This window comes from Microbacterium sp. LWH10-1.2, from assembly GCF_038397765.1.
Taxonomy (GTDB): Bacteria; Actinomycetota; Actinomycetes; order Actinomycetales; family Microbacteriaceae; genus Microbacterium; species Microbacterium natoriense.
Genome location: NZ_CP151638.1, coordinates 2,076,471 through 2,131,663 on the forward strand (window position 1 = coordinate 2,076,471; position 55,193 = coordinate 2,131,663).

At 69.4% G+C, this 55,193-nt stretch carries 55 protein-coding genes and 1 riboswitch (2 of these 56 cut by a window edge); of the genes, 22 read left to right on the forward strand and 33 right to left on the reverse strand.

Annotated features, from left to right (window positions below; translation table 11 throughout):
* Positions 1-2,649, reverse strand: the 5' portion of a protein-coding gene (locus tag MRBLWH10_RS09935; protein ID WP_341939728.1) for an ATP-dependent DNA helicase. 561 nt of this gene lie to the left of the window's left edge; only the first 2,649 of its 3,210 coding nucleotides appear in the window; the start codon lies at positions 2,647-2,649; the stop codon falls past the left edge of the window.
* 156 nt (positions 2,650-2,805) lie between these two features.
* On the opposite strand from MRBLWH10_RS09935, the gene MRBLWH10_RS09940 reads away from it, so the two are divergent.
* The 3 genes from MRBLWH10_RS09940 to MRBLWH10_RS09950 are packed head-to-tail and all read left to right on the forward strand — an operon-like array spanning position 2,806 to position 3,880.
* Positions 2,806-3,030, forward strand: a complete 225-nt coding sequence (locus MRBLWH10_RS09940) for a DUF3107 domain-containing protein (protein ID WP_045259005.1) — start codon at positions 2,806-2,808, stop codon at positions 3,028-3,030.
* Positions 3,031-3,036: 6 nt separating this feature from the next.
* Positions 3,037-3,324 (forward strand): hypothetical protein, encoded by a 288-nt coding sequence (locus MRBLWH10_RS09945; RefSeq protein WP_105672517.1) that lies wholly within the window; start codon positions 3,037-3,039, stop codon positions 3,322-3,324.
* A gap of 4 nt (positions 3,325-3,328) precedes the next feature.
* Positions 3,329-3,880, forward strand: a complete 552-nt coding sequence (locus tag MRBLWH10_RS09950) for a hypothetical protein (RefSeq protein ID WP_341939729.1) — start codon at positions 3,329-3,331, stop codon at positions 3,878-3,880.
* Here MRBLWH10_RS09950 and MRBLWH10_RS09955 read toward each other — a convergent pair.
* The gene (locus MRBLWH10_RS09955; protein ID WP_105672518.1) at positions 3,831-4,547 is read right to left on the reverse strand and encodes a ferritin-like fold-containing protein; all 717 of its coding nucleotides are present in this window, start codon (positions 4,545-4,547) and stop codon (positions 3,831-3,833) included. The genes MRBLWH10_RS09950 and MRBLWH10_RS09955 overlap by 50 nt on opposite strands.
* A 191-nt stretch (positions 4,548-4,738) precedes the next feature.
* Between MRBLWH10_RS09955 and MRBLWH10_RS09960 the strand changes: the two genes are divergently transcribed.
* Complete coding sequence (locus tag MRBLWH10_RS09960) at positions 4,739-6,256, forward strand: DEAD/DEAH box helicase (protein ID WP_341939730.1); 1,518 nt, start codon at positions 4,739-4,741, stop codon at positions 6,254-6,256.
* Positions 6,257-6,326: 70 nt separating this feature from the next.
* Here MRBLWH10_RS09960 and MRBLWH10_RS09965 read toward each other — a convergent pair whose 3' ends face one another.
* The gene (locus MRBLWH10_RS09965; RefSeq protein ID WP_341939731.1) at positions 6,327-7,190 is read right to left on the reverse strand and encodes a PHP domain-containing protein; all 864 of its coding nucleotides are present in this window, start codon (positions 7,188-7,190) and stop codon (positions 6,327-6,329) included.
* Positions 7,191-7,272: 82 nt separating this feature from the next.
* On the opposite strand from MRBLWH10_RS09965, the gene MRBLWH10_RS09970 reads away from it, so the two are divergent.
* Both MRBLWH10_RS09970 and MRBLWH10_RS09975 read left to right on the forward strand, forming a co-directional pair.
* A complete protein-coding gene (locus MRBLWH10_RS09970; protein WP_341939732.1) occupies positions 7,273-8,295 on the forward strand; it encodes an endonuclease/exonuclease/phosphatase family protein in 1,023 nt (340 codons plus the stop codon).
* A 122-nt stretch (positions 8,296-8,417) separates the two neighbouring features.
* Positions 8,418-9,839 carry an aminopeptidase P family protein gene (locus MRBLWH10_RS09975; RefSeq protein ID WP_341939733.1) on the forward strand — a complete coding sequence of 474 codons (1,422 nt, stop codon included), beginning with the start codon at positions 8,418-8,420 and terminating at the stop codon, positions 9,837-9,839.
* Positions 9,840-10,016: 177 nt separating this feature from the next.
* On the opposite strand, the gene MRBLWH10_RS09980 is transcribed toward MRBLWH10_RS09975, so the two are convergent.
* From MRBLWH10_RS09980 to MRBLWH10_RS09995, 4 genes are all read right to left on the reverse strand, one after another.
* A complete protein-coding gene (locus MRBLWH10_RS09980) occupies positions 10,017-10,409 on the reverse strand; it encodes a VOC family protein (RefSeq protein WP_341939734.1) in 393 nt (130 codons plus the stop codon).
* Between the two features lie 220 nt (positions 10,410-10,629).
* Complete coding sequence (locus MRBLWH10_RS09985; RefSeq protein WP_341939735.1) at positions 10,630-11,814, reverse strand: aminotransferase class I/II-fold pyridoxal phosphate-dependent enzyme; 1,185 nt, start codon at positions 11,812-11,814, stop codon at positions 10,630-10,632.
* A gap of 14 nt (positions 11,815-11,828) precedes the next feature.
* Complete coding sequence (locus MRBLWH10_RS09990) at positions 11,829-12,482, reverse strand: alpha/beta family hydrolase (RefSeq protein WP_341939736.1); 654 nt, start codon at positions 12,480-12,482, stop codon at positions 11,829-11,831.
* 10 nt (positions 12,483-12,492) lie between these two features.
* Positions 12,493-13,242: a general stress protein gene (locus tag MRBLWH10_RS09995; protein WP_341939737.1), complete on the reverse strand. Its 750-nt coding sequence runs from the start codon at positions 13,240-13,242 to the stop codon at positions 12,493-12,495.
* 87 nt (positions 13,243-13,329) lie between these two features.
* Between MRBLWH10_RS09995 and MRBLWH10_RS10000 the strand changes: the two genes are divergently transcribed.
* The 4 genes from MRBLWH10_RS10000 to MRBLWH10_RS10015 are packed head-to-tail and all read left to right on the forward strand — an operon-like array spanning position 13,330 to position 16,696.
* Positions 13,330-14,592: a CBS domain-containing protein gene (locus MRBLWH10_RS10000; RefSeq protein ID WP_105672524.1), complete on the forward strand. Its 1,263-nt coding sequence runs from the start codon at positions 13,330-13,332 to the stop codon at positions 14,590-14,592.
* Positions 14,592-15,095, forward strand: a complete 504-nt coding sequence (locus tag MRBLWH10_RS10005; RefSeq protein ID WP_341939738.1) for a DUF1003 domain-containing protein — start codon at positions 14,592-14,594, stop codon at positions 15,093-15,095. Before MRBLWH10_RS10000 ends, MRBLWH10_RS10005 begins: the two co-directional genes overlap by 1 nt.
* Positions 15,092-16,210 carry an Mrp/NBP35 family ATP-binding protein gene (locus tag MRBLWH10_RS10010; protein WP_341939739.1) on the forward strand — a complete coding sequence of 373 codons (1,119 nt, stop codon included), beginning with the start codon at positions 15,092-15,094 and terminating at the stop codon, positions 16,208-16,210. The genes MRBLWH10_RS10005 and MRBLWH10_RS10010 overlap by 4 nt, the downstream gene beginning before the upstream one ends.
* Before the next feature lie 3 nt (positions 16,211-16,213).
* Positions 16,214-16,696: a YcxB family protein gene (locus MRBLWH10_RS10015; RefSeq protein ID WP_341939740.1), complete on the forward strand. Its 483-nt coding sequence runs from the start codon at positions 16,214-16,216 to the stop codon at positions 16,694-16,696.
* 1 nt (position 16,697) lies between these two features.
* Here MRBLWH10_RS10015 and MRBLWH10_RS10020 read toward each other — a convergent pair whose 3' ends face one another.
* Together MRBLWH10_RS10020 and MRBLWH10_RS10025 are read right to left on the reverse strand one after the other, a co-directional pair.
* On the reverse strand, positions 16,698-17,300 hold the full coding sequence (locus MRBLWH10_RS10020; RefSeq protein ID WP_105672528.1) for a hypothetical protein: 603 nt from the start codon (positions 17,298-17,300) through the stop codon (positions 16,698-16,700).
* Positions 17,297-17,680 (reverse strand): twin-arginine translocase TatA/TatE family subunit, encoded by a 384-nt coding sequence (locus tag MRBLWH10_RS10025; RefSeq protein WP_105672529.1) that lies wholly within the window; start codon positions 17,678-17,680, stop codon positions 17,297-17,299. Before MRBLWH10_RS10025 ends, MRBLWH10_RS10020 begins: the two co-directional genes overlap by 4 nt.
* Positions 17,681-17,770: 90 nt before the next feature.
* Here MRBLWH10_RS10025 and MRBLWH10_RS10030 point away from each other — a divergent pair, with 90 nt between their 5' ends.
* Positions 17,771-18,406, forward strand: a complete 636-nt coding sequence (locus tag MRBLWH10_RS10030) for a class I SAM-dependent methyltransferase (RefSeq protein WP_341939741.1) — start codon at positions 17,771-17,773, stop codon at positions 18,404-18,406.
* A gap of 181 nt (positions 18,407-18,587) precedes the next feature.
* Here the strand turns inward: MRBLWH10_RS10030 and MRBLWH10_RS10035 are convergent, their stop codons facing one another.
* The 3 genes from MRBLWH10_RS10035 to dapE form a co-directional block, all read right to left on the reverse strand.
* The gene (locus tag MRBLWH10_RS10035; protein WP_067122349.1) at positions 18,588-18,761 is read right to left on the reverse strand and encodes a DUF3117 domain-containing protein; all 174 of its coding nucleotides are present in this window, start codon (positions 18,759-18,761) and stop codon (positions 18,588-18,590) included.
* Positions 18,762-18,855: 94 nt separating this feature from the next.
* Positions 18,856-20,073, reverse strand: a complete 1,218-nt coding sequence (locus MRBLWH10_RS10040) for a hypothetical protein (protein ID WP_341939742.1) — start codon at positions 20,071-20,073, stop codon at positions 18,856-18,858.
* The gene (gene dapE / locus MRBLWH10_RS10045; protein ID WP_341939743.1) at positions 20,055-21,128 is read right to left on the reverse strand and encodes a succinyl-diaminopimelate desuccinylase; all 1,074 of its coding nucleotides are present in this window, start codon (positions 21,126-21,128) and stop codon (positions 20,055-20,057) included. Before dapE ends, MRBLWH10_RS10040 begins: the two co-directional genes overlap by 19 nt.
* An 88-nt stretch (positions 21,129-21,216) precedes the next feature.
* On the opposite strand from dapE, the gene dapD reads away from it, so the two are divergent.
* On the forward strand, positions 21,217-22,170 hold the full coding sequence (gene dapD / locus MRBLWH10_RS10050; protein ID WP_341939744.1) for a 2,3,4,5-tetrahydropyridine-2,6-dicarboxylate N-succinyltransferase: 954 nt from the start codon (positions 21,217-21,219) through the stop codon (positions 22,168-22,170).
* A gap of 283 nt (positions 22,171-22,453) precedes the next feature.
* Positions 22,454-23,848 (forward strand): DEAD/DEAH box helicase, encoded by a 1,395-nt coding sequence (locus tag MRBLWH10_RS10055; RefSeq protein ID WP_341939745.1) that lies wholly within the window; start codon positions 22,454-22,456, stop codon positions 23,846-23,848.
* A 130-nt stretch (positions 23,849-23,978) separates the two neighbouring features.
* On the opposite strand, the gene MRBLWH10_RS10060 is transcribed toward MRBLWH10_RS10055, so the two are convergent.
* From MRBLWH10_RS10060 to MRBLWH10_RS10090, 7 genes are all read right to left on the reverse strand, one after another.
* Entirely contained in the window at positions 23,979-24,449 is a 471-nt protein-coding gene (locus MRBLWH10_RS10060; protein ID WP_341939746.1) for an SRPBCC family protein, read from the reverse strand.
* A 13-nt stretch (positions 24,450-24,462) separates the two neighbouring features.
* A complete protein-coding gene (locus tag MRBLWH10_RS10065; RefSeq protein ID WP_105672536.1) occupies positions 24,463-25,758 on the reverse strand; it encodes a citrate synthase in 1,296 nt (431 codons plus the stop codon).
* A gap of 154 nt (positions 25,759-25,912) precedes the next feature.
* Positions 25,913-27,025 (reverse strand): succinyldiaminopimelate transaminase, encoded by a 1,113-nt coding sequence (gene dapC, locus MRBLWH10_RS10070; protein WP_341939747.1) that lies wholly within the window; start codon positions 27,023-27,025, stop codon positions 25,913-25,915.
* 3 nt (positions 27,026-27,028) lie between these two features.
* The gene (gene fdxA / locus MRBLWH10_RS10075) at positions 27,029-27,349 is read right to left on the reverse strand and encodes a ferredoxin (protein ID WP_091231642.1); all 321 of its coding nucleotides are present in this window, start codon (positions 27,347-27,349) and stop codon (positions 27,029-27,031) included.
* Between the two features lie 9 nt (positions 27,350-27,358).
* Entirely contained in the window at positions 27,359-27,763 is a 405-nt protein-coding gene (locus MRBLWH10_RS10080; RefSeq protein WP_223586732.1) for a histidinol dehydrogenase, read from the reverse strand.
* 43 nt (positions 27,764-27,806) lie between these two features.
* Positions 27,807-28,121 carry an AzlD domain-containing protein gene (locus MRBLWH10_RS10085; protein ID WP_341939748.1) on the reverse strand — a complete coding sequence of 105 codons (315 nt, stop codon included), beginning with the start codon at positions 28,119-28,121 and terminating at the stop codon, positions 27,807-27,809.
* Positions 28,118-28,816: an AzlC family ABC transporter permease gene (locus MRBLWH10_RS10090; RefSeq protein ID WP_341939749.1), complete on the reverse strand. Its 699-nt coding sequence runs from the start codon at positions 28,814-28,816 to the stop codon at positions 28,118-28,120. The genes MRBLWH10_RS10085 and MRBLWH10_RS10090 overlap by 4 nt, the downstream gene beginning before the upstream one ends.
* A 93-nt stretch (positions 28,817-28,909) precedes the next feature.
* Between MRBLWH10_RS10090 and MRBLWH10_RS10095 the strand changes: the two genes are divergently transcribed.
* Entirely contained in the window at positions 28,910-29,458 is a 549-nt protein-coding gene (locus MRBLWH10_RS10095) for an XRE family transcriptional regulator (RefSeq protein WP_341939750.1), read from the forward strand.
* A gap of 90 nt (positions 29,459-29,548) precedes the next feature.
* Here MRBLWH10_RS10095 and MRBLWH10_RS10100 read toward each other — a convergent pair whose 3' ends face one another.
* Both MRBLWH10_RS10100 and typA read right to left on the reverse strand, forming a co-directional pair.
* Complete coding sequence (locus MRBLWH10_RS10100; protein WP_341939751.1) at positions 29,549-30,436, reverse strand: phospholipase; 888 nt, start codon at positions 30,434-30,436, stop codon at positions 29,549-29,551.
* Positions 30,437-30,645: 209 nt separating this feature from the next.
* Positions 30,646-32,559 carry a translational GTPase TypA gene (gene typA / locus MRBLWH10_RS10105; RefSeq protein WP_223586736.1) on the reverse strand — a complete coding sequence of 638 codons (1,914 nt, stop codon included), beginning with the start codon at positions 32,557-32,559 and terminating at the stop codon, positions 30,646-30,648.
* A 102-nt stretch (positions 32,560-32,661) separates the two neighbouring features.
* On the opposite strand from typA, the gene MRBLWH10_RS10110 reads away from it, so the two are divergent.
* The gene (locus MRBLWH10_RS10110; protein ID WP_341939752.1) at positions 32,662-33,447 is read left to right on the forward strand and encodes a type II CAAX endopeptidase family protein; all 786 of its coding nucleotides are present in this window, start codon (positions 32,662-32,664) and stop codon (positions 33,445-33,447) included.
* A gap of 9 nt (positions 33,448-33,456) precedes the next feature.
* Here MRBLWH10_RS10110 and MRBLWH10_RS10115 read toward each other — a convergent pair whose 3' ends face one another.
* The 12 genes from MRBLWH10_RS10115 to MRBLWH10_RS10170 all read right to left on the reverse strand — a co-directional run bounded on the left by MRBLWH10_RS10115 (position 33,457) and on the right by MRBLWH10_RS10170 (position 47,707).
* Entirely contained in the window at positions 33,457-34,017 is a 561-nt protein-coding gene (locus tag MRBLWH10_RS10115; RefSeq protein WP_341939753.1) for a PH domain-containing protein, read from the reverse strand.
* A gap of 2 nt (positions 34,018-34,019) precedes the next feature.
* Complete coding sequence (locus MRBLWH10_RS10120; protein WP_341939754.1) at positions 34,020-35,693, reverse strand: ABC transporter ATP-binding protein; 1,674 nt, start codon at positions 35,691-35,693, stop codon at positions 34,020-34,022.
* Positions 35,690-36,631 carry an ABC transporter permease gene (locus MRBLWH10_RS10125; protein WP_341939755.1) on the reverse strand — a complete coding sequence of 314 codons (942 nt, stop codon included), beginning with the start codon at positions 36,629-36,631 and terminating at the stop codon, positions 35,690-35,692. Before MRBLWH10_RS10125 ends, MRBLWH10_RS10120 begins: the two co-directional genes overlap by 4 nt.
* Positions 36,624-37,550, reverse strand: a complete 927-nt coding sequence (locus MRBLWH10_RS10130; RefSeq protein WP_341939756.1) for an ABC transporter permease — start codon at positions 37,548-37,550, stop codon at positions 36,624-36,626. The genes MRBLWH10_RS10125 and MRBLWH10_RS10130 overlap by 8 nt, the downstream gene beginning before the upstream one ends.
* A 102-nt stretch (positions 37,551-37,652) precedes the next feature.
* On the reverse strand, positions 37,653-39,290 hold the full coding sequence (locus MRBLWH10_RS10135; RefSeq protein WP_341939757.1) for an ABC transporter substrate-binding protein: 1,638 nt from the start codon (positions 39,288-39,290) through the stop codon (positions 37,653-37,655).
* Between the two features lie 235 nt (positions 39,291-39,525).
* Positions 39,526-42,408 carry an aminomethyl-transferring glycine dehydrogenase gene (gene gcvP, locus MRBLWH10_RS10140; RefSeq protein WP_341939758.1) on the reverse strand — a complete coding sequence of 961 codons (2,883 nt, stop codon included), beginning with the start codon at positions 42,406-42,408 and terminating at the stop codon, positions 39,526-39,528.
* 7 nt (positions 42,409-42,415) lie between these two features.
* Entirely contained in the window at positions 42,416-42,793 is a 378-nt protein-coding gene (gene gcvH, locus MRBLWH10_RS10145) for a glycine cleavage system protein GcvH (protein WP_105672547.1), read from the reverse strand.
* Positions 42,790-43,896, reverse strand: a complete 1,107-nt coding sequence (gcvT, locus tag MRBLWH10_RS10150) for a glycine cleavage system aminomethyltransferase GcvT (RefSeq protein WP_341939759.1) — start codon at positions 43,894-43,896, stop codon at positions 42,790-42,792. The genes gcvH and gcvT overlap by 4 nt, the downstream gene beginning before the upstream one ends.
* 136 nt (positions 43,897-44,032) lie before the next feature.
* A riboswitch (glycine riboswitch) is annotated at positions 44,033-44,127 on the reverse strand.
* Positions 44,128-44,243: 116 nt separating this feature from the next.
* Positions 44,244-44,435, reverse strand: a complete 192-nt coding sequence (locus MRBLWH10_RS10155) for an LPXTG cell wall anchor domain-containing protein (RefSeq protein WP_341939760.1) — start codon at positions 44,433-44,435, stop codon at positions 44,244-44,246.
* A 16-nt stretch (positions 44,436-44,451) separates the two neighbouring features.
* Positions 44,452-45,222: a carbohydrate ABC transporter permease gene (locus MRBLWH10_RS10160; RefSeq protein ID WP_341942585.1), complete on the reverse strand. Its 771-nt coding sequence runs from the start codon at positions 45,220-45,222 to the stop codon at positions 44,452-44,454.
* 131 nt (positions 45,223-45,353) lie between these two features.
* A complete protein-coding gene (locus MRBLWH10_RS10165) occupies positions 45,354-46,301 on the reverse strand; it encodes a sugar ABC transporter permease (RefSeq protein ID WP_341939761.1) in 948 nt (315 codons plus the stop codon).
* 65 nt (positions 46,302-46,366) lie between these two features.
* A complete protein-coding gene (locus MRBLWH10_RS10170) occupies positions 46,367-47,707 on the reverse strand; it encodes an extracellular solute-binding protein (RefSeq protein ID WP_341939762.1) in 1,341 nt (446 codons plus the stop codon).
* Between the two features lie 243 nt (positions 47,708-47,950).
* Here MRBLWH10_RS10170 and MRBLWH10_RS10175 point away from each other — a divergent pair, with 243 nt between their 5' ends.
* The 7 genes from MRBLWH10_RS10175 to MRBLWH10_RS10205 form a co-directional block, all read left to right on the forward strand.
* A complete protein-coding gene (locus tag MRBLWH10_RS10175) occupies positions 47,951-48,661 on the forward strand; it encodes an NUDIX domain-containing protein (protein ID WP_341939763.1) in 711 nt (236 codons plus the stop codon).
* On the forward strand, positions 48,658-49,986 hold the full coding sequence (gene nadA, locus MRBLWH10_RS10180) for a quinolinate synthase NadA (RefSeq protein WP_341939764.1): 1,329 nt from the start codon (positions 48,658-48,660) through the stop codon (positions 49,984-49,986). Before MRBLWH10_RS10175 ends, nadA begins: the two co-directional genes overlap by 4 nt.
* Positions 49,983-51,491 (forward strand): L-aspartate oxidase, encoded by a 1,509-nt coding sequence (gene nadB / locus MRBLWH10_RS10185; protein ID WP_341939765.1) that lies wholly within the window; start codon positions 49,983-49,985, stop codon positions 51,489-51,491. The genes nadA and nadB overlap by 4 nt, the downstream gene beginning before the upstream one ends.
* Entirely contained in the window at positions 51,491-52,342 is an 852-nt protein-coding gene (gene nadC / locus MRBLWH10_RS10190) for a carboxylating nicotinate-nucleotide diphosphorylase (protein WP_341939766.1), read from the forward strand. The genes nadB and nadC overlap by 1 nt, the downstream gene beginning before the upstream one ends.
* Positions 52,342-53,472: a cysteine desulfurase family protein gene (locus MRBLWH10_RS10195; protein WP_341939767.1), complete on the forward strand. Its 1,131-nt coding sequence runs from the start codon at positions 52,342-52,344 to the stop codon at positions 53,470-53,472. Before nadC ends, MRBLWH10_RS10195 begins: the two co-directional genes overlap by 1 nt.
* Before the next feature lie 39 nt (positions 53,473-53,511).
* Positions 53,512-54,459, forward strand: coding sequence for a glycosyltransferase family A protein (locus MRBLWH10_RS10200; protein WP_105672558.1), 948 nt, complete (start codon positions 53,512-53,514; stop codon positions 54,457-54,459).
* A gap of 111 nt (positions 54,460-54,570) precedes the next feature.
* Positions 54,571-55,193, forward strand: partial view of an SDR family oxidoreductase gene (locus tag MRBLWH10_RS10205; RefSeq protein WP_341939768.1) — the 5' portion only. Its footprint extends 151 nt past the window's final position; the window shows 623 of its 774 coding nt (coding positions 1-623); the start codon lies at positions 54,571-54,573; the stop codon falls past the right edge of the window.

Consider the following 55,193-nt stretch of genomic DNA (forward strand, 5'->3'; position numbering starts at 1 on the left):
CACCTCGCTCGCGATCGCCCGACCGCCGTCGGCGCGCACGTCGCCGAGATAGGCGTGCAGCCGATCCACGAGAAGATCGGCGCGTCTGCGCTCCTTGCGTCCGATCCACTCGGTCTCGAAGTCGAGCTCCGGCCAGTGCTCCTCCACGATCGCGCGCATCCGCTCGAGGTCTCCGTCCGGCACCTTCTCCATCGCCTCGTGCACGATCGTGCCGATTCCGGCCGTGGGGGGCATCACCGTGTCCCCGCCGAGCGCCGAGACCACCCAGTTCACGCCGCACTCCTCGAACGACTCCATCTTCGACGGCGACACCTTCGCCCCGTCGACGGCGAGATCGCGCAGCGGCGCGTCGGTCGTCGGCGGAGTCACCCCGTACCAATCGGAGGGGTCTGCGCCGGGCACGCCCTCACGCGCCAGCACGGCAAGCTGCGCAGCGGCCTCGGCTCTCGCCGCGGGTGAGGACGAGGTGGTGAGGATCCGACGATGACGCGCGACCAGGCCGCGAAGGGTGAGCGGATGCTCGGCGGACGCGTGCAGCTCCGGCGGATCAGGCTTCGGCAGGAACCCGAAGAACGGGCTCGGCGTCAGGTCGTCGTCGTCGACCGCGGTGATCAGCAGCCGCGTGCGCGCTCGCGACACCGCACGCACGAACAGCCTCAGCTCGTCGTGCAGGGCCGCACGCCGCCGATCGAGGACACCGGGCTCGGGGACGACCACTCCGTCGCGCACGGCGGAGAGCGCATCGGCCAGCCGCCAGGTCTGCAGCATCCCGCCGCGCAGCCGCACGTTGGGCCAGATGCCGTCCTGCACACCGGCGACGACGACGGCGTCGAACTCGGTTCCCAGCGCCGTCGCGGGAGTCAGCAGCGTGACGCGCCCCGGACGGTCGGGGCTCGACAGCGAGTCCTCCGGCACCTCGCTGTCGAGGATGTCGCGCACGAAGACGTCGGGCTTCTCGTTCGGCGTGCGCTCGACGAACCTCTTGGCCGCATCGAAGAGCGAGACCAGCGCGTCGAGCGCCCGCGCCGTCTCCGCCCCGGACGCCTGCAGCGCCATCTCCCGCCACGCCACCTGCAGACGCCGACCGTCGACGGCGCGTGCCTGGTCCCAGATCCGCCACAGCAGGTCATGGATCGTCTCGCCCCGCTCGGCCGCCGCCGACACCGCGGCGATCGTCTCCGCGAACCGCGAGGCGGTGCGCGACTCGGCCGCATCGATGAGGGTGAAGTGCGCGGGCGCGGCGAACGCCTGGCGCAGGAGCTCGCGCGCCGGGGTGGATCCGCCCTGTTCGAGTTCGATGTGCCGCAGCCGCGCACGCAGGCGACGGAGGCCGATGGCGTCCATCCCGCCGAACGGCGTGCGCAGCGCCTCCTCCAGCATCTGCGGAGTGCGCTCCTCGACGGGCGTGAGCGCGAGCCGCACCGCCTCGACGATGTCGCGCACGATGCTCTCGCTGCCCAGCGGACGCTGCACACCGGCCGCTCTGGTCGGGATCTCACGCGCGGCGAGCTCACCCTCGAGGGTCGTCACCTGACGGGTGTCGTGCGCGATGACCGCCATCCTGTCCCAGGGGATGCCGCCTGCGAGGTGCCAGTCGCGCATCACCCCGGCGATCCTGTCGAGCTCCTCGTAGGGCGACGGGGCGATGAACGTGCTCACCGCCTCGGTCGTCTCGTCCGCGCCGACGGGAGCGGGCGCGCGGCGGTGATCCACCCGGCCGGAGGCGCCGATGGCCTGAGTGACCGTGCGGTTCAGCGCGGTGAGCGCCGGCGCCTGCCGGTGAGGACCGTCGAGCACGTGCACGTCGCCCAGTGCGCCGGCGAGCCGAGCGAAGAGCTCGGGGCTGGCGCCCCGGAAGGCGCCGGAGGAGATGTCGGGATCGCCGAACGCGAGCACGGCGATGTCCCTGCCTCGGAGCGCCTGCACGACGGCCACCCCGCCGCGGGTGAGCTCCTGCGCGTCGTCGATCAGCACCGCTCGCAGCGACGCGAGGGGGCCGAGGGTCGCCGCGTCGGCGGTCCGCAGGATCTCTCCCGCCTCCGCGAGGAGGTCGGCGGCGTCGCGGTGGGCGGCCCTGGCGGCGTCGAGCACCGTGCGGTACTCCACGAGGAAGTCCGCCACGGCCGCCCAGGTCGGATCTCCGGCCGTTCTGAGCTCGTCCGGTGACGCGCCCATCTCGACGCACTCCGCGATGAGCGCGCGCAGCTCGGAGCGGAAGCCCTTCGAGGCCCGCACCGACGGGCTGAGGGCGTCGGGCCACGAGATGTGCCCGTCCTCCTCGTCTCCGGCGAGCAGTTCGGCGATGAGCCTGTCCTGGTCGGCGCCCGTGAGCAGCGCCGGGGGCTCCTGGCCCGCCCTGACCATCGCCCCGCGAACGAGCTGGAACGCGAAGGACCCGAGCGACCGGGCCAGAGGACCCGGCGTGGCCTGGCCGATGCGCACGCCGATGCGGTCGCGGAGCGCGGTGGCCGCCTGGCGGCTCGGCGTGAGGACCAGCACCTCCTCCGGCCGCATCCCCTCGACGTCGAGCAGGTGCACGACGCGGTCGACGAGGGTGCGGGTCTTTCCCGTGCCGGGGGCGCCGATGATCACACCGGACGCCGCCGCAGCAGCGGCGACGACGGCTCGCTGTGCGGCATCCTGAGTCACGGATTCCACGCTACTGGGATGTCCGGACATCGGCCCTCCCGCCCGCGGTGACGCCCGCGTGCGCTCACGGCGAAACCGGCGGCGACCGCCGATCCCCGCGACCGCCGCCGGGGTAGAGTTGGGCACAGTCAGCAGCATCAACCACAGGGAGCACGCGTGGAAATCCGCATCGGCATCGTCAACACCGGCCGCGAACTGAACTTCGAGACCTCCGCCAGCGCCGACGAGGTGCGCGCCAAGGTCACCGCAGCCCTCGAGCAGAGCTCCACGCACCTCGACTTCGCCGACGTGAAGGGCAACTCCTACCTCGTCCCGACCGCGAACCTCGCCTACATCGAGCTGGGCACCGAAGAGTCGCGCCGCGTCGGCTTCGTCGCCTGACCCGCGATGTACATCCTCCTCGCACTCATCGGCGCGTGCGTGCTCGGCATCGCCGCGCACTACCTGATCGGCGGACGTGAACTGCGCGGCGTCGCCGTCACTCCGGCGATCGCGACCGCAGTCGCCGCTCTGGTCTACACGGGCCTGCAGTGGGCCGGTGTCGGCGAAGGCAGCATCTGGCTGTGGCTGGCGAGCGTTCTCGGCTCCGCGGTGATCGCCGCCCTCGCGACGATCGTGCTCGTCCGCGTCCGCACCGGTCGGGACGCCGAGGCCAGGGCCGCGCTCGGCATCTGAACCGGTGGACAGACGCCGGACCCTCTTCTGGATCCGCCTCTGCATCGTCGTGATGATGCTGGGGCTGATCGTCAGCGGCGTCACGGCGTTCCCGCTGCGCGAGGAACTCGGACTCGCGTCGGGCATCCTGCGCGACTCCCCCGTCGCCGCGTGGTTCCCCGACGCCGTCGCCTGGGTCGAGCGGGTGTCGCAGGCCCTCGTCGACGTCGGCGACCGCTACCCGTTCATGTCGTACGGCACCGATTGGCTGGCGTTCGCGCACCTCGTCATCGCGGTCGTCTTCATCGGCCCGCTGATCGACCCCGTGCGCAACGTCTGGGTCATCCAGTTCGGCGTGATCGCCTGCGCCGGCATCATCCCGCTCGCGCTCATCGCCGGTGGGATCCGGGGCATCCCGCTCGGCTGGCAGCTCATCGACATGTCGTTCGGGGTGATCCCGATGGTCATCGCCTGGCGACTCACCCGTCGGCTGGAGCGCGCCACGGAGTGGCGGCACGACGACGTCGTCAGGACGCGAGGCCCATCGCGTCCATCCTGCGGGCGTGCGCGCCCATGAGCTCCGTGTAGACGGGCTCGATCCTCTCGTCGTCTGCGGCGGCGAGTCTCTCGGGGCGCAGCGCCGAGCGGCAGACCAGGATCGTGTCCCCGACGAGCCGTCTGGCCCACATCGACAGCAGCGAACGCCACTCCTCGTCGCTCTCGATCGTCTCCTGGATGATCGCGACGATCTCGTGGCGGGCGTCGTCCTCGCTGAGGATCGTCCGCACCTTCTCGCCGATGTCGCCGTAGCTCGACGCCAGCGCGAGGTAGAAGTCGTCCAGCATGCCCGCGGTGATGTAGACGGCCAGCATGGTCTCGCGAGGGCGGGCGCCGATCGTCTTGCGACGGAACGCGTCGAGGTTCTCGCGGAACGGGAGCATGAGCTGGGTGGGATCCTCGCCGCGTTCGGAGATGAGGTCCACGATCGCCCGATGCTTCGTGAGGGTCGCCCCCGCGGCGCGGGACAGCGACTCCTTCTCGGAGAGCTCGGGGGTGGCGCGGATCAGACGGGTGAGGGTCTCGAAGTAGCCGAGCTGCAGGTAGGCCGCCTGCCCGAGGAAGCGATTCAACTCGGGTGCGAGCTCGGCGAAGTCGACGCGCGTCGCACCGCCCTGATCGCCCCTGCTGCGCAGCGCGAGGGTGCGACGAGGAGCCCTGCTCCGATTCCAGAACCAATTGACCACGGATGCTCCCCAACCGATCGACTACGGGATCACACTACTCGGGGAGAAGCCATCCCGAGGGTCGGAGCACGCCTCGGGTAGGCTGGTCCCGTCCCCGCCGTCGGAGCGGGGCCCCGCGCCTGTGGCACAAGAGACGGCGTGGATCCGTGACGAGGCGACTCTCCATGTCGCCGGACAGGCATCTGAACACAGTGACAACTTTCTCTGATCTAGGAATCGATCAGGACATCGTCGACGCACTCGCCGCAAAGGGCATCGTCGACGCGTTCCCCATCCAGGAGCAGACCATTCCGCTCGGCCTCCCCGGCCAGGACATCATCGGACAGGCGAAGACCGGAACGGGCAAGACCTTCGGCTTCGGCATCCCCGTCGTCCAGCGACTCGGCCAGAACCCCGAGCACGGCGTCAAGGCGCTCATCGTGGTGCCCACCCGCGAGCTCGCGGTGCAGGTGTACGAGGACATCGATCTGCTCACCAGCAACCGCTCGACCAGCGTCGTGGCCATCTACGGCGGCAAGGCCTACGAGGGTCAGATCGACCAGCTCAAGGCCGGCGCGCAGATCGTGGTCGGCACCCCCGGTCGACTCATCGACCTCGCGGGCCAGCGCCTCCTCGACCTGTCGAACGCGACCGAGGTCGTGCTCGACGAGGCCGACAAGATGCTCGACCTCGGCTTCCTCGCCGACATCGAGAAGATCTTCCAGAAGGTCCCGGCGGTGCGGCACACGCAGCTGTTCTCGGCGACCATGCCCGGGCCGATCGTCGCTCTCGCGCGTCGGTTCATGAACAACCCGATCCACATCCGCGCCACCGATCCCGACGAGGGCCTCACCCAGGCCAACATCAAGCACCTCGTCTACCGCGCGCACTCGCTCGACAAGGACGAGGTCATCGCCCGCATCCTCCAGGCCGAGGGCCGCGGCAAGACCGTGATCTTCACCCGCACCAAGCGTGCGGCGCAGCGTCTGGTCGACGAGCTGGGCGACCGCGGCTTCAACGTCGGCGGCGTGCACGGCGACATGGGTCAGGATCAGCGCGAGCGCTCGATGGCGGCGTTCAAGGCCGGGAAGAAGGACGTGCTCGTCGCGACCGACGTCGCGGCACGAGGCATCGACGTCGACGACGTGACCCACGTCATCAACCACACGATCCCCGATGAGGACAAGACGTACCTGCACCGCGCCGGTCGTACCGGTCGCGCGGGCAAGACCGGTATCGCGGTCACCTTCGTCGACTGGGAGGACCTGCACAAGTGGGCCCTCATCAATCGGGCGCTCGAGTTCGGTCAGCCGGAGCCCGTCGAGACGTACTCGTCGAGCCCGCACCTCTACAGCGACCTCGACATCCCCGCCGGCACCAAGGGCCGCCTGGTGACGGCCCCCAAGGCCGAGAAGCCGGCACGGGCTCCGCGCCCCGAGCGCGCAGCGGATGCCGCGGCCGAGGGCACCGACGAAGGAGGCACCCGCCGCCGCCGTCGTCGCCGCGGCGGTTCTGCGGCCGTCGGGTCGACCTTCGCCGAAGGTGCGACCGAGTCGTCGTCATCCGCGTCCGACTCCGGTCAGGCCGCCGATCGCGGCGCCGAGGGCGCCGGAACTCACGACGGCGCAGGCAAGGAGCATCACGACGGCAAGCCGGCACCCGCTCGCCGTCGCCGTCGCCGTCGCGGTGGTTCCGGTGGAACCGGAGCAGCGCCGGTCACCGGCGCCTGAACGATCTGAGAAGGGGCGAATGCTGCGGCATCCGCCCCTTCGTCGTTCCCGACGTTCGTGCCGAGACCCCTCAGGGGTAGCGGGGGGCGGTGCCCGTTGCACGGGCGATGAGCCGCGCCACCATCTCATCGGAGGTGGTGTTCTCCCCCGGGCGGTTCGGCTTGCCGGCGCCGTGGTAGTCGCTCGACCCGGTCACGATGAGGTCATGAGCTGCGGCGATCTCGTGCAGCATCCTCTTGCCCGCGGCCGTGTTCTCCCGATGATCGATCTCGAAGCCGCCGAGCCCCGCGCCGATCAGACGCTCGATGTAGGGAACGGGCATCATCCGATCTCGTCCGGACGTCACGGGATGCGCGATGATCGCGACCCCTCCTGCCTCCGTGATGAGCCGCACGGCGGTGAGCGGGTCCGGCGCGTAGTGCGGCTCATAGTAGCCCTCCCGCGGGTGCAGGATGCCGTCGAACGCCTCCGTGCGGTCGCGCACGATGCCGCGGGCGACGAGGGCGTCGGCGATGTGCGGCCTCCCCACCGTCGCGTCCTCCGTAGTCTGCGCGAGCACGTCGTCCCAGTGCAGGTCGTAGTCGCGGCCGATGCTGCGGACGATCCTCTCCGCACGACCGATCCGGTCGTCGCGGATGCGATCGGTCTCTGCGCGGAGTGCCGGATCCGCCGGGTCGAACAGGTAGCCCAGCACATGCACGCTGCGCCACTCGTGCTTGGCCGACAGCTCCATCCCCGGGATGAAGGTCATGCCCAGCGCGACGGCGGCGTCACCGGCCTCCTGCCACCCGGTCGTGCGGTCGTGATCGGTGAGGGCCGCGGTCCGGACGCCATGGGAGTGGGCCTGTCGCATGACCTCCGCTGGCGCCTCCGTGCCGTCCGACTGATTCGAGTGGAGGTGCAGGTCGGCGGGACCGGCGAACGATGAGGCCATCCTCCGAGCGTACCGAGCCGCGACGGCACGAGGCCCGCGCCGCGGCAGGGACTTCCCAGACACGGCTCATAGGCTGGGAGGGATGCTTCGACTACTGGGGATCCTGTTCACCGTGCTGCTCGCGATCGCGACGGCGATCGCCGTGTGGCCGCAGTTCTTCCGACTCGAGCAGACCTTCCCGTTCACGCAGATCGTCGCCGCTCGCGGCGTCGTGCTCGGGGCGCTGCTCCTCATCGCCGTGCTCTCGCTGCTGCTCCTGTTCGCGCGGCCGCTGCGGGGTTTCGCGGCGTCCGTCCTCATCGTCGCGCTGCTGGGCGCCGGTGCGACCGGAGCGATCGGCATGAGCCGGGGCTTCGGCGGCGACACCCTCCCCGCTGCGACGGAGTCGAGCGTGCGGGTCCTGAGCTGGAACACCGCGGGCGAGGTCGTCCCGGCGGAGACGATCGCACGGCAGATCCTCGACAGCGGGGCCGACGTCGTCGCCCTCCCCGAGACCACGGAGGCCGTCGGAGAGCAGATCGCGATCATGCTGCGCGCGCAGGGGCATCCGATGTGGGTGCACAACGTGCAGTACAAGCCCGACGTCGTGGACGGCCCGAAGTCGTGGCAGACGACGGTCCTGGTCTCCCCCGACATGGGCGAGTACTCGGTGATCGAGTCGTCGACAGACGGCACCAGCAACACGGCACAGGTGCCCAGCGTCGTCCTCATGCCCATCGACGGCACAGGGCCGACCATCGTCGCCGTGCATGCTGTCGCTCCGCGCAGGGAGGAGATGGGCCAGTGGCGCAGCGATCTGCAGTGGATCGCCGATCAGTGCCCGCAGGGCGATGTCATCCTCGCCGGCGACTTCAACGCCACGATCGACCACATGGCGTCGCTCGGCACAGGCGGAGGAGACCTGGGCTACTGCCGGGACGCCGCGTCGCGCACCGGCAACGGCTTCAGCGGCACCTGGCCCAGCTCGCTCCCCGAGCTGCTGAGCGCGCCCATCGACCACGTCATGGCCTCGCAGAACTGGACGCCCACCGGATCGTCGATCATCGGCGACGCCGCAGGGAGCGATCATCGCGGTCTCGTCGTGCAGCTCGAGCCCGCGGGCTGAGCCGAGACGAATCGCCGCCCTGCGGCGCCGAGCACCCTCGGCCACGAGACGAATCGTCTGCACCTCCTTCCGGCGACCCGCACGGCGCGACGAAACAGCCCGCGCAATGACAGACTTGAGGGATGAACACCGGAGAACGCGACACGATCGCCGAGACCAGCGCCGAGACCGTCATCGAGAACAGCACCACGAACCGCAAGCAGCCGTTCCCGCAGGGCTTCCTCGACACCATCTCCACCGGATGGGCCGAGCGCCCCGAGTCGTTGCCGTCCGCGCGGGAGCAAGCTCCGTACGCCGCCGCCCGCCGTGCGGCCGTGTCCGCGGCGTTCCCCGGGAAGCGCCTCGTGATCCCCGCAGGATCCCTCAAGCAGCGCAGCAACGACACCGACTACGTGTTCCGCGCGCACTCCGCGTTCGCGCACCTCACCGGGTGGGCGTCCGACTCCGAGCCCGACTCGGTGCTCGTGTTCGAGCCGACGGATGCCGGCCACGACATCACCCTGTACTTCCGTGAGCGCGCCGACCGCACGACGACGGAGTTCTACGCCGATGCCGCGATCGGCGAGTTCTGGATCGGCCCCCGACCGGCCCTCGCCGGTGTCGCCGCCGATCTCGACATCGCGACCGATCACCTGGACGCCTTCGCCGCCGGAGCGGACGACCTCACGCTCGGCGATTCCGACGAGCTCGACCGCTTCGTCTCCGAGCTGCGCCTCATCAAGGACGAGTTCGAGATCGCCGAGATGCGCCGAGCGGTCGAGATCACGGCGAACGGCTTCGACGACATCATCCGCGCACTCCCCCAGGCCACCTCTCACGCCCGCGGCGAGCGCGTCGTGGAGGGCGTCTTCCACCGCCGTGCACGCGAGGACGGCAACGGCGAGGGCTACGACACGATCGCCGCATCCGGACCCCACGCCTGCTACCTGCACTGGACCCGCAACGACGGAGCCGTCGTGCCGGGAGACCTGATCCTCGTCGACGCCGGAGTCGAAGCCGACAGCCTCTACACGGCGGACATCACCCGCACGCTGCCCGTCTCCGGAACCTTCAGCGAGGTGCAGCGCCGCGTGTACGAGACGGTGCGCGAGGCGGCCGACGCCGCCTTCGCCGCCGCGCAGATCGGCGTGCCGTTCCGCGAGGTGCACGGCGCGGCCATGAAGGTCATCGCCGCCCGCACCGCCGAGTGGGGCCTGCTCCCGGTGACCGCCGAAGAGGCGCTGGACGCGGATGCCGGTGGCCAGCACCGCCGCTACATGGTCCACGGCACCTCGCACCACCTCGGCATCGACGTGCACGACTGCGCCCAGGCCCGCCGCGAGATGTACTACGACGGCATCCTGGCGCCGGGCATGGTCTTCACGATCGAGCCCGGCCTGTACTTCCAGATCGACGACCTCACGGTCCCCGCCGAGTACCGCGGCATCGGCGCGCGCATCGAGGACGACATCCTCATGACGGAGGACGGACCGGTCAACCTCTCCGCCGACATCCCCCGCACCGCCGACGAGATCGAGGCGTGGATCGCGCGCGTCCAGGCCTGAGCACCTGCACCGCACACGGAAGACCGCCCGGGTTCCGGATGATTCGCGAGAATCTGTCCGGAACACGGGCGGTCTTCCGCATCTCGGGGCGGGGTCGGCGACCGGATGCCGTGCGCACAGCCCCTCGGGGGCAGAGGTGGTGGGACTGGTCATTCGGGCGGCAGGATGCCCGGAGGCTCAGGGCGCCTCGGCGACGATCTCGACCTTGAACCCCGCGGCGTTCTCGATCCATCCGGCGTAGTGGTCGGGACCGCCCGCGTGCGGGTAACGGTCGGAGTAGAGCGAGGTCCAGCCGCGCCCAGGTGCCTCTCGCATGACGGCATCCACCTCCGCTCTCGTCCCGCCGAGGAAGGCGAGGTGGTTCACGCCCGAGCGGCGCCGGTCGTGCGCGGCATCCGCAAGGTTCGGTGAGGTCGTCAGGGTGATGTAGGCGCCGCCGTCTCCCCAGCTGGCTCCCCCCGGCCACTGCGCCGTCACTGCATAGCCGAGCCGGTCGAGCAGCCACCCCCACGAGGAGATCGCTCCGTCGAGGTCGTCGACCCAGACTTCGATGTGATGCAGTCCGCTCATCGCCGCCTCCTGATCGTCCGTGCTCCGCCCCTCAGGCATGCTAGCTCCCCGCGAAGCCCCTCCGAGTTCCGGAAGACACCCCGAGATCCGGAGAGATCGGCACGGATCTGCCGGAACCGGGGCGAAGCGCCGCAGTTCAGCCGGGAATCGGACGTTCGGACCCGCGCCAGCACCCCATCCCAGGCCCCGGTCACCAGGCCTCGGAGATCCGTGACTGCCGTCAGACGCCGACCGGCGCCCCGCGTCGCGCGAGCGCCGCGGCCATCTGCTCCACGGCCTGCACGATGATCGGGCGCGGCGTGGCCAGGATGAACCGCAGGAATCCGTCACCCGGCGCCCCGCACGCGATGCCGTCGGTGAGCGCGACCCCCGCGTGCTCGCGGAAGAAGTCGGCGGGCGACCCGTCGATGCCGAGACCGCGCGCATCGAGCCAGGCGATGTAGCTCCCCTCCGCTGGGGTGTAGCCGATCTCGGGGATCTGTGCGGCGAGCAGCTCGCCCAGCAGTCGACGGTTCCCGTCGAGGTAGGCGTGCGTGTCCGCGAGCCACTCCCGCCCGTCGTCGTAGGCCGCGGTGTTCGCGATGATCCCGGGGTTGCTCGCGAGCAGTTCGTTGCGCGTCACGACGGGGGTGGCCCAGACGGCGGCATCCGCGTCGTTGCTGAGGATCACCTGCGCGGCTTTCAGACCGGGCAGGTTCCACGCCTTCGACGCGCTCGTCGACGTGATGGTGTGGTTCGCGGCGGCCTCACTGATGCTCGCGTACGGGATGTGCACGTGCGGCGCGAACACCAGCGGGGCGTGGATCTCGTCGGAGAACACGCGTCCGCCGTGCCGCTCCACGATCTCCGAGATCGCCAGCAGCTCCTCGCGCGTGAACACGCGCCCCACGGGGTTGTACGGGTTGCACAGGATGAGCATCCCGCCGCCGTCGGCGAAGGCCCTGTCCAGTCCGTCGAGGTCGAACACGTACCTGCCGTCCTGAACCAGCAGCGGGACCTCGATGATCTCGCGGTCGTGCATCGGCGGGATCTTCAGGAACGGCATGTACGCCGGGGTCGGCAGGATGATCTTCGACCCGGGCGCGGTGAAGTGATCGATCGTGGCGCGCATCGCGATGAGCACGTCGCCGACCGGGCGGATGCGCTCTGCGGGGACCTTCCAGCCGTAGGAATCGTCGAGGAAGCGCGCGCACGCGCCCGCCATCGCGTCGACGAGGGCGGGAGTGGGATACCCGACGAGGGCCCCGACCGACCCGGTCAGCGCGTCGCTGATCGCGGGCGCGACACCGAAGTCCATCTCGGCGATGAACGCGCCGATGGCGTCAGGATAGGTCGACCACTTGAAGCTGCCGGTCTGCCGGAGCTGGTCGATGCCGATCGCGTCGTAAGCGTGTGAGGTACCCATACGCCTCCATGCTCTCAGCGCCCCGCGAACTCCGATACGAATGTGACCAATGATGACCCGATATCGGATGCCTCGCGCCGGTGGCCCTTGATCTCGAAGGTGTGCCCGCCGCCCTCGATCCAGACGACGCGCGCGTCCTGACAGGTCGCGACCACCTCGTCGAACTGCGACACCGGCTGGATGAAGGGATCGTTCGTCCCCTCGATGAACAACTGGGGAACCGCGATAGCCGGCAGATGCTCCGCGCGCGGCTTCTCCGGCTTGCCCGGCGCGTGCAGCGGATACCCGAGGTAGACGAGACCGTCCACCGTCATCCCTTCCGCGACCGCCATCGACGCCATCCGTCCGCCGTAGGACTTGCCCGCAGCCCAGATCGCCGCCTCGGGGTCAACCGATCGCGCGAAGCCGACGACCGCGTTCCAGGTCGCGATCGCATGAGCGGCAGGACCGGGCATCCGCCGCCCCAGCTCGACGTAGGGGAAGTTGAAGCGCAGCGTGGAGAACCCCTGCTCGTACAGCCCGGAGGCGAAACCGGTCAGGAACGGATGGTCCTTGCCCGTGCCTGCACCGTGCGCGATGACGACCGTCGCCCCGTTCGTGCCCTGATCCCAGTCGGCCGACACGGTCGTGACCCCGGTCGGCAGCTCGACCTCGATCGCGACCGTCACGAGGCCGCGCTCACTGCTTCGGCTCGGCCTGCTCGCCGTCCTGCTGCACGGGAGCCTCGGACGCATCACCCTCGCTCTGCGGCGCCGCGACGGACTCATCCGCGGATGCGGCCGCTGCCGACTCCGCGGCGGGTGCGGCATCGGCGGGGGCCGCGTCCTGCGGCACCGGGTCGGCGGGACGCGGCGGGATCACCGGCGCGGCGGGCGTCGCGGGGGCCGCACCGGCGGCCGGGATCCGCTCACCGTACCTGGGCGGCTCGTCGAGGTTCACCGGGGGCCGAGCGACGGTCGTCTGACGCACGGCGCCGAGGACCTTGCGCGCCTTGGCGACCGATGCCGGCAGCACGGTGACCTCGTAGTGGTCGGCCGCGAACTGGGTGACGCTCGCGAAGTCGCGCCGGCGGCGGACGATCGCATAGGTCACCAGGCTGAGCAGCATCCCGAGCGCGACGCCGATGAAGACGAAGCCGACGAAGAGCTGGATCGGCACGTCGGGGTTGCCGAGCACGAGGATCGCGGAGAGGAAGAGTCCGATGAGCACGCCGTTGATCGCCCCCGAGCGCGCGGCTGCGGCGTAGCCGAGGCGGCCGGTGATGCGCTCGACGGTGCGGACGCTCTGGCCGATGATGGCGATGTCACGCGCCGGCACCTCCTCGGCGATGAGTTTCGACACCGTCTTCTGCGCGCTCTCGTAGTCTCGCACCGAGGCGACGACCTCGCCGGTGTCGTTGCTGCCTGCCGGACGGTTCAACATGCTCATCCGGCCATTGTTCCATGCCCCTCTGGACGCTGGCTCTGCGCGGCGAACCGGGGCCGCTCACACGGAGGCGCGCACTACGCTGGACGGGTGAGCACACAACGGGTATTCGCCGCGCGCCTGGCAGGCTGCGCCGTCTTCGACCCCGTGGGCGACCGGCTCGGCAAAGTCCGTGACGTCGTCATCGTGTACCGAAGTACCGCCGCCCCGCGCGTGATCGGTCTCGTGGTGGAGATCCCCGGACGCAGGCAGGTGTTCCTCTCGATCGGACGCGTCACCTCGATCCGCGCCGGCCAGGTCATCAGCACCGGCCTGATCAACGTGCGCCGGTTCTCCCCGCGCGCCGGCGAGGTGCGCGTGCTCGCCGAGCTGCTGGGCAGACGCGTCAGCCTCGTCGACGGCAGCGGCACCGCCGTGATCGAGGACGTCGCGATCGAGCCGAACCGCCTCGGCGAGTGGGCCATCAGCCAGCTGTTCCTCCGCAGGCCGAAGACCAGCGCCTCCCCCTTCGCGAAGGGGCCGACCACTTTCGCCGCATGGAGCGAGGTCTCGGAGGAACGCGCACCCGGCGAGTCCCAGTCGGCGGAGCAGCTGGTCGCCTCGTACTCCGAGCTGCACGCGGCCGACCTCGCCACGACGCTGCTCGACCTGCCTCAGCAGCGTCTGATCGAGGTGGCGGAGGAGCTCTCCGACGACCGTCTCGCCGACGCCCTCGAGGAGATGCCCGAAGACGATCAGGTCGACATCCTCGATCGCCTGGGCGACGAGCGCGCCGCCGACGTCCTCGACGAGATGGAGCCCGACGACGCGGCCGACCTCCTCGCTCAGCTCCCGCCCGAGCGTCTGGAGCACCTGCTGGCCCTGATGGAGCCGGAGGAGGCCGAGGACGTCAGGATGCTGCTGCGCTACGGCCCCGACACGGCGGGCGGTCTGATGACGCCCGAGCCGATCATCCTCTCAGCCGACGCGACGGTCGCCGAGGCGCTCGCGCTGATCCGGCGTCACGAGCTGCACCCCGCCCTCGCCGCCGCGGTGTTCGTGACCCTCCCGCCGTTCGAGACACCCACCGGGCGCCTGCTCGGCGTCGTGCACTTCCAGCGCATGCTGCGCTATCCCCCGCACGAGCGCCTCGGCGCGATCGTCGACGACAGCCTCGAACCCGTCCCCGTCACGGCGTCCGCCGCCGAGGTGGCCAGGATGCTCGCCAGCTACGACCTCGTGTCGCTTCCGGTCATCGACGCCGCCCACCGCCTCGTCGGAGCGATCAGCGTCGACGACGTGCTCGACTACCTGCTGCCCGACGACTGGCGCACGCACGACGACGACGAGCAGCCGGCGAAGGAGGTGCGCTGATGGCGAAGAACAACGCCAGGCTCGATGCGCCCCTCGGCCGCGGCGCGGTTCGCCAGAAGCCCGTCTCGCGCGACCGCTTCGGCCGCTTCACCGAATGGATCGCGCGGGCGATGGGCACACCCGCGTTCCTGCTGCTCCTGAGCCTGTTCTGCGTGCTCTGGATCGGCTGGAACACGCTGATGCCCGACAGCGTCCGTTTCGACGACGCCGCACTCGGGTTCACCGCCCTGACCCTGATGCTGTCTCTGCAGGCCTCCTACGCGGCTCCGCTCATCCTGCTCGCGCAGAACCGGCAGGACGACCGGGACCGCGTGCAGATCGAGCAGGACCGGCAGCGCGCCGAGCGCAACCTCGCCGACACCGAGTACCTCGCCCGCGAGATCGTCGCGCTGCGCATGTCGCTCGAGGAGCGCAACGCGCAGGCCGTCACGCGCGACGTGCTCCGTCAGGAGCTGAAGGCGTTGCTCGCCGAGCTCGACGACACCCCAGACAAGAAGTCATGACCTCCGCCGACGCGATCCGCTCGGCGGTCTCGGCGGTCACCGACCCCGAGCTGCGCCGCCCGATCGGCGACCTCGACATGGTGCGCGACATCTCGCTCGAGGGCACGAGGGCGCACGTCGCCATCGTGCTCACGATCGTGGGCTGCCCCGCCGCAGCGCGGATCGAGTCGGAGGTGCGGGCGGCCGCGGCATCCGTTCCCGGGGTCGACGAGGTCGACGTCGAGGTGGGCGTCATGACACCGGCCGAGCGCAAGGCCCTCACCGAGAAGCTCCGCGACGGCAGGCCCGCGAGGCAGATGCCGTTCGGCCCCGACTCCCTGACCAGGGTCATCCTCGTCTCCAGCGGCAAGGGCGGGGTGGGAAAGTCCACCATGACCGCGAACCTCGCCGTGGCCCTCGCCGAGCAGGGGCTCGCCGTCGGACTGGTCGACGCCGATGTGCACGGCTTCTCGATCCCCGGGCTGCTCGGCATCCCCGCCGGCACGCAGCCGACCCGCATCGACGACCTCATGCTCCCCCCTGTGGCGCACGGGGTGAAGACGATCTCGATCGGCATGTTCCTCCGCGACGGAGAGGCCGTGGTCGCCTGGCGCGGACCGATGCTGCACCGCACGGTGCAGCAGTTCCTCACCGATGTCTTCTTCGGCGACCTCGACATCCTGCTGATCGACATGCCCCCCGGTACGGGCGACATCGCGATCTCGATCGGGCAGATCCTGCCCCACGCCGAGGTCCTCGTGGTCACCACGCCGCAGGCGGCGGCATCCGACGTCGCCATCCGCAGCGGCCTCGTCGCACGCCAGACCGGACAGCGCGTGATCGGCGTCGTCGAGAACATGGCGGCGTTCACACTGCCGGACGGCTCCGTGATCGACCTGTTCGGCTCCGGAGGAGGCGCTGCGGTCGCCGACGCGCTCTCGACCGACGGCCACGTCCCGCTGCTCGCCAGCATCCCGCTCAGCCCTGCGCTGAGGGTCGGCGGCGACGAGGGCGTCCCCGTCGTGATCGGCGATCCGGCGGACGCAGCGGCCATCGCCATCCGCGACCTCGCCCGCTCGCTCACGGAGCAGGGACGCGGGCTCGCCGGGCGCTCCCTGCCGATGCGGGTGAGCTGACGCATGAACGGATCGCTCACGGTCGACGAGAGCCTGCTGCGCCGCATGGCACGCGACGCGTCCATCTACTCGCTCACCCGTCCCTGGGCGCTCGTGATGTGGGCGGCCCTCGTCGCGGCCCTGATCACCAGCATCCTGAACCTCGACGCCGCAGGAAGCGGCGCAGGGGCGCTCACCGCCTGGATGCCGGTCGCCGTGACCCTGCTCGGCCTCTACGCCGTCTGGCTGACCGTGGCGTCCGCACGCCGGGCCGTGCGCGCGGCGATGCCCCCGGGGACGGACGTGTGGGTGTCCGTCGGCGACGATGCGCTGAGGATCGGCGCCGCCACCCGCACCTCCACGGTGCCGTACGCCGAGTTCCAGAGCGTCCGCGCCGGACGGGACGCCGTGCTGCTGAAGCTGCGCAAGGCATCAGTGGTCACCGCCGTGCCCCGCGCGCTCCTCGCCGACGAGGACATCGCGGCCCTCCGCGCGAAGATCGGCTGAGTCAGCGGCGCGCCCTGCGTCGGTCGCGCAGCCGCCGCAGCGGGATGACGATGACGACCAGCACCGCGAAGAGCGGGCAGACGACGGCGCCGAACGCGAGCAGCGTGCCGACCGCGAAGTCGTTCGAACCGGTGCGGCCGAGCCCGATGCTCCCCGTGCCGAACGTGTCTCCCGCGACGAGGTACTCGCCCCCGTAGGTGTCGAGGGAGTCGACGCAGCTCACTTTGTGCGCACCGGCATCCGCGGCGGTGAACTGCGCGAACTGCTCGAATCCCGGGCGCGGATTCATCCACCACACCGTGTCGTCCCAGGTGAGCGCTGGGGGGCCGTGCTGCGTCACGGGGTCTCCATCCGGAGACACGACGGAGCAGTCCACGGTGCCGAATATGACGGAGTGCCCGCTCCCCCAGAGGCCTGCGGATTCGCCGGCCGCGAGTTCCACCGTCATGCTGTCGCCGACCGGAGTCGGAGCAGCCTCGCCGACGGACCGGGCGATGGGCAGAACCCAGAGCATCCAGATCAGCACACCCGCGATCGCGCACAGCGCCGCGGCCGCGAACGCGACCTGATCCTTGTGCCTCTGCTGCGTCGACCCGTCGCTCACGTGGCTTCGATGTCGAACGGCGGAAGGCTCGTGCGCGAGAACTCCGGCCTCTCGATCGGCGAACGCGGTGCGGCGGGGGTCGGCTCCGCGAGCGCCGCGGATGCCGCCGCCGCCGGGGCGGGACCGTCGTCGAACAGTGCGTCGCGGATGATGCGGCGCGGGTCGTACTGACGCGGATCGAGCTTGCGCCAGTCGACGTCGTCGATCTCCGGACCCATCTCCTCGCGCACCCGCGACTTGGTGTCGCGCAGCATCTCGCCGCCGCGACGGACCAGTTTCGCGAACGCCTCGGCGTAGCGGGGCAGGCGGTCAGGACCCACGATGAGAACCGCGATCAGCCCGATCAGCAGAATCTTCTCGAACGAGATCCCGAGTTGCATCTGTCCAGGCTACCGCCGCGCCTGCCTCTTCGATGCACGCCGACCGCATACCCTGGGAGAAGTCACACCTCAGGCGGGAGAACCAGGGCTATGAGCGAGCACGACGCGAACGCGCGTTTCCTCCGCGAATCCATCGTGGAGCCGACATCCATCGCCCGCGCCCGCGCACACGCGGTCGAGCTCGGCGCCGCGCCCATCAGCGCAGCGGTCGGCTCGCAGATCGCCGTGCTCGCCGCGGCCACCGGCGCCCGGTCGATCGTCGAGATCGGGACGGGAGCGGGAGTCTCCGGGCTCTGGCTGCTGCGCGGAGCCCCCCAGGCGGTGCTCACGTCGATCGACAACGAGCCGGAGCATCTCGCCGCGGCACGTCAGGCGTTCGCCGATGCGCGCATCCCCGCGACCAAGGCGCGATTCATCACCGGACGCGCGGCGGATGTACTCCCCCGCATGAACGAGGCCTCCTACGACATCGTCCTCGTCGATGCCGACGCGGAGAACGTCATCGACTACGTCGAGCACGGCCTGCGCCTGGTCCGGATGGGCGGCATGGTGCTCGTCCCGCGGATCCTCGCCGGAGGTCGCGTCGCCGACCCCGTGCAGCGCGATGAGGTCACCTCGGCGTACCGCTCGCTCGTCCAGGAGACGCAGGAGTCCTCCGCGGTGCTGGCGACGGTCTCCCCCGCGGGCGAGGGTCTGCTGCAGCTCATCAGCGTCGAAGCCGACTGAGCTACTGCCGCCGCGCGAGCCCCTCCCCGTGCGCGAGCCGTCGCACGTGGCGGGTCGCTGCACACTGAACCCGCCTTTTCCAACGGTTCGACGCGCCGCGCCGCACTCGCGCTGCCCCGAGACGAGGAAGAGGGCGACGGATCCGAAGATCCGTCGCCCTCTTCTCAGAGTTCGAAGTGTGTCAGGCCGGCGTCACGACCGCGGCGAGCACGTCGTGAAGCTCCTTCGCCTCGGCATCGTTCACGGAGACGACCAGGCGTCCGCCTCCCTCGAGCGGGACACGCACGATGATGAGTCGTCCTTCTTTCACGGCCTCCATAGGTCCGTCTCCGGTCCTCGGCTTCATCGCTGCCATCGTGGCTCCTTTTCCTCGGTGGTATGCGATCAGTTTATCGGGTGTCACCGAGCTCGGGATGTCGCCTGTGAAGAAATGCATCAATCATTTACATTCACGGCACCTGCCAGAAGGTGTTCCCGAGCGCGTAGACGTAGTGGATCCAGGTCCATTGACCGGCGAGACAGGCGAGGAGAACCGCCAGACGCCACAGCCGGGATCGCGGTACCGCCACCGCTCCCCACAGCGGACTCAGCGGGAGCAGCAGCCGGAACGTGCTCGACTGCGGGAAGAAGACCGCGAGGAGATACAGCAGGTAGCTGGCGCTCCAGAGCCTCAGATCGGCGCCCAGCGCGCGCACACTGCGCGAGTAGAGGAGCACGATGCCGGCCGCCACGACGAGAAGCGCCAGGGCGATCGGACCCCAGGACTGCGGCATCCCCCACTGCCCGAACCAGAACTGGGATGCCTGAACCCACCCCTCGAAGGGGATGAAGCCCTCGACGCCGCCGACGATCCAGTTCGAGCGCCAGGCGAGTTCGGTCGCGAGATAGGCGCCGGGATCTCCCGTGGCGATGCCCGCGATCACCTGCCAGGCGAAGCCGCATGCCGTCGCGAGGGCGCCCGCCGCGACGATGTGAAAGATCTCCCTGCTCGGCAGCGGGTCGCTCCGGCGATGGATCCACCGCAGGATGCCGTGCAGGCCGAGGTAGAGCGCGAAGGCGAGTACCCCGGGTCGGGTGAACGCCATCAGCGGGATCAGTAGATACAGCAGCGCATATCGTCGGCGGGCGACCGCGTCGAGCGACAGGAACAGAAGCAGGAGGAACAGCGTCTCGGCGTATCCCACCTGGAACATCGCGGCGATCGGTCCCGCCGCGAAGAAGATCACAGCCCAGGTCGCGGCCGAACGACCGATCCTGTCGCGCAGCAGACGGTGCAGCACGAGGCACGCGAAGTACCCGGCCACCAGCGAGATCAGGAAGGCTCCCGCTCCCCAGGACCCGAACGGAAGGCCCACGATCTTCGCCGCATATGCGTACAGGGGCATGAACGCCCAGGTGTTCTCCGCGACATCGCCGGAATCGGTGAGCGGCAGCGTCGTCGGGTATCCGAAGTCGGCGACCGACCAGTACCACTGCGCATCCCAGCCGAGCACGAAGGTCCCGAGTCCCGGCTGCGCCCCGAAGCGCGACAGAGACGTGGACTGGGTCGCGGCGACGATCAGGAAGGCGGTCGTGACCAGGCGCGCGACCACATAGATCACCGCGATGCGCGCCGCATGCGGGACGTGCGCCCAGCGGCGCGCCGCGATCAGTGCGAGGTGAGCCATGCGCGCAGTCCGCGCTCGACGGCGTCGATCTGGGCGAGCGGCACCCGCTCCTCGTCGTGGTGGGCGAGGTGCGGATCCCCCGGTCCGTAATTCACGGCAGGGATGCCGAGAGCCGAGAACCGGGCGACGTCGGTCCAGCCGTACTTCGGCTGCGGCACCGCGCCGACCGCCTCGACGAACTGCTTCGCGATCGGCGCGTCCAGACCGGGACGCGCACCTTCGGCGGCATCCGTGATCTCGACGTCGAACCCGGCGAGCACGCTGCGGATGTGCTCCTCGGCTTCAGCAGCCGATGCGCTCGGCGCGAACCGGTAGTTGACCTCGACCTCGCACGCGTCGGGGATGACGTTGCCGGCGACGCCCCCGGCGATGCGCACCGCGCTGAGGCTCTCCCGGTACAGCAGCCCCTCGACCTCGACCTCGCGTGCCCGGTACTCGGCGAGACGGGAGAGGATCGGCGCGGCCTTGTGGATCGCGTTCTCGCCGATCCACGCTCTCGCCGCGTGGGCGCGGACGCCGTGGGTGCGCACCACGGCGCGCAGCGTGCCGTTGCATCCGCCCTCGACCTCGCCGTTCGACGGCTCACCCAGGATCGCGAAGTCGGCGGCGAAGAGCTCGGGGCGATCGGCGGCCAGCAGCGCGAGGCCGTTCTTCGACGCCTCGACCTCCTCGTTGTCGTACCACATCCACGTGACGTCGACGACGGGATCGGACAGCTCGGCGGCGAGCTTCAGCTGGACGGCCGTGCCCGCCTTCATGTCGACGGTGCCTCTGCCCCACAGGTAGGGCTGCCCGTCGAGCTCGATGTCCTTCGTCGGAACGTTCCCGTTGATGGGCACGGTGTCGATGTGGCCGGCGATCGCCACGCGCTGCGCGCGACCGAGATCGGTGCGGGCGACGATCGTGTTGCCGTGGCGGATCACCTCGAGGTGTCCGTACGCGGAGATCGCCGCCTCGATCTCATCGGCGAGGGTCTTCTCATCGCCCGAGACGCTGGGGATGTCGCAGATCGCGCGAGTGAGTTCGACGGAGGACGCGGTCAGATCGAGCACCATGTCACCAGCCTACTCAGCGCGGCATCAGCGAGAACTCACGGCGACACATGCGAGAACCGCCCGGCCGATGGACGCTACCGTTGAAGGCATGACTGACGCGCGCACCGTATGGGGTACTGGTCTCTCGACGATCGCCGGAGACGGCACCGTTCTGGACGCCTGGTTCCCCGAGGTCGGCACGGGAACGCCGGATGCCGGCGACGCCGCGGCCGGACTGATCACGTTCGAGGCGCTGGCGGGTCCGGACGAGCGTCGCAACGTGACCGTCGAGACCGTTCACCTCGTGATCGACCTCGATGCGGCGCCGACCTCGACGGCCGACGCCTACCTGCGCCTGCACGCCCTCTCGCACCTCGTGGTGCGCCCGAACGAGCTCAACCTCGACGGCATCTTCGCCCACCTCCCGAACGTCGCCTGGACCAACGCCGGTCCCGTGCACCCCGACGACGCCAACCGGCTGCGTCCGCTGCTGCAGCGCGCGGGCATCCAGGTCGCCGGGCTCGACAAGTTCCCACGTCTGACCGACTACGTGCAGCCCGCAGGCGTCCGCATCGCGGATGCCTCGCGCGTGCGCCTCGGCGCGCACCTCTCCCCCGGCACCACCGTGATGCACGAGGGCTTCGTGAACTTCAACGCCGGCACTCTCGGCGCGTCGATGGTCGAGGGTCGCATCTCGCAGGGCGTCGTCGTCGGCGACGGCAGCGACATCGGCGGGGGCGCGTCGATCATGGGCACGCTCTCCGGCGGCGGCGCGCACCGCGTCTCGATCGGTGCACGCACCCTGCTCGGTGCGAACGCCGGCATCGGCATCTCCCTCGGCGACGACTGCGTGGTCGAGGCGGGTCTCTACGTCACCGCCGGCACGAAGATCGTCCTCGTCGACGGCCCCGTGACCGCCGACGGCACGAAGAAGACCGTCAAGGGCGCCGACCTCTCCGGTCAGGACGGCCTCCTCTTCCGGCGCAACTCGCTGAGCGGGGCGGTCGAGGCCGTACGCCGCACCGGCGTCGGCGTCACGCTCAACGAGGCCCTGCACGCCTGAAACTCGACGCACGAGACGACGCGACGCGCTGATACGGCGCGCGCTCAGCTCACGCCGCCCGGTCACTGATAGACTGGGCGGCGTTGCTCGTACCGCCAGTCGAGCGACGTCGTCGTCGTAACGGGGTCTCCGAGGACCGAAGCGAGCAGAGATCTGCTCCCACAACCAGCAATCAGCCTGGCCTTTTCGAACGGCGAACCGATGCGCTGTCTGCGCCGTCGCCCACCTCATACCCACCTTTATCAGGCTCGCCGTCATACGTGCGCCCTACGGAGCTTTCTCTATGCCTTCTTTCCTTGATCTCGGCGTGCCCGCCGAACTCGCCGCCGTTCTCGCCGCCTCCGGCAAGACCGAGGCGTTCGCCATCCAGCGCGACACCCTTCCCGACTCCCTCGCCGGACGCGACCTGCTCGGTCGCGGACGCACGGGCAGCGGCAAGACCATCGCCTTCGCCCTGCCCCTCGTCGCCCGCCTCGCCGCCTCCGGCGGCAAGCGCCGCTCCGGCCTCCCGCGCGGACTGGTGCTCGCACCGACGCGCGAGCTCGCCACCCAGATCGCCGCGACCGTCGCCCCGCTCGCCGAGGCTGCCGGCCTCTCCGTCACGACCGTCTTCGGCGGCGTCAGCCAGCGTCCGCAGGAGCAGGCGCTGCGCGGCGGCGTCGACATCGTCGTGGCCTGCCCCGGCCGCCTCGAAGACCTCATGAAGCAGCAGGTCGTGCGCCTCAGCGCGATCGAGGTCACCGTGCTCGACGAGGCCGACCACATGGCCGACCTCGGCTTCCTTCCCGGCGTCACCCGCATCCTCCAGGCGACGCCCGCCGGTGGACAGCGCCTGCTGTTCAGTGCGACGCTGGACCGGGGCATCGACAGCCTCGCCCGCCGCTTCCTCTCGAACCCGGTCAGCCACGAGGTCGACGAGGAGAGCGTGCCGGTCGGCGAGATGACGCACCGCGTGCTCGTCGTCGACTCCACCGAGAACAAGACCACGCTCGTGCGCGATCTCGCGTCGGGCACCGGCCGTCGCATCCTCTTCACCCGCACCAAGCACCAGGCGAAGAAGCTCGCCAAGCAGCTCACCGCCGCGGGCATCCCCGCGGTCGATCTGCACGGAAACCTGTCCCAGAACGCGCGTGAGCGCAACCTGGGCGCGTTCTCCTCCGACCCGGATGACGGCGGCGTGCGCGTGCTCGTCGCGACCGATGTCGCCGCGCGCGGCGTGCACGTCGACAACGTCGACCTGGTCGTCCACGTCGACCCGCCCATGGAGCACAAGGCGTACCTGCACCGCTCAGGCCGCACGGCTCGCGCCGGCGCCGCGGGCACCGTCGTGACCGTCGTTCTGCCCGAGCAGCGCCGTGACGTGAAGGACCTCCTGCGCAAGGCCGCGATCACGGCCCCGCTCGAGGAGCTCACGACGGCCGCCGTCACCGAGCTCGTCCCGGAGCGCGCGCCGCATGTGCGCCCCGCACCGGTGCAGCAGCAGCAGCGCCAGGCGCCCAAGCAGCGCCCGGCCGGCGGCGAGAAGAGCGGCGCGGCGAACCCGCCCGCCCGTCGCCGTCGTCGCAGCTCAGGCAGCGGCGCGGGTGGCCAGGGCCAGCCCGCCGGCGCCCGCCAGGGCGGCCAGCGCCAGTCGCAGGGCAGCCAGCGCCGCGGCGGCGCGCCCCGTCAGGGTCGCTGACCCGCACCCTTCCGCATCGACGCCCCATCTGGCCGTCGACGCCCCGCCTGACAGACGTCAGCGCGATGGGGCGTCGATGCGCAGGTGGGGCGTCGGCGTCTGCCCGGGAAGGGGCACGGGCAGGGCTGGGTCAGTGCTGTACAGCCGCGAGGACCGCCGGGTCGGAGCATCCGCTCACGAACCCGGCGAGCCTGCGCCTGATCTCGAAACCGAGGACGCGGGCGCCGATCCACTCGGCCACGGGAGCCAGCCAGCGGGGCCGGCAGGAGAAGTTGTACTTCCAGACCGCGAGCGTCCCCTCCGGGACCTCGGTGAAGCGCCATCCGCCTCCGAGCTTCTCGAAGAACCACGGACCGCGCTCCATCACCATGCCGACGTTGGTCGGCGGAGCGTAGGAGACGTAGCGGCTCACCATGCCGAAGCCGAAGCGCTGGCGGGTGAAAGTCCGCACGCCCTTGGCTGCGGCATCCGCCCCGTCGAGGAGATGCTGCTCGCTGATGAAGCGATCCCAGCGTCGCCGGACGGATCCCGTCGTCTGCGACACCGCGAATGCCGTCGCAGGATCGACCGGAACGATCGCCTCCGCGCTGACGACAGGCATCGCGGCCGGAGCCTCAGCGGGTCTGGAACGTGCGCTCGGGAGACCCTGTGTAGAGCTGCTGCGGGCGACCGATCTTCGTCTGCGGGTCGAGCTGGAGCTCGCGCCACTGCGCAAGCCATCCGGGAAGGCGGCCGATCGCGAACAGCACGGTGAACATCCGCGTCGGGAAGCCCATCGCCTTGTAGATCACGCCCGTGTAGAAGTCGACGTTCGGGTAGAGACGCCGCTCCTTGAAGTAGTCGTCGGCGAGGGCGATCTCCTCGAGCTCCTGCGCCAGGTCGAGCAGCGGATCGGTCACGCCGAGCTCGGCCAGAACCTCGCCGGCGGCTTCCTTGACGAGCTTCGCGCGCGGGTCGTAGTTCTTGTAGACCCGGTGCCCGAAGCCCATCAGCTTCACGCCCTCTTCCTTGTTCTTCACCCGGTCGACGAAGCGCGACACGCTCTGGCCGGAGTCGCGGATCTGGCCGAGCATGGTGAGGACGGCCTCGTTCGCTCCGCCGTGCAGCGGGCCGGACAGGGCCTGGATGCCGGCGGAGATCGACGCGAACTGGTTCGCTCCGGTCGATCCGACGAGGCGGACGGTCGAGGTCGATGCGTTCTGCTCGTGGTCCTCGTGGAGGATGAGCAGCAGCTCGAGGGCCTTCGACATGACCGGGTTGACCTGGTACTCCTCGGAGTGCACCCCGAAGTTGAGCTTGAGGAAGTTCTCGACGAAGCCGAGCGAGTTGTCGGGGTAGAGGAACGCCTGCCCGACGCTCTTCTTGTGCGCATACGCCGCGATCACGGGCAGCTTGGCGAGCATGCGGACCATGTTCAGCTCGACGTGCTCGGGGTTGTGCGGGTCGGTCTGGCCCTCGTAGTAGGTCGAGAGGGCGGCCACCGCCGAGGACAGCACGGACATCGGGTGCGCGGTGTGCGGCAGCGCGGAGAAGAAGCGCTTGAGGTCCTCGTGCAGAAGGGTGTGGCGACGGATCTTCTCGTCGAACTCCGCGAGCTCGGATGCCGAGGGGAGCTCGCCGTAGATGAGCAGCCAGGCGACCTCGAGATAGCTGGTCTGCCCCGCGAGCTGCTCGATCGGGTAGCCACGATAGCGCAGGATGCCCTTGTCGCCGTCGATGAAGGTGATGGCGGACTTCGTGGACGCGGTGTTGACGAATCCGTAGTCGAGTCCGGTGTAGCCCGTCTGGCGGGTCAGGGTCGAGAAATCGATGCTGTCGTGTCCTGCGGTGCCTCGCACCACGGGGAATTCTGCGGTGGTCTCACCGATCGTCAGCTTCGCCGTAGCCTGCTGCTCTGCCCCTGCGCTCACGCGGGCCTCCTCAAGGGTGTTGATCAAGCCGGAAGTGGCGATGTCACGGCGCACAGCGCCAGGTCGGGTCACGACCGAATCGCCTTTACAGCCTAGTAGCCGCCATGACCAACTGTGACATCCGCCAAAAGGACAGCGGACTTCGAGGGAGAACCTACAGATTCTCACCATTCAGGCGACGAGCGGCCTCCAGGATGCGATCCGTCGGAGCCGTCAGCGCCAGCCGGATGTGCTCACCGGAGTGGGCGCCGTAGAACGGACCGGGGCCGGCGAGGATGCCGAGACCGGCCAGGCGGTCCATGCTCTCCCAGGCGTCACGCCCCTCGGTCGCCCAGAGGTACAGCCCCGCCTCGGATCCGTCGACGCGGAAGCCTGCGGCCTCCAGCGCCGGACGAAGCGCGTCACGACGGGTGCGGTACAGCTCCTTCTGCAGGCGGACGTGCTCCTCATCACCCAGAGCCACGGCCATGGCATGCTGCACCGGCGCCGGCGGCATGAGACCGAGATGCTTGCGGGCGGTGAGCAGCTCCCCCACGATGCGCGCGCACCCGGCAACGAAGGCCGCTCGGTAGCCCGCGAGATTGGACTGCTTGCTCAGGGAGTAGACGCTGAGCAGATTCGCCCGACTTCCCCCCGTCACGCGAGGGTCGAGGATCGACGGGATCGACTCAGTCGCCCAGCGTCCGTCCCAGCCGAGCTCCGCGTAGCACTCGTCGCTGGCGAGAACGGCGCCCAGCTCGCGGGCGCGCTCGACCGCGACGCGCAGCTCCTCGACCGTCCAGGTGCGGCCGTCGGGGTTGCCCGGGGAGTTGATCCAGATGAGCTTCGCACCCTCGGGCCATTCCGCGGGGTCGTCGAGGGCGACAGGGGTCGCTCCGGCCACCCGGGCGCCCACCTCATACGTCGGGTACGCGATGCGCGGATGCACGACGATGTCGCCGTCGCCGAGTCCGAGCAGCGTCGGCAGCAGCGCCACCAGTTCCTTGGAGCCGATCGTCGGGAGGACGTTCGCGACGGTCAGGTCGCTCACTCCGCGGCGTCGGGAGTACCAGTCGACGATCGCCTCGCGCAGCGCGGGGGTGCCGACGGTCTGCGGGTACGCGTGCGCGTCCGTGGCCTCCGCCAGCGCCCTGCGCACGATCTCGGGCGTCGGATCGACCGGGGAACCGATGGAGAGGTCGACGATGCCGCGCGGATGCTGCGCTGCCCTGTCGCGGTACGGGACGACCGCATCCCAGGGGTAATCAGCCAGGTCGCGGACGCTCACCGGCTACTCGCCCTGCGGCGGGAGCGCCGAGATGATGGGGTGATCGTGCGCGATGACGCCGACCTTGGCAGCGCCGCCGGGCGAGCCGATCTCGTCGAAGAACTCGACGTTGGCCTTGTAGTAGTCCTGCCACTCCTCGGGGAGGTCGTCCTCGTAGTAGATCGCCTCCACGGGGCATACCGGCTCGCAGGCGCCGCAGTCCACGCACTCGTCGGGGTGGATGTACAGCGAGCGTTCACCCTCGTAGATGCAGTCAACGGGGCACTCGTCGATGCAGGCACGATCCTTCACATCGACGCACGGAAGGGCGATCACATACGTCACGGGATCAGTCTACGCGCGCGCGTCCGCCTCGGGCGCCGGCGCGGCCGCCTCGGTGCGCACCGGGAGGCGCCGGAAAGAGGGCCACGCCACGGTGAGCAGCACCAGACCGGCGACGATGTAGATCCACACCTGTCCGGCCGGCGTGTTCTGGACGACCACGGATCCGCCGGGGCCGACGCCGGAGATCAGCATCAGCATCCCGACCATCCCGAGTCCGGCCGCGACCGTGGCCGCACGGTCATGCGTGAGGGCGCGGATGCCGATCAGGATCGATCCGCAGGCGATCGTGCCGATGATGATCCCGATCGGGACGGGTCCCCACATCACGCTGTGGGCGATGGTCCCGGCGACGCCGAAGACACCGCCGACCATCGCCGCGGCGATCCACGACACGATCTTCGAGAGCCACTTCACCCCTCGATCCTACGCGCGCACCCTATGGACGCACGGGGGCGGCTCAGGCGGCGAGGCCCGTGAGTCGGAGCAGCGCGGCGACGAGCGCCGCCGCGAACACCACGACGAGGAACGACTGCCGCAACCACAGCAGCCCGGCGGCGACCAGGAGCGCGGGCACCCGTGCGTCGACGACGACCGCCTGCCCGGCTCCCAGCGTCTGGACCGCGACGAGGGCGGCGAGCAGCGCGACCGTGAGCAGATCGGAGATGCGAGCGGGACGCGGCTCCTCGAGCACCAGGGGAGGCACCAGATACCCCACGGCCTTCAGGGCGAGGCAGATGATGGCGGCGAGCAGGATCGCGCCCCACAGGCTCATGCGTCGGCCTCCGCACGCGGGGCGGGCGCGCTGAACCAGTTGAACCAGCCGACCAGGATCGCGACGAGGGCGGCGACCAGCACGGGGAGCCCCGGCATGATGAACGGGGTGAGGGATGCCGCGACCACGGCCGCGGCGGCGCCCACCGCGATGGCCTGGCGCTGCTTCAGCCGGGGCCACAGGAGTGCGAGGAATGCGGCGGCCGCCGCGGCATCCAGTCCCCACGCCCGGGGATCGCCGAGAACGTCTCCGACGAGCGCGCCGATGAGAGTGGTGACGTTCCAGCCGGCGAAGATGCCGATGCCCGTCACCCAGAACCCGATCCGTCGCAGCCGAGGATCGCTCTGCGAGATCGCGACGGCGGTCGACTCGTCGATCGTGAAGTGCGCGGCCGAGGCGCGATGCTTCGCTCCCCCGCCGATGATCGGCGACATCCGCATGCCGTAGGCGACGTTGCGCACACCCAGCAGTGCGGCCGAGGCGACTGCGGACGGCAGGGCGGCGAGTCCGCCGGCGGCGAAGACCCCGACGAAGGCGAACTGCGAGCCGCCGGTGAACATCAGCAGGCTCAGCACGCAGGCCTGCCAGACATCAAGGCCTGCCGCCACCGCGAGGGCTCCGAACGAGATGCCGTAGGCACTGGTCGCGAGCACGACCCCGAGCGCCTCCCGCCACACCTCGCGCTCGGCGCTCACGGAGACACCGTTCGATCCGATGAACACATGAACATCATTCTGAACATGCCGGGGGTCATAGTCAAGCGAACGATCGTTTGACATGATGAACACATGGAAGATCTGCGCACCCGCATCGCACGGACCCTGCGTCGAGAGCGGGAGGCCGCGGGGATCTCCGTCTCCGAGCTCGCACGTCGCGCCGGCGTATCGAAGGCCACGGTGTCGCAGCTCGAGAGCGGGGCTGGCAATCCGAGCGTCGAGACGCTGTGGGCGCTCGGTGTGGCGCTCGGGGTGCCGTTCGCTGTGCTCGTCGACCAGCAGTCGCACGCTCCCACCCTGATCCGCGCCGACGACCTCGCCGGGGTGCCGTCATCGGCGGCCGCCTACAGCGCGACACTGCTCTCGGCGAGCCCGCCCGGTGCGCGCCGGGACATCTACCTGATCAAGGCCGAACCTGGAGACGCCAGGAGGTCCGACCCGCATCACCCCGGCACCATCGAGCACGTCGTCCTCATGACGGGTCGGGCACAGGTCGGGCCGGCCGATGACCCCGTGCTCCTGAACCCCGGCGACTACCTCACCTACCCCGGCGACGCCCCGCACGTCTTCGAAGCGGTCGCCGCGGGCACCAGCGCCGTCCTCATCTCTGAGCTGCGCTGACCCCGAGTCGTCGCGAAGGGCGGGCGCCTGCACGAGGCACCCGCCCTTTGCGGCGGTAAGCGTGGCTCACGCAAGCCGCGCGAATCGCGATCAGTACCAGTTGGTGGCCTGGGAGTGACCCCAGGCGCTGCACGGAGTCCCGTACACGGAGGAGATGTAGCCGAGGCCCCAGGCGATCTGCGTGGCGGCGTTGGTCTGCCAGTCGGAGCCCGCGGAGGCCATCTTGCTCCCCGGCAGGGCCTGCGGGATGCCCGTGGCGCCCGACGGGTTGTGGGCCTGGTAGTTCCAGCTCGACTCCTTGTTCCACAGCGAGCTGAGGCAGGAGAACTGGTCCGCTCCCCAGCCGTACTGGCTCGCGGCCATCGACTGGGCAGTGGCCTTCGCCCCGTCAGGGGTGTTCGCCGCTGCGAGGGCCGCTGCCGCTGCGGCTGCCTGCTCCGCTGCCGCGCGGGCCGCATCCTCCGCAGCCTTTTTCTCCTGGGCCGCAGAGAATGCGGACTGCAGGCTGGCCGTCGCGGCGACGACCTCGTCCGTCTCCTGGACGAGGTCGGCCGAGCGCACGGCGAGGATCATCGGCGGCATGACATCGCGCTCCTTGAGCGCGTCGATGCCGTCGCGGAGCTCACTCGTGTCGACGGTCGCATCGATCGGACCGACATCGAGACCCGACGACACGACGTCGGCCGCGAGATTCTCGGCCGCGGTCACGGCGCCTCGCGCCTCCACGAGTGACGTGGAGGCCTCGTCGGCGATCTTCGCCAGCGGCACGGTGCCGGGCACCAGCTGGGCCGCTGCCGGGGCCGGTGCGCCGTTCTCGGCTCCGGCTGCCGATGCGGAGGTGAACCCCACCGTCAGGGCGATCCCGAGGATCGCTGCGGTCGCGGCGCCGAAGAGCAGGGTCGGGCGACGGGAGGTGACGGCGGCTCGGGCGGATGCCGCTGCGGCGGCGCGCTGAAGCGCACGGGTGTTCTGAAGCATGAAGAGGTCGACTTTCGGGTCGTCGTACGCCCTCGCAGGAGACTCATCGGGAGCTCGTCCCAGGCGCAAGTCTTCGAGTCTGTACGCGCTTCCTGAACGAAAAATCTGTCCGACCTGGACAATTCATGAGAAAAGGGCCCCGTACGCGCCATCTCGGCGGTACGGGGCCCTTTCGTGGAGGTGCTGGCTAGCGACCTCGCAGGCTATTCTCAGGCGTTCGCGTCCTGACGCTTGAGACGAGAGGTCTCGCGGCCGCGCACGGTCTGGTCGAGGATCACCTTGCGGATGCGAACGCTCTCCGGAGTCACCTCGACGCATTCGTCGTCACGCGCGAACTCCAGGCTCTCCTCGAGGGTCAGCAGACGCGGAGGCGTCATCGACTCGAAGTTGTCGGCGTTCGCCGAGCGCATGTTGGTGAGTTTCTTCTCCTTGGTGATGTTCACGTCCATGTCGTCTGCACGCGAGTTCTCACCGATGACCATGCCCTCGTAGACCTCCTGCGTGGGCTGCACGAAGAAGGACATGCGCTCCTGCAGCGCGATCATCGCGAACGGCGTCACGACGCCCTGGCGGTCGGCGACGATCGAGCCGTTCTGGCGCGTGGTGATCTGCCCTGCCCACGGCTCGTACCCGTGCGAGATCGCGTTCGCGATGCCGGTGCCGCGGGTCGTGGTGAGGAACTCGCTGCGGAAGCCGATGAGGCCGCGCGACGGGACGATGAACTCCATGCGCACCCAGCCGGTGCCGTGGTTGGTCATGTTCTCCATGCGGCCCTTGCGGTTCGCGAGGAGCTGCGTGATCGCGCCGAGGTGCTCTTCCGGCGTGTCGATCGTGAGGTGCTCGAACGGCTCGTAGGTCTTGCCGTCGATCTTCTTGGTGACCACCTGCGGCTTGCCGACGGTGAGCTCGAAGCCCTCCCGGCGCATGTTCTCGACGAGGATGGCGAGGGCCAGCTCTCCACGACCCTGAACCTCCCACGCGTCGGGGCGGCCGATGTCGACGACCTTCAGCGAGACGTTGCCGATCAGCTCCTTGTCGAGGCGGTCCTTCACCATGCGAGCGGTGAGCTTGTGCCCCTTGACCTTGCCCATGAGCGGCGACGTGTTCGTGCCGATGGTCATGGAGATGGCGGGGTCGTCGACCGTGATCGCCGGGAGAGGACGGACGTCGTCCGGGTCGGCGATGGTCTCGCCGATGGTGATGTTCTCGAAGCCGGCGATGGCGACGATGTCGCCGGGGCCCGCGGACTCGGCCGGGTAGCGCTCGAGGGCGCGGGTCTTCAGCAGCTCGGTGATGCGGGCGTTGCTGGTGGTGCCGTCGGCGCGCACCCAGGCGACCGTCTGGCCCTTCTTGAGCGTGCCGTTGAAGACGCGCAGGAGCGCGAGGCGGCCGAGGAACGGGCTGGAGTCGAGGTTGGTGACCCAGGCCTGCAGCGGAGCCTCGTCGTCGTACGCCGGAGCCGGCACGTGCTCGAGGATCGCCTCGAACAGCGGCTCGAGGTCGTCGTTGTCGGGCAGCGAGCCGTCGGCGGGACGGTTCTGCGACGCGGCGCCGGCACGACCGGACGCGTACACGACCGGCACGTCGAGCAGGGCGTCGACGTCGAGGTCGGGCACGTCGTCGACGAGGTCGGATGCCAGCCCCAGCAGCAGGTCGTGCGCCTCCTCCTCGACCTCCGCGATGCGGGCGTCGGGGCGGTCGGTCTTGTTGACCAGGAGGATGACGGGGAGCTTGGACTCGAGAGCCTTGCGCAGGACGAAGCGGGTCTGCGGCAACGGTCCCTCGCTCGCGTCGACGAGCAGCACGACGCCGTCGACCATGGACAGGCCACGCTCAACCTCGCCGCCGAAGTCGGCGTGGCCGGGGGTGTCGATCACGTTGATCGTGATCTCCTTGCCGTCGGCGTGCTTGCCCTTGTACGTGATCGCCGTGTTCTTGGCGAGGATCGTGATGCCCTTCTCACGCTCGAGGTCGTTGGAGTCCATCGCGCGTTCCTCGACGTGCGAGTGCTCGCCGAACGAGCCCGTCTGGCGGAGCATCGCGTCGACGAGGGTGGTCTTGCCGTGGTCGACGTGAGCGACGATTGCGACGTTGCGGAGGTCTGAACGGAGGGCGTGCGCCATGCAGGAATCCTAAGAAGGTGGTGGGAAACGCCGGGAACCCGACGTTCCAGGATACCGTATGCGCGCAGCCGGTTCCTGAGCGCACGTCGTACGATCGGGTGCGTGACCAGCGTCGACCCGTCCCGCACCCCCTCTCGCGCCCGCATCTGGTGGGAGATCGCCATCGTGCTCGGCCTCGGTCTCGGCCAGTCCGCGGTCTACGCGGTCGTGCAGCTGGCCTACCGTCTGACCGACTCCACTCCCCTCGCGGATCAGACGGCGACGCTCAACCCCTCGCGAAGCGACCGTGAGATCTTCGACCTCGTCTACCAGGTCCTGTCGATCGGATTCTCGCTGGTCCCCGTGATCCTGGTGTGTTTCCTGCTGTGGCAGAGCTCGCGCCCGCACCTGGGTCGGCTCGGCCTCGACGGCACCAGGATCGGACGGGATGCCGGGCGCGGCATCCTGCTCGTGGTGGCGATCGGCGTCCCCGGTCTCGCTCTGTACATCATCGGGCGCGCGAGCGGACTCTTCGTCGCCGTCGACCCCGGCGGGCTCGACGCCTATTGGTGGACGGTCCCCGTGCTACTTCTCTCCGCCGCGCGAGCAGCGCTGCAGGAGGAGTTCGTCGTGCTCGGCTACCTCTTCGCTCGGCTGAAGCAGCTCGGCTGGGGACCGTGGACGATCATCCTGGCGACCTCGGCGCTGCGCGCCAGTTACCACCTCTACCAGGGGCCGGGCGCCTTCATCGGCAACTTCGCGATGGGCCTGCTGTTCGGCTGGCTGTTCCAGCGCACCGGGCGCCTGCTGCCGTTCCTCGTGGCGCACTTCGCCATCGACGCGACCGTCTTCGTCGGCTACCCCTGGGCGGCCGCCACCTGGCCCGCGCTGTTCGGCCTGCCCGGCTGAGCTCGGGCGTCAGGAGTTCGCGATGAGGACCGATGCGACGGCCCAGACGACGATCACTCCGAGGGCGATGAGCGCCCGCAGGTCCCAGGACCGGACGATCGGAGCATCCGCTTCATCGGGGGCTCCCTGCCAGCGATCGCGGATCTCAGTGAGATCCCGCAACCCCGTCGGAGTCTTCGCCTCTTCGTCCTCACGCGGTCGGCGCACGGGGCGCGCCTTGGCTGGACCTCCGAAGCAGCTCACGTCAGTACCGTCATCCAGCGAGAACACGAGCTGCCAGCGCAGATCGATGTCGCGCACACGGCTCCAGCCGAACGAGGTGCGTCGAAGCATGTTCTGCACCGTCGCCCCCTTGTCGTCGATGCCGACCGCTGACACGAAGGCGATCTCATAGACGACCCAGAGACCGAGGAGCACCCACGGCGCGATCAGGAGCGTCTGGGCCCAGCCACCGCGGACCACCGCGTCGCCGAGGAGGAAGATCGCCAGAGCGGAGCACAGCACGAGCGAAACGATCCCCGAGGCCGCACGGATCGTCCGTGCGGCCCCGGAGGACGACTCTGCTGTCACTCTCAGTGACCGCCGAGCGTGATCGACGCACCAGGGATGGCCTGGAGCAGCCGTTGCGTGTACTCCTGCTGCGGATTGGCGAAGATCTCGTCGACCGTCCCCTTCTCCACGACCTTGCCGCGCTCCATGACGCAGACCAGATCGCTCGAGACGCGCACGACCGCAAGGTCGTGCGTGATGAAGAGGTAGGTCAGATCGAGTTCTGACTGCAGCTCGGCCAGGAGCTTGAGCACCTGGTCCTGCACCAGAACGTCCAGAGCCGAGACCGCCTCGTCGAGCACCACGATGTCGGGCTTGAGCGCGAGCGCGCGCGCGATCGCCACGCGCTGCCGCTGACCGCCGGAGAGCTCGTTCGGATACCGTGTGGCGAGAGCGCGCGGAAGCGAGACCTGGTCGAGCAGTTCCTCCACGCGCTCACGCTGGGAGGCCCGATCTCCTACGCCGTGGATCTGCAACGGCTCGGCGATGGTGTTGCCGATGTTGCGCAGCGGATCCAACGACCCGTAGGGGTCTTGGAAGACCGGCTGCATCCGTCGTCGAAGACCGAACGCCTGGGCGTTCGACAGGCGCGAGACATCCTGACCGTCGATCTCGATCGTTCCGCTGGTCGGTTCCTCGAGCTTGAGCACCATCTTCGCAACGGTCGACTTGCCTGAACCCGATTCGCCGACGAGTGCGAGAGTCTTTCCCTTGGGGATCTCGAACGACACGTCATCCACCGCACGGAACGCCTCGCTGCGGAAACTGCCCTGCCGGATCTTGTAGTCCTTCGTCAGTCCCGCGACGCGGACGGTCGGCGGGATGTCAGCCAGATCATCCAGCGTCTCGATTCCACGGTCCTCCACGATCGCCTGGATCCGCTGTGACGCGATGCTCGGCGCGGCCCCGACCAGACGTTTCGTATAGGGGTGCTGAGGATCCTCGAGGATCTGCCGGCTCGGCCCCGCCTCGACGATGTTGCCGTTGCTCATCACGATGATCTTCTCGGCACGTTCGGCAGCGAGGCCGAGGTCATGCGTGATCAAAAGCACCGAGGTACCCCTGTCGCGAGTGAGGGATGCCATGTGATCGAGGATCACACGCTGTACCGTGACGTCCAGCGCCGACGTGGGCTCATCGGCGATCAACAGCTTCGGGTCCGCGGCGAGGCCGATTCCGATGAGCGCTCGCTGGCGCATGCCACCCGAGAACTGGTGCGGGAACTGGTGGAGACGCTTCTCCGCATCAGCGAGGCCCGCCTGCTGGAGGACCTCTACCGCGCGGGCTTTGACCGCCGCCCGACCCTGGGCGATGCCGTTTGCACGAATCGCCTCCTTGACCTGGAATCCGATGCTCCACACCGGGTTGAGGTTGGACATCGGATCCTGCGGGACGAAGCCGATGTCTCGACCGCGCACGTTCTCCATCGCACTACGGTTGAGCGTCGTGAGTTCACGCCCGTCGAGCGTGATCGACCCTCCGGTGACCGTGCCTGTTCCCGGAAGGAGGTTCACGATCGCCGTGGCGGTCGTCGACTTTCCCGATCCGGACTCACCGACGATCGCGACGGTCTCTCCCGGCATGACATCGAAGCTCACGCCGTGAAGGACTTCGCGCAGCCCCTCCTGCGTGCGGAACGCGACCTTGAGGTCGCGCACGCTCAGGAGCGGGATCTGTGGGGCAGTTCGGTCGTTCATCGACGCGCCCTCGCCTTCGGGTCGAGGGCGTCGCGGATGAGCTCGCCCAGAGTCACGAACGCGAGCACGGCGAGCGTGAGCGCGATCGACGGATAGATGAGTGCCATGGGCGCGACTCGCAGTGCGGCCTGAGCCTGGCTGATGTCATTGCCCCAGGACATGACGCTGCTGCCGAGGCCGACGCCGAGGAACGACAGTGTGGCCTCTGCCACGATCGCCGCGGCAAGGCCGAGAGTGGACACCACGAGGAGCGGTGCGATCGCGTTCGGGATCACGTGCTTCACCAGCGTGCCGAACTTGGACTGGCCCAGCGAGCGCGAGGCCATGACGAAGTCGGCCTGTCGCACGCGCAGGATCTCGGCGCGCACGACGCGCGCCGTCGATGCCCAGGCGAACCCGCCGATCGCGAAGGCGAGAGTCCACACCGACCGAGAGTCGGAGAAGACGGTCATCACCACGACGGCGGCGAGGATGTACGGGATCGCGAAGAAGATGTCGCCGACTCGCGAGAGCAGCGCGTCGATCCATCCTCCGTAGAAGCCGGCGAGAGCGCCCATGATCAGCCCGAGCACAGCGGAGAGCAGCGTCGCGATGATACCGACGGCGAGCGACGTCTGGGCGCCCCAGATGAGCCTCGAGTAGATGTCGCAGCCCTGGAACGTGAAGCCGAGCGGGTGCCCGGCGGTCGCGCCCTCGTTGCTGTACATCAGGTCGCAGCTGCGCGGATCGACGTTCGTGAACAACGACGGCCAGGCCGCGATGACGATGAACAAGGCAGCCAGGACCACGGAGAACCAGAACAGCGGACGGCGGCGCAGATCGCTCCACGCGTCTCGCCACAGGTTGCTGGGCTTCTCGGCGATGCGCACGGCGTCGACCGAGATCGACTCCGTCTCGATGGGGGCGACGTAGTGCTTCTGTGTCGTCGGATCAGACATAGCGAATCCTCGGGTCGAGCAGACCATAGAGAAGGTCGATGATCAGGTTCACCAGGACGTACAGGATGACGAACACCGTGACGAACGAGACCACTGTGGGTCCTTCGCCTCGGATCGCCGCCTGGTACAGCGTGTTGCCGACGCCGGGAACGTTGAAGATGCCTTCGGTGACGGTGGCTCCGACGAGGAGCACGCCGAAGTTGGTGGCGGAGTTGGTGATCACCGGGATCAGCGAGTTGCGGAGCACGTGCACGGGGATGACCCGCCCGCGCGACAGGCCCTTGCTGTAGGCGGTGCGCACCCAGTCCTGGTTCAGGGTGTCGATGACGGAGCTGCGCATCAAGCGCATGCTCACGGCGAAGAGACTGAAGCCGAGAACGATCGCGGGAAGCCAGAGCCCGCCCCAGCCGTTGTCGGCGCCAACGGTGGGGTTGAACCAGCCCCACTGGATCGCCAAGAAGTACTGGGCGAGGAAGCAGAGCACGAAGATCGGGATCGCGATCGCGATCAGGGCGACGGAGAGTGCGACGTTGTCGAACACCTTGCCCTTGCGCAGCGCGGAGACCGTGCCGATGATGATCGCGAGCGTGAACTCGATGCCGATCGCCATCACGGCCAGCCGCCCGGTGACCGGAAGCGTATCGGCGAGGACCGCGGTCACCGGCCTGCCGGAGAACGTGGTGCCCAGGTCGCCCTGGAACACTCCGGTGATGTAGTACCAGTACTGGACGATGAAGGGTTCGTTCAGGTGATACTGCTCACGAAGCGCCTCCACGAGCGCCGGATTCGGGGTGCGATCTCCGAAGAGGGCGAGGATCGGGTCTCCTGGCATTGCGAAAACCAGGAAGTAGATGAGCAGGGTGGCCCCAAAGAACACGGGGATCACCTGCAAGAGGCGTCTGAGGATGTAACTGAGCATCCGCTGTCCCTTTCCGTAGGAACGCGAGCAGGGTAGACGAGAACAGCCTACGAGGCGGTGACGAGTTCCGTCACCGCCTCGTAGGTTTCAGTTCTGTCCGACTTACTCGGCAGCCTTCGTGATCTGGTAGTACAGCGGCACGGAGTTCCAGCCGAACGTGACGTTGTCGACGTTCTTGCTGTAACCACCGGTCACGTTGGAGTACCACAGAGGGATCGCGGGGAGGTCGTTGAAGAGGATCTCCTGCGCCTTGGTGAAGTCCTTGAGCTGCTCGTCCGCATCAGGGTTGCTGATACCGGATGCGAGCAGTTCGTCGAACTTCGGGTTCGAGTAGTCGCCGTCGTTGGACCCGGCGTTCGTCGCGTAGAGCGGGCCGAGGAAGTTGTACAGACCGGGGTAGTCGGCCTGCCAACCCGAACGGGCGGCGGTCTTGATGGAGCGGTTGTTGACCTGCTCGCGGATCACCGCGAACGTCGGGTACGGCGCCCCGGAAGCCTCGATGCCGAGGTTGTTCTTGATCTGGTTGGTCACCGCGTCGACCCACTCCTGGTGGCCGCCGTCAGAGTTGTACGCGATCTGGAACGTGCCGTCCCACGGCGAGATCTTGTCGGCCTCTGCCCACAGCTCCTTCGCCTTCTTGGGGTCGTAGGAGAGGACCTCGTTGCCGGGGACCGAGTCGGACCAGCCCGCGATGACCGGGGACGTGAAGTCCTTGGCCGGGGTACGGGTGCCCGAGAAGATCTTGTCCGTGATCTGGTCGCGGTCGATCGCCATCGAGATCGCCTGACGACGGAGGATGCCCTCTTCGCCGGAGAAGTGCGGCAGGAACTGACCGATCGTGAACGACTGGAAGACGGCGGACGGCTGGTTCACAGCGCGATCGCCCAGGTCGTCCTGGAACGTCGGCAGGGAGATCGCCGGGATGGCGTCGATGACGTCTACCTTGTCGCCCTGGAGGTCGGCGTACGCAGCCTCCTGCGTGGCGTAGAAGGTGATGGTGAGTCCACCGTTGGCCGGCTTGCGCCCGCCCTTGTAGTCATCGTTGCGAACCAGGTCGATCTTGACGTCGTGCTGCCACGCGCCGTCTCCGTCGAGCTTGTACGGTCCGTTGCCGACGGGGTTCTCCCCGAATGCGGCCATGTCCTCGAAAGCGACGTCCGGAAGCGGGTAGAAGGCCGAGTATCCGAGACGCAGCGCGAAGTCGGAGGCCGGCTTGTTCAGCGCGATGGTGAAGGTGTAGTCGTCGACCTGCTTGAGACCGGTGAGCTCGCTGTCCTCATCCCAGCTGAACCCCTCGATGTCCTCGAAGAAGTAGCTCGACAGGTGCTTGTTCGACGCCTTCGCGCCTTCGTTCCACGCCTTGATGAAGTTGTCAGCCGTGACCTCTTCGCCGTCGGTGAAGGTCTGGCCCTCCTTGAGCTTGACGGTGAGGTGCTGCGGGTCCTCGGTGGTGATCTTCTCGGCCATGTCGTTGACAGGCTTGCCGTCGGCGTCGTAGTAGATCAGACCTGCGAAGATCTCGTCCAGGATCTTGCCGCCGCCGACCTCGTTCGTGTTGGTCGGGATCAGCGGGTTCTCAGGCTCGGAACCGTTCGCCGTGATGATGGCATCGGGATCGGTCTTGCCGCCCGTGCTGCCCTCTCCGGAGTTGCTGCCTCCACCGCTGGCGCAGCCCGCAAGGGCCAGGGCACCGATGGCGAGCAGCGCGGCGCCCGCAAGGGCGATCTTGTTGCGCTTCACTTTATGTCCTCCTGTGGACGATTTACCAGGCTGCGCACGCGTCATCGAGCGCGCAGGGATACCTGAGCGTAACCCGGTGAGCGGCATCCGGTCGCACCAAGTGAATGAACCGTTACTGACTTGCGATCATCTGGATACATCCCCGTCACATGACGACACCGCGGGACACAGCAGAACGGCGCCGTGCTCCCCTCGCGGGTCAGGCACGGCGCCGTTCGGCGTCAGACGATGCGGGTCAGGCGAAGGCCTCCACCGGCGGGCAGGCGCACACGAGGTTGCGGTCTCCGTACGCCTGGTCGATGCGGCGCACCGGCGGCCAGTACTTGCCGGCCACGAGCGCGTGAACCGGGTACGCGGCCTCCTCTCGGGTGTACGCGTGGGTCCACTCCCCCGAGATGAGCGACACCGCGGTGTGCGGCGCGTGCACGAGCGGGTTGTCGTCGGCGGGCCAGCGCCCGGCGGCCACGGCATCCGCCTCGGCCTTGATCATGATCATCGCCTCGATGAAGCGCTCGATCTCGCCCAGGTCCTCCGACTCCGTCGGCTCGACCATGAGGGTGCCCGCGACGGGGAACGACATGGTCGGCGCGTGGAAGCCGTAGTCGATGAGCCGCTTGGCGACGTCGTCGACGCTGATGCCCGTGGCCTCCTTGAGGGGGCGCAGGTCGAGGATGCACTCGTGTGCGACCCGGCCGTTCTCCCCCGTGTAGAGCACCGGGTAGTGCTCGCCGAGGCGCGCGGCGATGTAGTTCGCCGACAGCACGGCCGCGGCGGTCGCATCGCGGAGACCGGCGGAGCCCATCATGCGCACGTACGCCCAGGAGATCGGCAGGACACCGGCCGATCCGTAGGGAGCGCCCGACACCGGACCGCCCTCGAACACGAAGCCGCCCGCGTGCTCAGCGCGCTGCGCGAGCGGGTGCGACGGCAGGAACGGAGCGAGGTGCGCCTTGGCCGCGACGGGTCCGACGCCGGGGCCGCCGCCGCCGTGCGGGATCGCGAACGTCTTGTGCAGGTTGAGGTGCGAGACGTCTCCGCCGAGATCGCCGAACCGCGCGTAGCCGAGCAGAGCGTTCAGGTTGGCGCCGTCGACGTACACCTGGCCGCCGGCCTCGTGCACAGCCGAGGTGATCTCCACCACGTCCTGCTCGTACACGCCGTGCGTCGACGGATACGTGATCATCAGCGCCGAGAGCTCCGCGGCGTGCGCGGCGATCTTTGCGCGCAGGTCGGCGAGGTCGACGTTGCCCAGTTCATCGCATGCGACGACGACGACCTTCATGCCGGCGAGCACGGCGGATGCCGCGTTCGTGCCGTGCGCGGACGACGGGATGAGGCACACGGTGCGCTGGTCATCGCCGTTGGCGAGGTGGTAGCCGCGGATCGCGAGGAGTCCGGCGAGCTCGCCCTGAGACCCCGCGTTGGGCTGCAGCGACACCGCGTCGTAGCCGGTGACCTCGGCCAGCCAGCCCTCGAGCTGTGTGATGAGGTCGAGGTAGCCCCCGACGTCGGACAGCGGCGCGAAGGGATGGATGCCGGCGAACTCGGGCCACGTGATGGCGGCCATCTCCGTGGCCGCGTTGAGCTTCATCGTGCACGAACCGAGCGGGATCATGCCGCGGTCGAGCGCGTAGTCGCGGTCGGCGAGGCTCTTGAGGTACCGCATCATGGCCGTCTCACTGCGGTGCGCGTGGAACACCGGGTGCGTGAGGTACTCGTCCCTGCGGAGCTGACCCTCGGGGAGGCGGCCGTGATCGGACGCGGCGATGTAGCCGAAGGACCGGCCGCTCCCCGCCGCGAAGAATCCCGCGACCCGATCGAGATCGGTGAACGTCGTCGTCTCGTCGACCGAGACGCCGACGGTGTCGCCGTCGACCTCGTGCACGAGGTAGCCCGACTCGTGCGCGAGTGCCGCGATCTCCGCCGCGCGCCCGGGGACGCGGACCCGGAGCGTGTCGAAGAACGCCTCGTGTTCGAGATCGAGACCGAGCTCGATCAGCCACGTCGCGAGCGCGTCCGCCTTGCGGGCGACGTCGGCGGCGATCGCGCGCAGCCCGTCGGGGCCGTGGTAGACGGCGTACATCGACGCCATCACGGCGAGGAGCACCTGCGCGGTGCAGATGTTGCTCGTGGCCTTCTCACGGCGGATGTGCTGCTCACGGGTCTGCAGCGACAGGCGGTAGGCCGGCCTGCCGTCGGCATCCACCGACACGCCGACGAGGCGACCCGGCAGCTGACGCTCGAGGCCTGCGCGCACCGCCATGTAGCCGGCGTGCGGTCCGCCGAAGCCCATCGGCACTCCGAAGCGCTGCGTCGTGCCGACCGCGACATCGGCGCCGAGCGAGCCCGGCGAGGCGATGAGCGTGAGGGCGAGCAGGTCGGCGGCGACGACGGCCAGACCGCCGGCGAGATGCGCGGCGTCGATCACGGCGCTCGGGTCCCACACGCGACCGGAGGCGGCGGGGTACTGCACGAACACGCCGAACAGCTCGGCCGGCAGCTCCTCCCCCGCGGCGAGGTCGACGGTCACGAGCTCGATGCCGACGGCATCCGCCCTCGTCTTCAGCAGCGACTGGGTCTGCGGGAAGGCGTCGGCGTCGACGACGAAGACGTTCGACCCCGACTTCGAGGCGCGACGGGCGAGCAGCATGCCCTCGACCACGGCCGTCGACTCGTCGAGCATCGATGCGTTGGCGGTGGTGAGGCCGGTGAGCTCGGAGACCATCGTCTGGAAGTTGATGAGCGCCTCGAGGCGCCCCTGGGAGATCTCGGGCTGGTACGGCGTGTACGCCGTGTACCACGAGGGGTTCTCGAGCACGTTGCGCTGGATCACGCTGGGCGTGATCGTGCCGTAGTACCCGAGGCCGATCATCGGCCGGTTCACCGTGTTTCGCGATGCGAGAGCACGCAGCTCGGCGAGAGCCTCGGTCTCGCTCGCGGCGCGCGGGATCACGCTCTCGCCGCGCGCAGGAGTGAAGATCGATGCGGGGACGGCCTGGCGCATCAGCGCCTCGACGGGGCTCCCGTCATCGAGCGCGGACTCGACGCCCAGCGCATCGAGCATGATTCGCTGAGCGGATGCCGGGGTTCCGATGTGACGATCGGCGAAGGAGACCACTGGTCGATCAGCCCTCCGTGTGCGCGACGTAGGCGTCGCGGTCGAGCAGTCCGTCGAGCGCGCCGTCGGCGACCTCGACCTTGACGAGCCATGCGTCCTCGAAGGGCGAGGAGTTCAGCAGTGCCGGGTCGTCGACGACGGCCTGGTTGATCTCCGTGATCGTGCCGGCGACGGGTGCGTAGAGCTCGGAGACGGACTTCGTCGACTCCGCTTCGCCGAACACGGCGCCGCGGGCGAACGTCGTGCCGACGGCCGGGAGCTCCACGAACACGATGTCGCCGAGGGCGTCAGCGGCGAAGTCGGTGATGCCGACGGTCGCCACGGAGCCGTCGAGGGCGACCCACTCGTGCTCTTCGCTGTACTTGAGTGCGGTGAGATCGGTCATTTGGTCCTCCGGTAGAAAGGCAGGGCGGTCACGGTCGCGGGGATCCTGGTCCCCCGCACATCCAGGAATACTGCTGTTCCTTCTTCCGCGGAAGAAGGAGCGACGAAAGCCATCGCGATCGGGTGGCCGAGCGTCGGGCTGAGGGCGCCGCTGGTGATCTCGCCGAGCGGCGATCCGTCCTCGGCGACGACGGCGTATCCGGCACGGCCCGCGCGCTTGCCCTCGGCGGTCAGGCCGACGAGCACGGGGGCGCCTGCTGCGGCATCCACGCCGTCCTTGCCGACGAAGCGCTCCTTGGCGGTGACGACCACGCGGCCGAGACCCGCCTGGGCCGGCTTGGTGTCGAGGGTGAGCTCATGCCCGTAGAGCGGCATGCCCGCCTCGAGACGCAGCGTGTCGCGGGCCGCGAGACCTGCGGGGACGAGCCCGTGCGGGGCGCCGGCGGCGAGCACCGCGTCCCACAGAGCGGTGGCGTCGGGGCCTGCGACGAGAAGTTCGAAGCCGTCCTCACCGGTGTAGCCGGTGCGAGCGAGGAGGATGGCCGCGCCGTTGAAGGTGGCGCTCGCCCAGGCGTAGTACTTCTGCTCCGCCCAGGGCACGGAGACGTCGTCGATGCCCTCGGTCGCGGCGAGGATGCTCTCGGCGGCAGGTCCCTGCACGGCGATGAGCGCATAGGCGTCGGAGACGTCCTCGACGACGACCTCGTGTCCGGCGACCCGCTCCCGCAGCGCCGCACGCACGGCGTCGCGGTTGCCGGCGTTGGAGATGATGAGGAAGTCGTCCTCGCCCAGCCGGTAGACGATGACGTCGTCGATGATGCCGCCGGTCTCGGCGAGCAGCAGCGAGTACTTCGCCTTGCCGATCGCGAGCGCCGAGAGACGTCCGGCCAGCGCGTAGTCGAGGTACTCGGCCGCACCGGCGCCGACGATCGTGAACTCGGCCATGTGCGAGATGTCGAAGATCCCGGCGGCCTCGCGAACGGCGTGGTGCTCGGCCAGATCGGACGTGTAGCGCACCGGCATCTGCCAGCCGCCGAAGTCGGTGAACGATGCCCCGAGCGCCTCGTGGCGCTCGCGGAGCGGTGTGTAGCGGGGGTCGGACATGGAGTTCTCCCGGGCTGGAACGGGCGGAACGGCGGCATCGCCGTTCCTCGGAACTCCCCCTCTGTCATGGGCCTGAGAGCTTCACCCGTGGGGGCTTTCACCGTCGGCGGATCGCGAGATCGCTTTTCAGAGTGGCCGGACCCGCGCGGTACGCGTACCTGAGAGATTGGCGGGGAGGCTTGCTCCTTCGGTGCCCGGCTGCGTTCGCCGGGGCTCTCCCGCGTGGGTCATACGGCCTGTGTTCGGTTGTGGGTTCAGTCTAGCGGCTCCGAGGGGTCCGCTCCCGTCGCACTTTGCGTCGCGCGGGGTGGTCCGGGCGAGGAGGAGTGCGACGGGAGCGGATGCCGTCAGCTCAGGCTGCGCCGACGACGCGCGAGGAGCACTCCGCCGAGCGCGAGCAGGGCGGCTCCGGCCGACATCGCGATGACGGGCACGGTCGCTCCGGCATACTCGTCGCCGTCAGGACGCGAATCCCCCGACTCCCCGGTGAACAGGAGTTCACGGCATGCCGCACGGTGGCGGCAGTCGGATCCGACCACCGCCACCGCTCCGAGCTCAGCCCTTGACGGCTCCGGCGACGAGACCGCTCGTCATCCGCCCCTGCACGATCACGAAGAAGATGATCACCGGGATCGCCACGATCGCCGACGCCGCCATCACCTGGCCCCAGTCGATCGCCTGCGTCGCACTCTGCTGCACGAAGCCCCGCAACCACAGCGGGAGCGTGCGGTTGTTCTCCATGATCACGAGCGCCACCGTGAACTCGTTCCAGCACTGCAGGAAGGCGAAGACCCCGGACGCGACCAGCCCCGGCGCCAGCAGCGGAAGCGTGATCCGCATGAACGCCTGAGTGCGGCTCAGCCCGTCGATCATGGCCGCCTCCTCGAGCTCTGCCGGCACGCCGACGACGAACCCTCTCAGCATCCAGATCGTGAACGGCACGACGGCCGCGACGTACAGGATGCTGAGCCCGAAGACGTTGCTCAGCAGCCCCATCGCGGACATCATCTTGTACTGCGCGATGAACAGCCCCTCGGCGGGGAGCATCTGGATGAGCAGGATCGTGACGATGAAGCTCACCCTGCCCCGGAACCGGAACCGGCTGATCGCGATGGACGCGAGGAACGCGAACACGAGACAGACCGCGACCGAGAGCAGCGTCACACCGACGCTCACTCCGAGGGCGGCGAAGAAGGAGGGGGTGAGCACCCGCTCGAAGTTCGTCAGATTCCCCCCGATGGGGAAGAAGGTCGGCGTCGCCGCCTCCAGCGTCACCGAGGACAGCATGGAGGAGTTCACCATCCAGTACACCGGGAACGCCCACATCACGGCGAGCACGAGGGCGAGGATGCTGAGCAGCCACACGCCCGGTCGGAACCGCCGGCGCCTGCGCACGGCCACCCGAGACGGCGAGACGGCGACGCCCGATTCGGCGCGTCGCTCTGCGACCGCTGTCATCATGATGTCTCCTCCTTGATGAGGCTGCGCACGTAGAACCAGCTCAGCGCGATCGTGATCGCGAGCACGAAGATCGACATCGCAGCCCCCGCGCCGTAGTCGAATCCGGCCACGCCGGTCTTGTAGATGTAGGTGCCGAGCAGGTCGTAGTCGGTGGACTTCGGCCCGGCATCCTGCAGGAGGGTGATCTGCGCGAACACCCGCAGGTCCCAGATCAGGTTCAGCAACAGCACGATCGCGATGACGGGCTTGAGCACGGGGAACATCACGTAGCGGAACCGCTGCCACGCGCCGGCGCCGTCGAGCTGGCTCGCCTCGAGCACCTCTCCGCTGACCTGGGTCAGACCGGCGTAGGCCGAGAAGGCGACGAACGGGACGGACATCCAGATGATGATGATCCCGGCGACCGTGAAGAACAGCGCCGGAGTCGTGCCGATCCAGTTGAACTGTCCGACGTCGACCCCGGGGATGAGGTTCAGCAGGTAGTTGACGACGCCGCGGCGCCGGTCGAACAGCCAGATCCACACGGTCATCGCCGCGATCACGGGCATCGCCCAGGCCAGCAGGAGCGCGATCTGCAGGATGAAGCGGACGACGGCGGGCACCTTCGTCATGAGGAGCGCCATGAGGACGCCCACGACCACGGTGATCGCCGCGGTGACGATGCAGAAGAGGACCGAGCGCAGCGTCACCTCCCAGAACGTGGCGTTCTGCGCGATGGAGATGTAGTTGGCGAACCAGACGAAGTCCGGAGCCTTGCCCCCCAGCTGCTGGAGCGCGCCGTACTTCTGGAACGAGGTGATGATCTGCCAGACGACGGGATAGCCCATGCCGAGGAGGAGGACGAGCGACGCGCCGAGGATCAGGACGTAGGGGGCCCAGTTCCGACGGCGCGCCGGAGGGACGTCGACGGATGCCGTCGACGGAGAAGGTGCGGTGAGGGTCATGAGATCACGAATCCGAGGATCAGAATGCGGCGGGGCTGGACCGGAGTCCAGCCCCGCCGCAGGCGTCAGCCGTTGATGATCGCATCGATCTTGGCGTCGTACTCCTTCGCCAAGGCCTTCACGTCGCCGCCCTCGGCGATCTTGCCGAAGAACTCCTCGAGGATCTTCTGCCCCTCGACAGCCGCCCAGCCGGGCGCTGCCGGGGTGAGCTTCGAGTTCAGCGCGGAGTCGACCAGAGCCTTCGCGAACTGGTCGTCGCCGAGGTCGCCGACGAAGTCGGTGTTGGCCGGGCCGAGGCCGTTCTTGGCCAGCAGCTTCTGGTAGTCGTCGGAGAAGATGATGCGCAGCAGCTCCTTGGCGCCGGCCTGCTTCGTGCTCTTCGCCGAGATGGCGATGTTGGAACCGCCCGCGAACACGGGAGCGGGCTCACCCGCCGTCGTGCCGGGCAGCGGGAAGACGCCGAAGATCTCGTCGTTCCACTCGCGCTTCTCTTTGCCCTTGTCATCGTCGCCGACGTAGTCGCCGATCGACCAGTGCGCCCATCCCGGAGCGATGATGGTCGCGGCAGAGGGCGCCGCGCCGTCCTTGTCGTTGTTGATGTTGACCCACGGGGTCGAGTCGTCCTCGGTCGCCGGCGCGTTCGAGGCGTCCTCGAACAGGGTCTGGAACTGCTCCAGTCCGGTGATCGTCTTCGCGTCGGAGAGGGTCGAGACCCACTTGTCGCCGTCCTTCTTCGCCAGCTCGCCGCCGTTCGCGAACACCCACGACACGCCGTTGCGCCAGTCCTGACCGCCGATGTAGAACCCGGACTGGCCAGGCGTCTTGAGCTTCGCGACGTCGGCGTTGAACTCCTCGAGCGTGGTGGGGACCTCGAGACCCGCGGCCTGCCAGATGTCCTTGCGGTAGGTGACGTAGCGCGAGCCGAAGTAGTAGGGCAGCGCGTACTGCTTGCCGTCGACCTCGCCGACCTCGACGAAGGAGTGGAGCAGCTTGTCGCCGCCGAGGTCCTCGTAGATCGGGCTCAGGTCGGAGAAGGCGCCCGCCGTGGTGAAGGTCGGCGACCACGTGTTGCCGATCTCGGTGACGTCGGGGGTGTTCTTCTCGTCGGGGAGCTGGTTCGTCAGCTTCGTGAGGGCGTCGGTCCAGTCCTGCTGCTGGATCTTCAGCGTGCCGCCTGTCGCCTGCTTGTACTGGTCGACGAGGTACTCGCGCGCCTCGTCCGGCGTGTCACCGCCCATGACCCAGAACGTGATGTCCTGGCCTTTGGCTCCCTCGGCATCGAAGCCGGCGGGAGCATCGCCGGAGGGCGTGTCTCCCCCGCCGGCGCAGCCGGTCAGGGTGAGGGCGAGAGCCGAGGCCCCCGCGAGAGCGGTGAGCGCGAGTCTGCGCTTCCCATTTCGGATCATTCTGGTGTTTCCTCTCGGTGCTGCACTGCAGGAGGGATCTCCGGATGGAGTCGAACCCCGGGTGAGGTCCATTGAACAAACCGCGAAAGGTTTGTTAGGACAGCAACCTAACAAACCCCGCCCGGGGTGACAACCCTCGGCGCCGACCGGAGGTAACGTTTCGGCCTCGACCTTCGGATCCGTCATGATTCCCCCCTAAAGGTCGAAAGGACACTAAGATCGACAGCGGAGGTTAAGGTAACTATGACTCAAAGCATCCGCGTGGCGGTCTCGACCGTCATCCTCACGTTGCGGCGCGCGGAGTCGGGCGCCGCCGTGCTCGCCCTTCCGCTCGTGTTGCGGACGCGCGAGCCCTTCGCGGACCAGTGGGCGCTCCCCGGCGGATGGCTCACGGCAGCGGAGTCTCCCGTCGATGCATCCGCCCGTACACTCGCCGAGACGACGGGCCTCTCTCCGAGCTACCTCGAGCAGCTCTACGCGTTCGGAGCGGTCGACCGCTCCCCCACCAGGGTCGTCTCCCTGGTGTACTGGGCGCTGCTGCGACAGGACGACGTCGATGCACAGATCGCCGCCCACCGCGCCTCGGGTCTCGCCCCCGAGAACGTGCGCTGGTTCGAGATCGACGCTCTGCCCGAGTTGGCTTTCGACCACGCCAAGATCATCGAGTACGCGCTCTGGCGACTCCGCAACAAGGTCGGCTACAGCCGCGTCGCCCACGGATTCCTCCCCGCCGAGTTCACCCTCGCCGATCTGCGCGAGGCGTACGAGGCGATCCTCGGCAAGTCCCTCGACCCGGCGAACTTCCGTCGCCAGGTCGAGGCCTCAGGCAACCTGCTCCCCACCGACCGCTTCCGCACCGGAAGCCACCGCCCCGCACGTCTCTACCGCTACAACACCGATGTCGCGCTGGCCGATCGCGGCCCGCTCGGCCCCGAGGAAACGAGCATCCGATGAGCATCACCTTCATCCCCGTCACCCGCCTCGACCCGTCGGTCGACCACCAGCTCCAGGAGATCGTGAGCGGGGCGTCGACAGACGCCACCTGCAGCACCGATCTCGCGGCCGGCCCCTGGGACTTCGACACCCGTCCCGGCTACGGCCCCGGCTCCTCGATGGGCGACGTGATCCCCACCGGCGCGCCCCGGCAGGGTGAGCTGCCGGTCGAGTATCGCGAAGCGGACGAAGACCAGCTCGACGCCCGCATCCGCGCCGCGAAGGAGACACTGGGAGACCGGGTCGTCGTGCTCGGCCACTTCTACCAGCGCGAGGAGGTCGTGCGCCACGCCGACTACGTGGGCGACTCCTTCCAGCTCGCCACGGCCGCGAAGGGCCGGACGGATGCCGAGGCGATCGTCTTCTGCGGCGTGCACTTCATGGCCGAGACCGCCGACCTGCTCTCCACACCGGACCAGGCCGTCATCCTGCCGAATCTCGCCGCCGGGTGCTCCATGGCCGACATGGCCGACATCGACCAGGTCGAGGACTGCTGGGAGCAGCTCGCCGATATCTACGGCGACATGGACGCGGTCGACGACGACGGGCGCGTCCCGGTGATCCCCGTCACGTACATGAACTCCTCTGCGGCGATCAAGGGCTTCGTCGGCCGTCACGGCGGCATCGTGTGCACCTCGTCGAACGCCGCGACCGTGCTGGAGTGGGCGTTCGAGCGCGGGAGGCGCGTGCTGTTCTTCCCCGATCAGCACCTGGGCCGCAACACCGCCAAGGCGATGGGCGTTCCGCTGGATCGGATGCCGATGTGGAATCCGCGCAGGGCGCTCGGCGGCTCGACCGCCGACGAGCTGGCCGATGCGCAGGTCATCCTGTGGCACGGGTTCTGCTCCGTGCACCGACGGTTCACCGTCGCGCAGATCGACCAGGCCCGCGCCGAGCACCCCGGAGTGCGCGTGATCGTGCACCCCGAGTGCCCGATGGAGGTCGTCGACGCCGCCGACGAGGCCGGTTCCACCGACTACATCCGCAAGGCGATCGAGGCGGCGACCGAGCCCACGACCTTCGCCGTCGGCACCGAGATCAACCTGGTGCGGCGCTTGGCGGCCCAGTACCCGCAGCACGAGATCTTCTGCCTCGACCCTGTCGTGTGCCCGTGCTCGACGATGTACCGCATCCACCCCGGCTACCTGGCCTGGGTGCTGGAGGAGCTCGTCGCCGGACGCACGCCCAACCGGATCACGGTGTCTGACGACGTGGCGGCTCCCGCCCGTGTGGCGCTCGAACGGATGCTCGCGGCGAAGCCCCCGGTCACGGCGGGCGCGAGATGAACGTCATCGTCGTCGGCTCAGGCATCGCAGGGCTCACCGCGGTGCTGCACGCGCACGAGGCCGGGCATCGGGTCTCGCTCGTGACCAAGGGCGCGCTCGGCGACGGCTGCACCGGGTTCGCGCAGGGCGGGGTCGCGGGCGTCTACGGACCAGGGGATTCGGCCGCTCGGCACGCCGCCGACACGATGGCCGCCGGCGCGGGGCTGTCGGACGCCGCCGCCGTCGACGTGCTCGTCGACGACGCGGCCGCGCGCATCGCCGAGCTGATCGCGCGCGGCGTCGCGTTCGACCGGGCACCCGACGGGCGGCTCCTGCTCGGACGGGAGGCCGCGCACAGCCATGCGCGCATCGTTCACGCGGGCGGAGACGCCACGGGCGCCGCGATCTCCCTGGCACTGGTCGCCGCGGTGCGGCGCACGAGCATCGACGTCACGGAGCATGCCTTCCTCGTCGACCTCCTGACGCGCGACGGATCGGTGCGCGGCATCCGCACTCTCGTCGACGGACGTCTGGTGGAGCGCGAGGCGGATGCCGTCATCCTCGCGACCGGAGGAGCCGGGCACCTCTACGTGCACACGACGAATCCGCTCGGAACCACCGGCGACGGGATCGCCGCGGCGCTCCGGGCCGGCGCCGCGGTCGCCGATCTGGAGTTCGTGCAGTTCCACCCGACGATCCTCGTGTCGGAGCCCGCGTTCCTCGTCTCCGAGGCCGTGCGCGGTGAGGGCGCGACCCTGATCGACGACGAGGGCCGCCGTTTCGTGTTCGACACCCACCCCGACGGCGAGCTCGCCCCCCGCGACGTGGTGTCCCGCGCGATCGCCAGGCAGGCGGCGGCGCAGGGTTCCCCGGTCCGGCTGGACGCGACCATGCTGGGCGCGGCACGGCTGGCGGAGCGCTTCCCCACCATCGACCGGGTGACCCGCGAGCGCGGATTCGACTGGGCCCGAGAGCCGATCCCCGTGACCCCGGCCGCCCACTACCTGATGGGCGGCGTCGTCACGGATCTCGACGGCCGCACGACCCTTCCCGGACTCGTCGCCGTCGGCGAGATCGCACGCACCGGCGTGCACGGCGCCAACCGCCTCGCGAGCAACTCGCTGCTGGAGGGCGCCGTCTTCGGGGCCAGGGCAGCCACGGCGCTCTCGGACCCGCACCCGCCGTTCCGGTCGCGGAACCGGTCGGCATCCCCGCGCCTCGCCGACCAGGTTCGCGACCGCAGCGACCAGGTTCGCCACCGGTGCGGTCACGAGAGCTTCACCCGCGCGGCGCTCCAGCGGCTCATGTGGGACGACGTGGGCCTCCTCCGCACAGAGGACGGGCTCGCGCGCGCCATCGACGTCATCCTGGCCTGGCAGGCGGATGCCGTCGCCCCCGCCACCGCCGCCGAGCACGAAGACGCGAATCTCCTCCTCCTCGCCGCCGAGACCGCCTCCGCCGCACGGAACCGCACCGCGAGCGTCGGCGCCCACTACCTCGAAGCCCCTCGTCTGGAGAGAGTCTGATGCTCACCGCAGCCACCGTCACCCGCGTTGTCGCCGCCGCCCTCGACGAGGACGCCCCCTGGGGCGACCTCACCAGCACGACCCTGCTGCCAGCCGACGCGACGGCGACCGCCGACCTCGTCGCGCGCGAGAACGGGGTGTTCAGCGGCGGCGAGGTCTTCACCGCCGCGTTCGCCCTCACCGACCCGTCCCTCGTCGTCGACGTGCACGTCGGCGACGGCGACGAGTTCCGCCCCGGAGATGTCCTCGCCTCGGTCACGGGATCCGCGCGGAGCATCCTCACCGCCGAGCGCATCGCACTGAACTTCACCCAGCGCATGAGCGGCATCGCGACTCTCACGGCGGCATACGTCCGCGCCGTGGAGGGAACCGGCGTCCGCATCGCCGACACGCGCAAGACGACACCGGGACTCCGCGCGTTCGAGCGGCACGCCGTGATCTCCGGCGGCGGCCGCAACCACCGGTTCTCCCTGTCGGACGCCGTGATGGCGAAGGACAACCACCTCGCCGTGCTGCAGCGCGCCGGCGGCGACCTCGCCGGGAGGCTTCGCGACGCCTTCGCGCACCTCCCCCACACGACGCACATCGTGGTCGAGGTCGACCGGCTCGATCAGATCCCGGCCGTGCTCGACGGCGGCGCCCACACCGTGCTGCTGGACAACTTCTCGCTGGACGATCTGCGGGCGGGCGTCTCGCTCATCGGCGATCGCGCACAGGTCGAGGCCTCCGGCGGTGTCAGCCTCGACACCGTCGCGGCCATCGCGGCCACCGGCGTCGACGTGATCTCCGTCGGCGCCCTGACGCACTCCGCCCGCGCCCTCGACCTCGGACTGGACGTCAGGATCGACTGATGCTGTACCTGGATCACGCCGCCACCTCGCCGGTGCGACCGGAAGTGCTCGAGGCGATGCGCCCGTACCTGACCGGGGTCTTCGGCAATCCCTCGAGTCACCACACGGTCGGCGAGGCCGCGGCGAGCGCGCTCGACGACGCCCGCCGACGTGTGGCGCGGGTGCTCGGGATGCGCACGGGAGACGTCGTCTTCACCAGCGGCGGCACCGAGGCAAACAACCTCGCGGTCAAGGGGATCGTGCTCGCCTCCCCGCGGAGGCATCTGGTCGTCTCCCCCATCGAGCACGAATCGATCCTCGAGTCGGCCGACTACCTGCGCCGCTTCCACGGCGTCGAGGTGTCCTCGCCTGCCGTCGACTCGGCAGGGCGGATCACGCCGGATGCCGTCGCCGCCGTGCTCCGCGACGACACCGCGCTGGTCGCGCTCGGCCACGCGAACAACGAGATCGGCACGGTGCAGGACGTCGTCGCGATCGCGGCCGTGGTCGACCAGGCCGGTGCCGCGCTGCACGTCGACGCCGTGCAGTCCGCCGGGTGGCTGCCGCTCGACGGTCTCGGTGCGGGCTCCATCGCGATCGCCGGCCACAAGCTCGGCGCCCCGAAGGGCATCGGAGCGCTGGCCGTGCGCGGACGGATCCCGCTGGAGCCGCTGCTGCACGGCGGCGGACAGGAGCGCGGGCGCCGCTCCGGCACCGAGAACGTCGCGAGCGCGGTGGCTCTGGCGACTGCCCTGGAACTCGCCGACGCGGAGCGCACCGAGGTCGCGGCCGGAGTCGGCGCATTCACACGGCGCTTCATCGCCGGCGTGCTCGCGTCCGCTCCGCAGGCCGCTCTGACCGGCGACCCGGTGCACCGGCTTCCCGGCACCGCGAGCTTCACCTTCGCCGGGGTCAGCGGCGAGGCGGTGCTGCTGGAGCTGGAGCGCCGCGGAGTCGTGTCCTCGAGCGGTTCGGCCTGCGCCGCCGGAAGCGACGAACCCTCGCATGTGCTGCTGGCCTGCGGCATCCCGCCCGAGGTCGCGCAGACCTCGGTGCGCTTCACGTTCGGGCGCGAGGCTCTCCCCGACGAGGCCGCAGGGCAGCTCGCGGCTCTCGTCGCGGAGTCCGTGCGCTCCGTCACCGGTCGCTGAGCCGCCTCCGCCCCCATCCGCTCGCCATAGACTCGGCTGGTGACTGCATCCGCTCCGCTCGTGACCGTGATCGTCCCCGGGCGCGACATCGCCGCGTTCGCTCCGGCCGCTCTCGACTCCCTGCGTGCGCAGACGGAATCACGGTGGCGAGCGATCCTGATCGACGACGGATCGACCGACGAGACCGCGGCGATCTTCGCGGATGCCGCCTCCTCCGACCCGCGATTCCGGATGCTCCGGCATGAGGCCTCTATCGGCCTCGGCGCCGCACGGAACGTCGGGCTGTCCCTCGTCGACACCGAGTATCTCGGGTTCCTCGACGGTGACGACGAACTCGCCCCCACCGCCCTCGCGCGACTCACCGGCACCCTCGCGGAGACGGGGAGCGACTTCGCGGCCGCTGCCTACGTGCGCTCGCGCTTCGACGGCGAGCGCTACGTCGCCGGGCGCGTGCAGCCGTGGGTCGCCGCAGCGACCGACCCCGCACGCCTCGGCACGACGATCGTCGAGCACCCGCGGGCGTCCGCGAACATCGTCGCCTGGTCGAAGGTGAGCCGCGCCGCGTTCTGGGCCGATCTGCGCTTCCCCGAGGGCGTCGCCTACGAGGACCAGATCGTCGCGCAGCAGATGTACACGCGCGCCCGTGCCTTCGACGTGATCCCCGACACCGTCGTGCGCTGGCGGCTCCGCGCCGACGGCACCTCGATCACGCAGGGAAAGGCGCAGCTGCCCGTCCTGCTCGATTACCTCACCGCGCTGCGCGGGGGCATCCGGGTTCTGCGCGATGCCGGGGCCCACGCCGCGGTCACGGCTAGACTCGAGCTCATCCTCACCATGGACGTGCCGCCGCTCCAGGAGATCGCCGGCACCCATCCGGACCCCGCATACGCTGCGGCGGTCTCGGCGTTCATCGCCGAACTGCGGTCACTGCCCGAGTTCGCAGACGCCCACCCCGACCCCGACCTCGTCGCCGCGCTCGCCTGGTGACGCCGGTCCACCTCGGGAAGCCGCAGACCGTCACTCCTCGTACGGCGTGTCACGCCGTGGACACGCCGCCCAGCCGCTGAACGATCCGCGTCTTCCCACATCAGGAGACACATGAACACCTATCTCGACTCCCTCTTCGGGCTCGACGGCCGCACCGCCATCGTCACCGGCGGCAGCTCCGGCATCGGCCGGGGCATCGCCACCGCGCTCGCTGGAGCGGGTGCCGCGACCGTCATCGTGGCCCGCGGGGCCGACCGCGTCGAGCAGACCGTGCGCGAGCTCACCGACGTCGGCGGCCGCGCCGCCGGCGTGGTCGGCGATCTGAGCACTCGCGCCGGCATCCGCGCGGTCGCCGAGGCTGCCGCCGAGCCCTTCGGCGAACCGGACATCCTCGTGAACTCCGCGGGGATCAATATCCGTCCGGCCTTCGCCGACATCACCGAGGACGACTGGGACGCGACCATGACCGTGAACGCCCTCGCTCCGTTCCTGCTCGGCCAGCGCTACGGGGTCGGCATGGCCGAGCGCGGCTACGGACGACTCATCCACATCAGCTCGCAGCAGGCACATCGCGCCTTCGTCGGCAGCGGCATCTACGGTGTCTCCAAGGGGGCTGTCGAGTCGCTCATGCGCTCGGAGGCGGAGGCGTGGGGCGGGACCGGGGTCACCAGCAACACCCTCGTGCCCGGTTTCGTGCTCACGCCCCTCAACGCGCGGCTGCAGGAGGACCCCGT

What these genes read in the sequence shown, in the direction of transcription:
- MRBLWH10_RS09945 (WP_105672517.1), top strand. Translation starts at nt 3,037, where the DNA reads ATGTACATCCTCCTCGCACTCATCGGCGCGTGCGTGCTCGGCATCGCC.
- MRBLWH10_RS09965 (WP_341939731.1), bottom strand. Translation starts at nt 7,190, where the DNA reads ATGGCCTCATCGTTCGCCGGTCCCGCCGACCTGCACCTCCACTCGAAT.
- MRBLWH10_RS09970 (WP_341939732.1), top strand. Translation starts at nt 7,273, where the DNA reads ATGCTTCGACTACTGGGGATCCTGTTCACCGTGCTGCTCGCGATCGCG.
- MRBLWH10_RS09975 (WP_341939733.1), top strand. Translation starts at nt 8,418, where the DNA reads ATGAACACCGGAGAACGCGACACGATCGCCGAGACCAGCGCCGAGACC.
- MRBLWH10_RS09980 (WP_341939734.1), bottom strand. Translation starts at nt 10,409, where the DNA reads ATGAGCGGACTGCATCACATCGAAGTCTGGGTCGACGACCTCGACGGA.
- MRBLWH10_RS09985 (WP_341939735.1), bottom strand. Translation starts at nt 11,814, where the DNA reads ATGGGTACCTCACACGCTTACGACGCGATCGGCATCGACCAGCTCCGG.
- MRBLWH10_RS09995 (WP_341939737.1), bottom strand. Translation starts at nt 13,242, where the DNA reads ATGAGCATGTTGAACCGTCCGGCAGGCAGCAACGACACCGGCGAGGTC.
- MRBLWH10_RS10005 (WP_341939738.1), top strand. Translation starts at nt 14,592, where the DNA reads ATGGCGAAGAACAACGCCAGGCTCGATGCGCCCCTCGGCCGCGGCGCG.
- MRBLWH10_RS10010 (WP_341939739.1), top strand. Translation starts at nt 15,092, where the DNA reads ATGACCTCCGCCGACGCGATCCGCTCGGCGGTCTCGGCGGTCACCGAC.
- MRBLWH10_RS10015 (WP_341939740.1), top strand. Translation starts at nt 16,214, where the DNA reads ATGAACGGATCGCTCACGGTCGACGAGAGCCTGCTGCGCCGCATGGCA.
- MRBLWH10_RS10025 (WP_105672529.1), bottom strand. Translation starts at nt 17,680, where the DNA reads ATGCAACTCGGGATCTCGTTCGAGAAGATTCTGCTGATCGGGCTGATC.
- MRBLWH10_RS10030 (WP_341939741.1), top strand. Translation starts at nt 17,771, where the DNA reads ATGAGCGAGCACGACGCGAACGCGCGTTTCCTCCGCGAATCCATCGTG.
- MRBLWH10_RS10035 (WP_067122349.1), bottom strand. Translation starts at nt 18,761, where the DNA reads ATGGCAGCGATGAAGCCGAGGACCGGAGACGGACCTATGGAGGCCGTG.
- MRBLWH10_RS10040 (WP_341939742.1), bottom strand. Translation starts at nt 20,073, where the DNA reads ATGGCTCACCTCGCACTGATCGCGGCGCGCCGCTGGGCGCACGTCCCG.
- dapE (WP_341939743.1), bottom strand. Translation starts at nt 21,128, where the DNA reads ATGGTGCTCGATCTGACCGCGTCCTCCGTCGAACTCACTCGCGCGATC.
- dapD (WP_341939744.1), top strand. Translation starts at nt 21,217, where the DNA reads ATGACTGACGCGCGCACCGTATGGGGTACTGGTCTCTCGACGATCGCC.
- MRBLWH10_RS10055 (WP_341939745.1), top strand. Translation starts at nt 22,454, where the DNA reads ATGCCTTCTTTCCTTGATCTCGGCGTGCCCGCCGAACTCGCCGCCGTT.
- MRBLWH10_RS10060 (WP_341939746.1), bottom strand. Translation starts at nt 24,449, where the DNA reads ATGCCTGTCGTCAGCGCGGAGGCGATCGTTCCGGTCGATCCTGCGACG.
- MRBLWH10_RS10085 (WP_341939748.1), bottom strand. Translation starts at nt 28,121, where the DNA reads ATGAGCCTGTGGGGCGCGATCCTGCTCGCCGCCATCATCTGCCTCGCC.
- MRBLWH10_RS10095 (WP_341939750.1), top strand. Translation starts at nt 28,910, where the DNA reads ATGGAAGATCTGCGCACCCGCATCGCACGGACCCTGCGTCGAGAGCGG.
- MRBLWH10_RS10100 (WP_341939751.1), bottom strand. Translation starts at nt 30,436, where the DNA reads ATGCTTCAGAACACCCGTGCGCTTCAGCGCGCCGCCGCAGCGGCATCC.
- typA (WP_223586736.1), bottom strand. Translation starts at nt 32,559, where the DNA reads ATGGCGCACGCCCTCCGTTCAGACCTCCGCAACGTCGCAATCGTCGCT.
- MRBLWH10_RS10120 (WP_341939754.1), bottom strand. Translation starts at nt 35,693, where the DNA reads ATGAACGACCGAACTGCCCCACAGATCCCGCTCCTGAGCGTGCGCGAC.
- MRBLWH10_RS10125 (WP_341939755.1), bottom strand. Translation starts at nt 36,631, where the DNA reads ATGTCTGATCCGACGACACAGAAGCACTACGTCGCCCCCATCGAGACG.
- MRBLWH10_RS10130 (WP_341939756.1), bottom strand. Translation starts at nt 37,550, where the DNA reads ATGCTCAGTTACATCCTCAGACGCCTCTTGCAGGTGATCCCCGTGTTC.
- gcvH (WP_105672547.1), bottom strand. Translation starts at nt 42,793, where the DNA reads ATGACCGATCTCACCGCACTCAAGTACAGCGAAGAGCACGAGTGGGTC.
- gcvT (WP_341939759.1), bottom strand. Translation starts at nt 43,896, where the DNA reads ATGTCCGACCCCCGCTACACACCGCTCCGCGAGCGCCACGAGGCGCTC.
- MRBLWH10_RS10160 (WP_341942585.1), bottom strand. Translation starts at nt 45,222, where the DNA reads ATGTGGGCGTTCCCGGTGTACTGGATGGTGAACTCCTCCATGCTGTCC.
- MRBLWH10_RS10165 (WP_341939761.1), bottom strand. Translation starts at nt 46,301, where the DNA reads ATGACCCTCACCGCACCTTCTCCGTCGACGGCATCCGTCGACGTCCCT.
- MRBLWH10_RS10170 (WP_341939762.1), bottom strand. Translation starts at nt 47,707, where the DNA reads ATGATCCGAAATGGGAAGCGCAGACTCGCGCTCACCGCTCTCGCGGGG.
- MRBLWH10_RS10175 (WP_341939763.1), top strand. Translation starts at nt 47,951, where the DNA reads ATGACTCAAAGCATCCGCGTGGCGGTCTCGACCGTCATCCTCACGTTG.
- nadA (WP_341939764.1), top strand. Translation starts at nt 48,658, where the DNA reads ATGAGCATCACCTTCATCCCCGTCACCCGCCTCGACCCGTCGGTCGAC.
- nadB (WP_341939765.1), top strand. Translation starts at nt 49,983, where the DNA reads ATGAACGTCATCGTCGTCGGCTCAGGCATCGCAGGGCTCACCGCGGTG.
- nadC (WP_341939766.1), top strand. Translation starts at nt 51,491, where the DNA reads ATGCTCACCGCAGCCACCGTCACCCGCGTTGTCGCCGCCGCCCTCGAC.
- MRBLWH10_RS10195 (WP_341939767.1), top strand. Translation starts at nt 52,342, where the DNA reads ATGCTGTACCTGGATCACGCCGCCACCTCGCCGGTGCGACCGGAAGTG.